Origin of the sequence: Rhizobium sp. RHZ02 (genome assembly GCF_014851575.1) — a bacterium.
Lineage (GTDB): Bacteria > Pseudomonadota > Alphaproteobacteria > Rhizobiales > Rhizobiaceae > Rhizobium > Rhizobium altiplani.
Genome location: NZ_JACUZX010000002.1, coordinates 343,244 through 399,273, shown reverse-complemented (window position 1 = coordinate 399,273; position 56,030 = coordinate 343,244). Strand labels below are relative to the sequence as shown.

General features: G+C 61.1%; 59 protein-coding genes and 2 pseudogenes (1 of these 61 cut by a window edge). 14 read left to right on the top strand and 47 right to left on the bottom strand.

Annotation, left to right across the window (positions count from 1 at the left end; translation table 11 throughout):
- The 15 genes from IB244_RS04780 to IB244_RS04710 form a co-directional block, all read right to left on the bottom strand.
- Positions 1–1,505, bottom strand: the 5' portion of a protein-coding gene (locus IB244_RS04780) for a formate dehydrogenase beta subunit (protein ID WP_192303256.1). Its footprint begins 52 nt before the window's first position; 1,505 of the gene's 1,557 nt are visible here — the first part of the coding sequence; the start codon lies at positions 1,503–1,505; its stop codon lies beyond the left edge, outside the window.
- Entirely contained in the window at positions 1,502–1,981 is a 480-nt protein-coding gene (locus tag IB244_RS04775; RefSeq protein WP_026371588.1) for a formate dehydrogenase subunit gamma, read from the bottom strand. Before IB244_RS04775 ends, IB244_RS04780 begins: the two co-directional genes overlap by 4 nt.
- Before the next feature lie 169 nt (positions 1,982–2,150).
- Positions 2,151–3,044 carry a LysR family transcriptional regulator gene (locus IB244_RS04770; RefSeq protein WP_018855726.1) on the bottom strand — a complete coding sequence of 298 codons (894 nt, stop codon included), beginning with the start codon at positions 3,042–3,044 and terminating at the stop codon, positions 2,151–2,153.
- A 170-nt stretch (positions 3,045–3,214) separates the two neighbouring features.
- The gene (locus IB244_RS04765) at positions 3,215–3,985 is read right to left on the bottom strand and encodes an SDR family NAD(P)-dependent oxidoreductase (RefSeq protein WP_018855728.1); all 771 of its coding nucleotides are present in this window, start codon (positions 3,983–3,985) and stop codon (positions 3,215–3,217) included.
- Between the two features lie 71 nt (positions 3,986–4,056).
- Positions 4,057–4,521 (bottom strand): redox-sensitive transcriptional activator SoxR, encoded by a 465-nt coding sequence (soxR, locus tag IB244_RS04760; RefSeq protein ID WP_018855729.1) that lies wholly within the window; start codon positions 4,519–4,521, stop codon positions 4,057–4,059.
- Positions 4,522–4,658: 137 nt separating this feature from the next.
- The gene (locus IB244_RS04755) at positions 4,659–5,066 is read right to left on the bottom strand and encodes a F0F1 ATP synthase subunit epsilon (RefSeq protein ID WP_018855730.1); all 408 of its coding nucleotides are present in this window, start codon (positions 5,064–5,066) and stop codon (positions 4,659–4,661) included.
- Complete coding sequence (locus IB244_RS04750) at positions 5,066–5,302, bottom strand: hypothetical protein (protein ID WP_018855731.1); 237 nt, start codon at positions 5,300–5,302, stop codon at positions 5,066–5,068. The genes IB244_RS04755 and IB244_RS04750 overlap by 1 nt, the downstream gene beginning before the upstream one ends.
- Positions 5,302–6,747 carry a F0F1 ATP synthase subunit beta gene (gene atpD / locus IB244_RS04745; RefSeq protein WP_018855732.1) on the bottom strand — a complete coding sequence of 482 codons (1,446 nt, stop codon included), beginning with the start codon at positions 6,745–6,747 and terminating at the stop codon, positions 5,302–5,304. The genes IB244_RS04750 and atpD overlap by 1 nt, the downstream gene beginning before the upstream one ends.
- Positions 6,748–6,771: 24 nt before the next feature.
- Entirely contained in the window at positions 6,772–7,656 is an 885-nt protein-coding gene (locus tag IB244_RS04740; RefSeq protein ID WP_018855733.1) for a F0F1 ATP synthase subunit gamma, read from the bottom strand.
- 24 nt (positions 7,657–7,680) lie between these two features.
- Entirely contained in the window at positions 7,681–9,210 is a 1,530-nt protein-coding gene (gene atpA, locus IB244_RS04735) for a F0F1 ATP synthase subunit alpha (RefSeq protein ID WP_007796947.1), read from the bottom strand.
- The gene (locus tag IB244_RS04730) at positions 9,210–9,770 is read right to left on the bottom strand and encodes a F0F1 ATP synthase subunit delta (RefSeq protein ID WP_018855734.1); all 561 of its coding nucleotides are present in this window, start codon (positions 9,768–9,770) and stop codon (positions 9,210–9,212) included. Before IB244_RS04730 ends, atpA begins: the two co-directional genes overlap by 1 nt.
- A 258-nt stretch (positions 9,771–10,028) precedes the next feature.
- Positions 10,029–10,418 carry a hypothetical protein gene (locus IB244_RS04725; protein ID WP_025658205.1) on the bottom strand — a complete coding sequence of 130 codons (390 nt, stop codon included), beginning with the start codon at positions 10,416–10,418 and terminating at the stop codon, positions 10,029–10,031.
- A 77-nt stretch (positions 10,419–10,495) separates the two neighbouring features.
- Positions 10,496–12,712: a primosomal protein N' gene (locus tag IB244_RS04720; RefSeq protein WP_113471981.1), complete on the bottom strand. Its 2,217-nt coding sequence runs from the start codon at positions 12,710–12,712 to the stop codon at positions 10,496–10,498.
- 60 nt (positions 12,713–12,772) lie between these two features.
- The gene (locus IB244_RS04715) at positions 12,773–13,909 is read right to left on the bottom strand and encodes an AAA family ATPase (RefSeq protein WP_018855737.1); all 1,137 of its coding nucleotides are present in this window, start codon (positions 13,907–13,909) and stop codon (positions 12,773–12,775) included.
- A gap of 21 nt (positions 13,910–13,930) precedes the next feature.
- Positions 13,931–14,878, bottom strand: a complete 948-nt coding sequence (locus tag IB244_RS04710; protein ID WP_018855738.1) for a GNAT family N-acetyltransferase — start codon at positions 14,876–14,878, stop codon at positions 13,931–13,933.
- 141 nt (positions 14,879–15,019) lie between these two features.
- Between IB244_RS04710 and IB244_RS04705 the strand changes: the two genes are divergently transcribed.
- Together IB244_RS04705 and IB244_RS04700 are read left to right on the top strand one after the other, a co-directional pair.
- Positions 15,020–15,955 (top strand): tyrosine recombinase XerC, encoded by a 936-nt coding sequence (locus tag IB244_RS04705; RefSeq protein ID WP_018855739.1) that lies wholly within the window; start codon positions 15,020–15,022, stop codon positions 15,953–15,955.
- An 80-nt stretch (positions 15,956–16,035) separates the two neighbouring features.
- Positions 16,036–17,115: a TraB/GumN family protein gene (locus tag IB244_RS04700; RefSeq protein WP_192303254.1), complete on the top strand. Its 1,080-nt coding sequence runs from the start codon at positions 16,036–16,038 to the stop codon at positions 17,113–17,115.
- Here IB244_RS04700 and IB244_RS04695 read toward each other — a convergent pair.
- The 17 genes from IB244_RS04695 to sdhC form a co-directional block, all read right to left on the bottom strand.
- Positions 17,112–17,615, bottom strand: a complete 504-nt coding sequence (locus IB244_RS04695) for a cytochrome b (RefSeq protein ID WP_025658200.1) — start codon at positions 17,613–17,615, stop codon at positions 17,112–17,114. The two genes, IB244_RS04700 and IB244_RS04695, sit on opposite strands and share 4 nt — an antisense overlap.
- A gap of 96 nt (positions 17,616–17,711) precedes the next feature.
- Entirely contained in the window at positions 17,712–19,118 is a 1,407-nt protein-coding gene (lpdA, locus tag IB244_RS04690; protein ID WP_192303252.1) for a dihydrolipoyl dehydrogenase, read from the bottom strand.
- Positions 19,119–19,144: 26 nt separating this feature from the next.
- Positions 19,145–19,783 carry a LysE family translocator gene (locus tag IB244_RS04685; RefSeq protein ID WP_192303250.1) on the bottom strand — a complete coding sequence of 213 codons (639 nt, stop codon included), beginning with the start codon at positions 19,781–19,783 and terminating at the stop codon, positions 19,145–19,147.
- 20 nt (positions 19,784–19,803) lie between these two features.
- Positions 19,804–20,556, bottom strand: a complete 753-nt coding sequence (locus IB244_RS04680; protein WP_018855744.1) for an SDR family oxidoreductase — start codon at positions 20,554–20,556, stop codon at positions 19,804–19,806.
- Complete coding sequence (locus IB244_RS04675) at positions 20,553–21,104, bottom strand: hypothetical protein (protein ID WP_026371590.1); 552 nt, start codon at positions 21,102–21,104, stop codon at positions 20,553–20,555. The genes IB244_RS04680 and IB244_RS04675 overlap by 4 nt, the downstream gene beginning before the upstream one ends.
- Before the next feature lie 51 nt (positions 21,105–21,155).
- The gene (gene odhB / locus IB244_RS04670) at positions 21,156–22,400 is read right to left on the bottom strand and encodes a 2-oxoglutarate dehydrogenase complex dihydrolipoyllysine-residue succinyltransferase (RefSeq protein ID WP_192303248.1); all 1,245 of its coding nucleotides are present in this window, start codon (positions 22,398–22,400) and stop codon (positions 21,156–21,158) included.
- A gap of 29 nt (positions 22,401–22,429) precedes the next feature.
- The gene (locus IB244_RS04665) at positions 22,430–22,747 is read right to left on the bottom strand and encodes a YciI family protein (protein ID WP_026371591.1); all 318 of its coding nucleotides are present in this window, start codon (positions 22,745–22,747) and stop codon (positions 22,430–22,432) included.
- Positions 22,748–22,759: 12 nt separating this feature from the next.
- Entirely contained in the window at positions 22,760–25,744 is a 2,985-nt protein-coding gene (locus IB244_RS04660) for a 2-oxoglutarate dehydrogenase E1 component (RefSeq protein ID WP_018855748.1), read from the bottom strand.
- 161 nt (positions 25,745–25,905) lie between these two features.
- On the bottom strand, positions 25,906–26,811 hold the full coding sequence (sucD, locus tag IB244_RS04655) for a succinate--CoA ligase subunit alpha (protein WP_112655586.1): 906 nt from the start codon (positions 26,809–26,811) through the stop codon (positions 25,906–25,908).
- An 18-nt stretch (positions 26,812–26,829) separates the two neighbouring features.
- Entirely contained in the window at positions 26,830–28,023 is a 1,194-nt protein-coding gene (gene sucC, locus IB244_RS04650; protein WP_018855750.1) for an ADP-forming succinate--CoA ligase subunit beta, read from the bottom strand.
- Between the two features lie 40 nt (positions 28,024–28,063).
- Entirely contained in the window at positions 28,064–29,026 is a 963-nt protein-coding gene (gene mdh / locus IB244_RS04645) for a malate dehydrogenase (protein WP_112655582.1), read from the bottom strand.
- Between the two features lie 180 nt (positions 29,027–29,206).
- The gene (gene zapE, locus IB244_RS04640) at positions 29,207–30,370 is read right to left on the bottom strand and encodes a cell division protein ZapE (protein WP_113471984.1); all 1,164 of its coding nucleotides are present in this window, start codon (positions 30,368–30,370) and stop codon (positions 29,207–29,209) included.
- 48 nt (positions 30,371–30,418) lie between these two features.
- Positions 30,419–30,928, bottom strand: coding sequence for a protease inhibitor Inh/omp19 family protein (locus IB244_RS04635; RefSeq protein WP_026371592.1), 510 nt, complete (start codon positions 30,926–30,928; stop codon positions 30,419–30,421).
- Positions 30,929–31,151: 223 nt separating this feature from the next.
- Complete coding sequence (locus tag IB244_RS04630) at positions 31,152–31,931, bottom strand: succinate dehydrogenase iron-sulfur subunit (protein ID WP_018855754.1); 780 nt, start codon at positions 31,929–31,931, stop codon at positions 31,152–31,154.
- Positions 31,932–31,943: 12 nt separating this feature from the next.
- Positions 31,944–33,785, bottom strand: a complete 1,842-nt coding sequence (sdhA, locus tag IB244_RS04625) for a succinate dehydrogenase flavoprotein subunit (RefSeq protein ID WP_192303246.1) — start codon at positions 33,783–33,785, stop codon at positions 31,944–31,946.
- A 7-nt stretch (positions 33,786–33,792) separates the two neighbouring features.
- The gene (sdhD, locus tag IB244_RS04620; RefSeq protein ID WP_018855756.1) at positions 33,793–34,173 is read right to left on the bottom strand and encodes a succinate dehydrogenase, hydrophobic membrane anchor protein; all 381 of its coding nucleotides are present in this window, start codon (positions 34,171–34,173) and stop codon (positions 33,793–33,795) included.
- Between the two features lie 11 nt (positions 34,174–34,184).
- Entirely contained in the window at positions 34,185–34,580 is a 396-nt protein-coding gene (gene sdhC / locus IB244_RS04615; RefSeq protein ID WP_025658184.1) for a succinate dehydrogenase, cytochrome b556 subunit, read from the bottom strand.
- Between the two features lie 312 nt (positions 34,581–34,892).
- Between sdhC and IB244_RS04610 the strand changes: the two genes are divergently transcribed.
- Entirely contained in the window at positions 34,893–35,417 is a 525-nt protein-coding gene (locus IB244_RS04610) for a hypothetical protein (RefSeq protein WP_018855758.1), read from the top strand.
- On the opposite strand, the gene IB244_RS04605 is transcribed toward IB244_RS04610, so the two are convergent.
- Genes IB244_RS04605 through tsaD form a run of 5 tightly spaced genes read right to left on the bottom strand, consistent with a single transcriptional unit; the run spans position 35,407 to position 38,877 of the window.
- On the bottom strand, positions 35,407–36,054 hold the full coding sequence (locus IB244_RS04605) for a class I SAM-dependent methyltransferase (protein ID WP_113471993.1): 648 nt from the start codon (positions 36,052–36,054) through the stop codon (positions 35,407–35,409). The two genes, IB244_RS04610 and IB244_RS04605, sit on opposite strands and share 11 nt — an antisense overlap.
- Positions 36,055–36,061: 7 nt before the next feature.
- Positions 36,062–36,493 carry an EVE domain-containing protein gene (locus IB244_RS04600; RefSeq protein ID WP_025658181.1) on the bottom strand — a complete coding sequence of 144 codons (432 nt, stop codon included), beginning with the start codon at positions 36,491–36,493 and terminating at the stop codon, positions 36,062–36,064.
- A gap of 2 nt (positions 36,494–36,495) precedes the next feature.
- Positions 36,496–36,789 (bottom strand): YciI-like protein, encoded by a 294-nt coding sequence (locus tag IB244_RS04595; RefSeq protein ID WP_018855761.1) that lies wholly within the window; start codon positions 36,787–36,789, stop codon positions 36,496–36,498.
- A gap of 10 nt (positions 36,790–36,799) precedes the next feature.
- Complete coding sequence (locus IB244_RS04590; protein WP_113471985.1) at positions 36,800–37,783, bottom strand: NAD(P)H-dependent glycerol-3-phosphate dehydrogenase; 984 nt, start codon at positions 37,781–37,783, stop codon at positions 36,800–36,802.
- Positions 37,780–38,877 (bottom strand): tRNA (adenosine(37)-N6)-threonylcarbamoyltransferase complex transferase subunit TsaD, encoded by a 1,098-nt coding sequence (gene tsaD, locus IB244_RS04585; protein ID WP_018855763.1) that lies wholly within the window; start codon positions 38,875–38,877, stop codon positions 37,780–37,782. Before tsaD ends, IB244_RS04590 begins: the two co-directional genes overlap by 4 nt.
- Positions 38,878–38,950: 73 nt before the next feature.
- Here tsaD and hemC point away from each other — a divergent pair, with 73 nt between their 5' ends.
- The 7 genes from hemC to IB244_RS04550 all read left to right on the top strand — a co-directional run bounded on the left by hemC (position 38,951) and on the right by IB244_RS04550 (position 45,392).
- A complete protein-coding gene (gene hemC / locus IB244_RS04580; protein WP_018855764.1) occupies positions 38,951–39,880 on the top strand; it encodes a hydroxymethylbilane synthase in 930 nt (309 codons plus the stop codon).
- Between the two features lie 7 nt (positions 39,881–39,887).
- Positions 39,888–40,592: a uroporphyrinogen-III synthase gene (locus IB244_RS04575; protein WP_113471987.1), complete on the top strand. Its 705-nt coding sequence runs from the start codon at positions 39,888–39,890 to the stop codon at positions 40,590–40,592.
- An 89-nt stretch (positions 40,593–40,681) separates the two neighbouring features.
- Positions 40,682–41,908, top strand: coding sequence for a COG4223 family protein (locus IB244_RS04570; protein ID WP_169681398.1), 1,227 nt, complete (start codon positions 40,682–40,684; stop codon positions 41,906–41,908).
- A gap of 3 nt (positions 41,909–41,911) precedes the next feature.
- Positions 41,912–43,504 carry a heme biosynthesis protein HemY gene (locus IB244_RS04565; RefSeq protein ID WP_169681400.1) on the top strand — a complete coding sequence of 531 codons (1,593 nt, stop codon included), beginning with the start codon at positions 41,912–41,914 and terminating at the stop codon, positions 43,502–43,504.
- A gap of 15 nt (positions 43,505–43,519) precedes the next feature.
- Positions 43,520–44,005 (top strand): TerB family tellurite resistance protein, encoded by a 486-nt coding sequence (locus IB244_RS04560; RefSeq protein WP_018855768.1) that lies wholly within the window; start codon positions 43,520–43,522, stop codon positions 44,003–44,005.
- Positions 43,995–44,756 carry a glutamine amidotransferase gene (locus IB244_RS04555; RefSeq protein ID WP_018855769.1) on the top strand — a complete coding sequence of 254 codons (762 nt, stop codon included), beginning with the start codon at positions 43,995–43,997 and terminating at the stop codon, positions 44,754–44,756. Before IB244_RS04560 ends, IB244_RS04555 begins: the two co-directional genes overlap by 11 nt.
- A 150-nt stretch (positions 44,757–44,906) precedes the next feature.
- Positions 44,907–45,392, top strand: a complete 486-nt coding sequence (locus IB244_RS04550; protein WP_018855770.1) for a RidA family protein — start codon at positions 44,907–44,909, stop codon at positions 45,390–45,392.
- 6 nt (positions 45,393–45,398) lie between these two features.
- On the opposite strand, the gene IB244_RS04545 is transcribed toward IB244_RS04550, so the two are convergent.
- Positions 45,399–46,646, bottom strand: coding sequence for an MFS transporter (locus IB244_RS04545; protein WP_192303244.1), 1,248 nt, complete (start codon positions 46,644–46,646; stop codon positions 45,399–45,401).
- Between the two features lie 138 nt (positions 46,647–46,784).
- On the opposite strand from IB244_RS04545, the gene IB244_RS04540 reads away from it, so the two are divergent.
- Both IB244_RS04540 and IB244_RS04535 read left to right on the top strand, forming a co-directional pair.
- Positions 46,785–47,075 carry a YggT family protein gene (locus IB244_RS04540; protein WP_016556606.1) on the top strand — a complete coding sequence of 97 codons (291 nt, stop codon included), beginning with the start codon at positions 46,785–46,787 and terminating at the stop codon, positions 47,073–47,075.
- On the top strand, positions 47,072–47,386 hold the full coding sequence (locus IB244_RS04535; RefSeq protein ID WP_018855773.1) for a DUF167 domain-containing protein: 315 nt from the start codon (positions 47,072–47,074) through the stop codon (positions 47,384–47,386). Before IB244_RS04540 ends, IB244_RS04535 begins: the two co-directional genes overlap by 4 nt.
- Here the strand turns inward: IB244_RS04535 and ppa are convergent, their stop codons facing one another.
- From ppa to IB244_RS32730, 4 genes are all read right to left on the bottom strand, one after another.
- Positions 47,387–47,923: an inorganic diphosphatase gene (ppa, locus tag IB244_RS04530; RefSeq protein WP_018855774.1), complete on the bottom strand. Its 537-nt coding sequence runs from the start codon at positions 47,921–47,923 to the stop codon at positions 47,387–47,389.
- Between the two features lie 191 nt (positions 47,924–48,114).
- The gene (locus IB244_RS32005; RefSeq protein WP_246734324.1) at positions 48,115–49,239 is read right to left on the bottom strand and encodes a hypothetical protein; all 1,125 of its coding nucleotides are present in this window, start codon (positions 49,237–49,239) and stop codon (positions 48,115–48,117) included.
- A complete protein-coding gene (locus IB244_RS32735; RefSeq protein ID WP_281419568.1) occupies positions 49,236–49,793 on the bottom strand; it encodes an AMP-binding protein in 558 nt (185 codons plus the stop codon). The genes IB244_RS32005 and IB244_RS32735 overlap by 4 nt, the downstream gene beginning before the upstream one ends.
- Entirely contained in the window at positions 49,771–50,256 is a 486-nt protein-coding gene (locus IB244_RS32730) for an AMP-binding protein (RefSeq protein ID WP_281419567.1), read from the bottom strand. The genes IB244_RS32735 and IB244_RS32730 overlap by 23 nt, the downstream gene beginning before the upstream one ends.
- A 117-nt stretch (positions 50,257–50,373) precedes the next feature.
- On the opposite strand from IB244_RS32730, the pseudogene IB244_RS04520 reads away from it, so the two are divergent.
- Positions 50,374–51,212, top strand: a pseudogene (locus tag IB244_RS04520) (LysR family transcriptional regulator).
- A gap of 132 nt (positions 51,213–51,344) precedes the next feature.
- Here the strand turns inward: IB244_RS04520 and IB244_RS04515 are convergent.
- Positions 51,345–51,554 (bottom strand): helix-turn-helix domain-containing protein, encoded by a 210-nt coding sequence (locus tag IB244_RS04515; protein ID WP_018855775.1) that lies wholly within the window; start codon positions 51,552–51,554, stop codon positions 51,345–51,347.
- 94 nt (positions 51,555–51,648) lie between these two features.
- On the opposite strand from IB244_RS04515, the gene IB244_RS04510 reads away from it, so the two are divergent.
- Entirely contained in the window at positions 51,649–52,536 is an 888-nt protein-coding gene (locus tag IB244_RS04510; RefSeq protein WP_018855776.1) for a LysR family transcriptional regulator, read from the top strand.
- A gap of 331 nt (positions 52,537–52,867) precedes the next feature.
- Here IB244_RS04510 and IB244_RS32875 read toward each other — a convergent pair.
- From IB244_RS32875 to typA, 4 genes and pseudogenes are all read right to left on the bottom strand, one after another.
- Positions 52,868–53,283, bottom strand: a pseudogene (locus IB244_RS32875) (hypothetical protein).
- Positions 53,280–53,423, bottom strand: coding sequence for a hypothetical protein (locus IB244_RS04500; protein ID WP_192303240.1), 144 nt, complete (start codon positions 53,421–53,423; stop codon positions 53,280–53,282). The pseudogene IB244_RS32875 and the gene IB244_RS04500 overlap by 4 nt, the downstream one beginning before the upstream one ends.
- Before the next feature lie 69 nt (positions 53,424–53,492).
- Positions 53,493–53,999 (bottom strand): GNAT family N-acetyltransferase, encoded by a 507-nt coding sequence (locus IB244_RS04495; RefSeq protein ID WP_018855780.1) that lies wholly within the window; start codon positions 53,997–53,999, stop codon positions 53,493–53,495.
- Positions 54,000–54,200: 201 nt separating this feature from the next.
- Positions 54,201–56,018: a translational GTPase TypA gene (typA, locus tag IB244_RS04490; RefSeq protein ID WP_018855781.1), complete on the bottom strand. Its 1,818-nt coding sequence runs from the start codon at positions 56,016–56,018 to the stop codon at positions 54,201–54,203.
- Between the last annotated feature and the right edge of the window lie 12 nt (positions 56,019–56,030).

Below are 56,030 nucleotides of genomic sequence, written 5' to 3'. Positions count from 1 at the left end.
GTCATGGCGCTCATGACCGGATAGGGCGTGAAGCCCCCGAGCGCGCAGAGCGACCCGAATTTCATGGTGTTGCAGAGATCGGCAAGCAGCTCGCGGTTCTTCTCCGGCTCGATGCCGCGGGCGATCTTGTCCGCCGTTTCGACGCCGCGCGTCGAGCCGATGCGGCAGGGCGTGCACTTGCCGCAGCTTTCGACGGCGCAGAATTCCATTGCGAACCGGGCCTGCTTCAGCATGTCAGCACTCTCGTCGAAGACGACGATACCGGCATGGCCGATCAGTCCGTCCTTGGCAGCGAAAGCCTCGTAGTCGAATGGCGTGTCGAACAGGGAGCGCGGGAAATAGGCGCCGAGGGGACCGCCGACCTGAACCGCCTTCACCGGCCGCCCGGATGCCGTTCCGCCGGCAATGTCATCGACCAGGTCGCCAAGCGAAATGCCGAAAGCCGTCTCGAACAGACCGCCATGCTTCACATTGCCGGCGATCTGGATCGGAATGGTTCCGCGCGACCGGCCGAGGCCGAAGTCGCGGTAATAGGCCGCCCCCTTGTCCATGATCACGGGCACGGAAGCGAGCGAAATGACATTGTTGATGACGGTCGGACAGTCGAAGAGGCCCTTGTGGGCCGGCAGAGGTGGCTTGGCACGGACGATACCACGCTTGCCTTCGAGGCTGTTGAGAAGCGCCGTCTCCTCGCCGCAGACATACGCGCCCGCGCCGGTGCGGACTTCCATGTCGAAAGCCTTGCCAGAGCCCAGAACCGACGTGCCGAGAATGCCGGCGCTGCGGGCAATATCGATCGCCCGGCTCATCGCCGCGATCGCATGCGGATATTCCGAGCGGGTATAGATGAAGCCCTTCTTCGCGCCCGTTGCAAGGCCCGCGATCGCCATGCCTTCTATCAGCACGAAGGGATCGCCTTCCATGATCATTCGGTCGGCAAAGGTGCCGCTGTCGCCCTCATCGGCATTGCAGACGATGTATTTGCGATCACCGGGAGCGTCGAGCACCGTCTTCCACTTGATGCCCGTCGGGAAACCTGCGCCACCGCGGCCACGCAGGCCGGAATCGGTGACTTCCTTGACGACATCGGCGGGCGACATCGAAACCGCGCGACGCAAGCCGGCGAGGCCGCCGTGAGCCTCATAGTCATCAAGGGAAAGCGGATCGGCGATGCCGCAGCGGGCGAAGGTCAGGCGCGTCTGACGCTTGAGGAACGGAAGTTCCTCGACCTCGCCAAGACAGAGGGGATGATCGGCGCCGGTAATCAATCCGGCATCAAACAGCGAAACGACGTCCTTTGCCTTCACAGGCCCATAGCCGATGCGCTTGCCCGAGACCTCAACCTCGACCAGCGGCTCCAGCCAATGCATGCCGCGCGAGCCATTGCGCACGATCTTGGCGTCGAGGCCGCGCGCCACAATCTGCTCGGAGATCGCCTTGGCCACATGCTCGGCGCCCAATGCCATGGCCGCGGCGTCGCAGGGAACATAGATCCGGACGGTCATCGGCGTGCCTCCGAAATCAGCGCCTCGAGATCGGCGGCATCCACCCGGCCATGAACCTCGCCATCCATCATCGCGGACGGGGAGCAGGAACAGAGCCCCAGACAGAAGACGGGCTCGAGGGTAATCGCTCCATCCGGCGTCGTACCGTGCCAGTCGATGCCCAGCAGCGCCTTGACGCGTTCGGCAAGCGCATCGCCTCCCATCGATTGGCAGGCCTCGGCACGACAGAGCCTCAGCACATGCCGGCCAGCGGGATGGTCGCGATAATCGTGGTAAAAGGTAACAACGCCGTGCACCTCTGCACGCGAGAGATTGAGCTCCTTCGCGATGACGGGCAGCGCTTCTTGCGGCACATGGCCGAACTCATCCTGGATCTCGTGCAGGATCGGCAGAAGCGGACCTTCGAGATGCTTGAGTTGATCGATGATCGCGATGGTGCGCGTTGCGATATCGCCTTTGGCGACATGGATATTCATCAGCAGCCCTCCCACGGCCTGCACATTGCGCGTCGCGGGCCTGGGCAGGCGGGCTTTCCTCAGAACCCTATGGCCGACAGAACCGCTCGCGTCCGTTCATTATAGAACTTTCTCAGGGATGGACGAAGCGATCAATAATGCTGTTCCGTCAATCGATAGAAGATTCCTATCAAGAATCGGGGTCTTCAGCGAGAATCCGAGCCTCATGCAGCAAGGCGGAAACCAATGGCGTGAACGGTTCACGATGCGTCGCAACCAGACCAACAAGATGATGTGCCCGCGGCTCGGTGATCGGGATCATCCGTATTTCGGCCGGAAAGCCGAAGGATTTCGCGACATTGCGGGGCATGATGCTGGCCCATCGCCCGGTTCGGACGTGCGAGAAGAGCACGATCATCGAATTCGATTCGAGCGTCGGATGCGCCGTGACGCCCACTTCGGCCAGATGCTGGTTGATGATACGGCGGTTTTGCATGTCCGCAGTCAATAGACAAAGCCGAAGATCGCCCACTTCCTTCCAGGTGACGCTGTCGCGCTCCGAAAGAGGGCTGCCGGCGGCGGTAATGAGATTGTAGTGCTCGGCATAGAGCGGCACGCTGGTTACCCGCCCGAGCGGCTCGTTTTCCAGATAGGTGATGCCGGCATCGATCTCGAGATTCTCCAGCATGCTCAGCACTTGCAGCGAATTGCGCGACACAATCGAGAAGGTCACATCCGGATGGCGCTCCTGAAACGGCGTCGTAATGCGCGGCAGCATGGCCAACGCCGTCGGGATTGCCGCAATCTTTATATGTCCCGAAAGGCCCGTACGCGCCGCCCGCATCTCCTGGCGCATCGTGCGGGCATCGCCGACGATGCGCCGCGCCCATTCGAGCACCCGCTGTCCCTCGGGCGTTAACCCCTGGAAACGCGAGCCGCGCTGCACCAGCATGACGCCAAGCTGATCCTCGAGCTGACGAATGGCGGCAGATAACGTCGGCTGCGAAATGCCGCACTCTTCCGCGGCCCGGCCGAAGTGCTTCTCGTTGGCGAGCGCGATAAAGAATTCCAACTTGTCGATCATCCGGCCTCCGCACCGAATTGCAGCACAGCGTCATTTTCACGCTCGGGAAAGCGCTCCGCAAGGTCGGTTAACTGCCTTACGTTCTCGAAACCGTCGCGAACGAAAAATGCAGCAGCAAGGTCGTGTCCGAATGAGCGACGCCGGGAGAACACCTCCAGAAGGGCCCCTCGTCAGCAGATGAGCTGGCCACCATTGATCTCCAGCACCTGCCCGGTGATGTAGCCGGATAGAGAAGGCGCCGAAAGGAAGAGATAGGCGGGGGCGCAATCTTCCGAGGTCCCCAATCGCTGCAAGGGAATGGTCTTGCGAGCCTGTTCCAGCTTTTCCGGCGACGAGTACCGTTGGTGAAAGTCGGTCTCGATCGTTCCCGGCGACACGCAGTTGACGCGAATGTTGTCGGGTGCGAGTTCCCTTGCAAGCGCCTTCGAATAGGTCGCGACGAAGGCTTTCGACGCCGAATAGATCGCCGAACCGGGACTTCCGCCCGTCAGCGCGGAAATCGAGACCGTGTTGACGATCGACGCTTCCTGCGATGCGCGGAGCGCCGGCAGGAGCCCACGCGTCACTTCCACAACCGACGTCTGGTTCAGCCGTACGATCACTTCGTATTGTTCGTCGGTCAGCGCACCGGCCGGAAAGCGACCGACCATGGTGCCGGCGTTGTTGACCAGCACGTGGATCCGGTCGAACGTTGCGAGGGCTTTTTCGGCAAACGCGCTGGTGCCGCCCTGTGTCGAAAAATCGGCGGTAACGAGAAAAGCTCGCCGGTCTTCCTCCGCCGTCAGCAGGAAATCCGGCAAATCGCGCGCGGCGCTGCGCCCGAGGTGCACCAATACCCTCGCTCCGCAGTTGAGAAACTGCCGCGCCACCTCCAGGCCGATGCCGCGACCGCCACCGGTGACAACCACGTTGCGGTTTTCGAACAGCTTGGGGTGAAACATCCAGTCCTCCACAGCGTGAGCGAGCTGTTTGCAGCTCTTGCATTGTTCTGATGCCGCGCGGGGAGCGCTGCCTAGTCGTCGGTTTCCAGCAGGCGCGGACCCGGCCCATCTCTGGCTAGCCGATCATAGGGATTGCGCAGCGGGCAGCTTTCAACCGAGAGGCAACCACAGCCAATGCAATCCGTCAACCTGTCGCGCAAAGCAACGAGGCGATGGATGCGGGCATCGAGATCGTCCTTCCAGAGGGCCGACAGGCGCTGCCAATCCGTAGCAGTCGGCGTGCGGCCCTGCGGCAGCGTATCGAAAGCGGCCTGGATCTCCGCCAACGGAATGCCCACGCGCTGCGCCACCTTGATGATGCCGAGACGGCGGAGCACGTCGCGACCGAACCGGCGTTGATTGCCACGAGAGCGGATACTCGAGATGAGGCCCTTTGCTTCGTAGAAGTGTAGTGCAGAGACGGCAAGGCCGCTGCGCTCGGCAACTTCGCCGATGGACAGCAGCTTCCTGAATGGATTGCTGGAGCCTTCTTCCACAGTCTCAGCCTCAAGTTAACTTGAGGTACTATAGCCGAGTGCTTCGCGATCGGAAGCCTACATCGTGGCGAGGACAGACGGCAGAAAAGAAAAATGCGGCCCGAAGGCCGCTTCAAAACGCCGGACGTTGGCGTAGATCAATCCTGGTCGATCACACCCTGCAGGTGCGTCAGTTCCATGATGTAGTGTTCCAGGCGCGACTTGTGCTCATGATGCACGGCGTCTTCGATCTCGCGCTTCGCCGCTTCGATGCGAAGCGTCAGCTCGTCCTTGGAGAGATCCTGAACGATGACCGCGGATTCAGCCAGCAGCGTGCAGCCGGTCGGCAGAATATCGGCGAAACCGCCGAAAACCACGTAGTCCTGCTTCGAGCCATTGGCGAAACGAACGCTGACGATGCCGGGCTTGATGGTCGTCATCGTCGGGGCGTGGTTCGCCATAACCGTCATCTCGCCGTCGGTTGCCGGAATGACAACTTCGGTCACCATCTCCGAAAGGAGCAGGCGCTCGGGAGACACGAGTTCAAAATTGAAATTGTCAGCCATCAGTGACTTACCTTCTCGGCGGCTTCTGTATCTTGCAAGTTCGTCCCGCAGAACGGGCAATGTGCTATCGCCTGATCGAGATATCCAAGACCTTCCTCGGTCTGGATCAGTCCTACCACCATCATCATCTTGCCGTCGTTCGATCTGTAGATCGTCGGTGCGGCCGGGGCAGGAAGCTCTGCTGCGACTTCCCGAAGGGCGTCGCAGCAGAAGATCTCGTTAAGAGCGTCGCTCATCAGGCCGCTGCGGACAGCTTCTTGGCCTTCTCGATGGCTTCGTCGATCGAGCCAACCATGTAGAAGGCAGCTTCCGGCAGGTGGTCGTATTCGCCGTTGACGAGGCCCTTGAAGCCCTTGATCGTGTCTTCGAGGGCGACCAGCTTGCCCGGCGAACCGGTGAAGACTTCGGCAACGAAGAACGGCTGCGACAGGAAGCGCTCGATCTTACGGGCGCGGGCAACGGCCAGCTTGTCCTCTTCGGACAGTTCGTCCATGCCCAGGATGGCGATGATGTCCTGCAGGGCCTTGTAGCGCTGTAGCGTCGACTGAACCTTACGAGCCACTTCGTAGTGCTCTTCGCCGACAACGATCGGGTCGAGCATGCGCGACGTGGAGTCGAGCGGGTCGACCGCCGGGTAGATACCCTTTTCAGCGATCGAGCGCGACAGAACGGTCGTTGCGTCCAGGTGGGCGAACGAGGTTGCCGGAGCCGGGTCGGTCAAGTCGTCGGCCGGAACGTAAATGGCCTGAACCGAGGTGATCGAGCCGGTCGTCGTGGTCGTGATGCGCTCCTGCATCTGGCCCATGTCCGTTGCGAGCGTCGGCTGGTAGCCAACGGCCGAAGGAATGCGGCCGAGCAGAGCCGACACTTCGGAACCTGCCTGCGTGAAGCGGAAGATGTTGTCGACGAAGAACAGAACGTCCTGGCCCTGGTCGCGGAAGTTTTCAGCAACCGTCAGACCGGTGAGAGCGACGCGAGCGCGGGCGCCCGGCGGTTCGTTCATCTGGCCGTAAACGAGAGCGGCCTTGGAGCCTTCGCCGCCGCCGTGCTTGTTAACGCCGGATTCGATCATCTCGTGGTAGAGGTCGTTACCTTCGCGGGTACGCTCACCCACGCCGGCGAATACCGAGTAACCACCGTGCGCCTTGGCGACGTTGTTGATCAGTTCCATGATGAGAACGGTCTTGCCGACGCCTGCGCCGCCGAAGAGGCCGATCTTGCCGCCCTTTGCGTAAGGAGCGAGAAGGTCGACGACCTTGATGCCGGTGACGAGGATCTGTGCTTCCGTCGACTGATCGACGTAAGCCGGAGCGTCCTGGTGGATAGCGCGCTTGGAAGCGGTGACCAACGGACCTGCTTCGTCGACCGGCTCGCCGATGACGTTCATGATACGGCCGAGCGTTTCCGGACCAACCGGAACGGCAATCGGAGCACCGGTGTCAGAAACCGCCTGACCGCGAACCAGACCTTCGGTCGAGTCCATGGCGATCGTGCGAACTTCGTTCTCGCCGAGGTGCTGCGCTACTTCGAGAACCAGGCGGTTGCCGCCGTTGCTCGTTTCAAGCGCGTTCAAAATCGCCGGCAGTTCGCCTTCGAAAGCAACGTCCACGACGGCGCCGATAACCTGCGTGACCTTGCCGGCAGAGCCTGCCGCAGTCTTGGGGGTAGCTGCCTTAGCCATCTTCTTACCCTCTTTTCCCTAACCTCAGAGCGCTTCCGCGCCCGAAATGATTTCAATGAGTTCCTTGGTGATCTGAGCCTGACGCTGACGGTTGTAGTTGAGCGTCAGCTTGTTGATCATTTCACCAGCGTTGCGCGTTGCATTGTCCATCGCGCTCATCTTGGCGCCCATTTCACCGGCGACGTTCTCAAGGAGCGCGCGGAAGATCTGGACGGAAATATTGCGCGGGATCAGATCCTCGAGGATCGATGCCGGATCCGGCTCATACTCGTAGACTGCGCCGGCGTGCTCCGCATCCTCTGCAACAGCCGTGGGGGCCGATGCGGGGATGAGCTGCTGTGCCGTCGGAACCTGCGAGATGACCGACTTGAATTCGGAGTAGAACAACGTGCAGACGTCGAACTCATCGGCTTCGAACATGTCGATGATGCGCTTGCCGATCTGGTCGGCATTCTCGAAACCGACCTTCTTCACATCACGCAATTCCTTGCGCTCGACGATGAGCGAAGCGAATTCGCGGCGCAGAACGTCGTAGCCCTTCTTGCCGACGGTAAAGATCTTGACGGTCTTGCCTTCAGCGAGAAGCCTGCGAGCGTGATCGCGCGCAAAACGCGAGATCTGCGAGTTGAAGCCGCCGCACAAGCCGCGTTCGGCGGTGCAGACGACCAGCAAGTGAACCTGGTCCTTGCCGTTGCCGGTCATCAGCGCCGGCGCACCGTCGGCCTCCGTCATCGCACCGGCGATGTTTGCCAGAACGGCACCCATGCGCTGCGAGTACGGACGGGCGGCCTCGGCCGCCTCCTGGGCACGCCGAAGCTTCGCCGCGGCGACCATTTTCATCGCCTTGGTGATCTTCTGCGTCGCCTTGACGGAGGCGATCCGGTTTTTCAGATCCTTAAGTGAAGGCATCCGTTATCCGTCCTTTGGGTCCGATTAGGCGAAGGACTTCGCGAAGCTATCGATGGCAGCCGTGAGCTTGCCCTTCGTATCGTCGCTGATTGCCTTGTCCGTACGGATCGTGTCGAGGATAGCCGAGCCTTCCGAGCGAAGGTACGACAGCAGGCCCTGTTCGAACTTGCCGACCTGTGCGACCGGGATCTTGTCGAGATAGCCGTTGACGCCAGCGAAGATCACCGCGACCTGCTCTTCCGTCTTCAGCGGCGAGAACTGCGGCTGCTTCAGGAGTTCGGTCAGGCGCGCACCGCGGTTCAGCAGGCGCTGCGTCGAGGCGTCGAGGTCGGAGCCGAACTGAGCGAAGGCGGCCATTTCGCGATACTGGGCGAGTTCGCCCTTGATCGAGCCGGCAACCTGCTTCATCGCCTTGACCTGCGCGGCGGAGCCGACGCGCGAAACCGACAAACCGACGTTAACGGCCGGACGGATACCCTGATAGAACAGGTCGGTTTCGAGGAAGATCTGGCCGTCGGTGATCGAGATCACGTTGGTCGGAATGAACGCCGAAACGTCGTTGCCCTGGGTTTCGATGACAGGCAGAGCCGTCAGAGAGCCAGCGCCCTTTTCGTCGGAGAGCTTTGCAGCGCGCTCGAGGAGACGCGAATGCAGATAGAAAACGTCGCCCGGGTAAGCTTCGCGGCCCGGCGGGCGGCGCAGCAGCAGCGACATCTGGCGGTAAGCAACAGCCTGCTTGGACAGGTCGTCGTAACCGATCAGCGCGTGCTGACCGTTGTCACGGAAGTATTCGCCCATCGTGCAACCAGCGAACGGCGCCAGGTACTGCATCGGAGCCGGATCGGAAGCGGTCGCGGCAACGACGATCGAGTACTTCATTGCGCCGCGTTCTTCGAGAACCTTGACGAACTGGGCAACGGTCGAACGCTTCTGGCCGATAGCGACGTAGACGCAGAACAGCTTCTCGCTGTCCGGGCCGTTGTCGTGGATGGCCTTCTGGTTCAGGATCGTGTCGAGAATGATCGCGGTCTTGCCGGTCTGGCGGTCGCCGATGACGAGCTCGCGCTGGCCACGACCGACCGGGATGAGCGCGTCGATGGCCTTGAGGCCGGTCGACATCGGCTCATGAACCGACTTGCGTGGAATGATGCCCGGAGCCTTGACGTCGACGCGCGCGCGGCGGGTCGAATTGATCGGGCCCTTGCCGTCGATCGGGTTGCCGAGAGCGTCGACAACGCGGCCGAGCAGTTCCGGACCAACCGGAACGTCAACGATGGCGCCGGTCCGCTTGACGGTGTCGCCTTCCTTGATGTCGCGGTCCGAACCGAAAATAACAACACCGACGTTGTCCGATTCCAGGTTCAGCGCCATGCCACGGATGCCGCCGGGGAACTCGACCATTTCGCCTGCCTGAACATTGTCCAGACCGTAAACGCGAGCGATACCGTCACCGACGGAGAGAACCTGACCGACTTCCGAGACTTCTGCCTCTTTGCCGAAGTTTTTGATCTGGTCTTTGAGAATTGCGGAAATTTCCGCCGCGCGGATATCCATCAGCCGACCTCTTTCAATGCAAGCTTAAGGGTAGAGAGTTTCGTACGAAGAGACGTATCAATCTGACGGGACCCGACCTTCACGATCAGACCACCAAGAATTGACGGATCGATCGTGACAGCAATCGCCACGTCTTTGCCGGTGACGCCCTTGAGCGCCGCCTTCAATTCAGTTTCCTGCGCCGCAGTCAGCGCATGGGCCGAGGTAACCTCGGCAGTAATTTCGCCGCGATGGTTTGCAGCGATGATGCGGAAGGCCCTGATCATGCCCGGGAGAGCAAAGAGGCGGCGGTTACGCGCCACGACCTTCAGAAAGTTCGCGAAGAAGCCGCTGATACCAGCCTTCTCGCTGATGGCGACAATCGCCTTGAGCTGATCGTCGGCCGAAAAAACAGGGCTCGAAACAAAACGCTTCAGGTCGCCGCTCTCGTCGAGCATCGCCTGGAACCGGTCGAGGTCCTTGGTGACGCTTTCGACTGCGCCCTGCTCAAGCGCCAACTCGAACAGCGACGAGGCATAGCGCTCTGCAACACCAGAAGTAAGCTGGGATGTGTCTGCCACTGGCCCAAATTTCCCTGATTTCAACTCAAAATCCGGTCCCCGGCGGGCGCCTGACCTAGGATCTTGAATTCGTTATGATTTCCCCCAGAAATCGCAAGAGAGCCTCTTGCTTCTTCCGAAATTCGGGGTCCGTCTAACATAGGATGTTCGGACTCGCAACACGCGTAACGCCCGAATACGGCTTTCCCATCGATTTCTAACGCAAAAATGCTCAAAGCCCGGCAGCGAAGTGCTCAGCGCGAGAAATATCAGCTCAACTCAAGCGGAAAAGAAACCAAATACATAGGCGAGCGGAAGCGCAGCCAGAACGATTTGCACAACCAGAAGTAAATAGTTGAGAATCGTGCTCCCCTTATCTGAAAGGAGCGAAATGATGCGCGCAAATGCGGCCATGGCGAAGGAGGCGCCAAGCGCCATGTAGATCCAGTTCTGCGCCAACATGATGGCCGAGAGACCGAAGCCGAGATAGAAACCGCCGACCGATCGTTGCTCGGCGTAGCCGTCACGGCGGCCCTCGCGCGGCATGAGGCCGAACAACCGCATCGCATAACCTGGCGCGAACATGATGACAAAGCCCGCCAGCGCCGCGAACGCGGCGGCTGCGAAAGCGAGCTGTTCCCCAAGCTCCGTTGGAAAGTAAAAATCCATCATCGACCCCGAATCCCTTGTTTCGGCTTCCTTATGCCATGATTGGCTTGCCCGGCAAAAGCCCGTTCGGGAGCGATCTACAGGAAGCTTTGGGGATCCACGTCGAGCTGTACATGCACCGATCCGCGCTCCTTCGGCGCCTGCGCAAGCATGGCCCTGAGAAATGCCTGCATGTCCGAGTTCCTCCGTCCATGCACGAGAAGCCGGAAGCGGTAGCGGCCGCGCACCAGCGCAAGCGGCGCTTCCGCAGGCCCGAGCACCGAGATGCCGGAGACATGAGGCGCGGCGTTTCGGATGCCGCGGGCATGGTTTTCCGCATCATGGCGCGTTTCCGCCGAAACGATGATCGACGCCAGCCGTCCGAACGGCGGCAGGATGGCGCGCTCCCGCTCGGCGATCTCGCGTTCGTAGAAGGCGCTTGCATCGCCCGACACGATCGCCTGCATGACGGGATGCTGAGGCTGGTAGGTCTGCAACAGGCCGTGGCTTTTCAGGCCGGTGCGGCCGGCGCGGCCCGTCACCTGCGACAGCAGCTGAAAGGTACGCTCGGCGGCACGCGGGTCGCCATTGGCGAGGCCGAGATCGGCATCGACGATGCCGACCAGCGTCATCAGCGGGAAATTGTGACCCTTGGCGACAAGCTGCGTGCCGATGACGATATCGGCCTCGCCCTTGGCAATGGCCTCGAGCTCAAGGCGCAACCGTTTGACGCCGCCCATCATGTCGGACGAGAGGACGATGGTTCGCGCCTCGGGGAAATGGCGTTCCACCTCCTCGGCAATGCGTTCGACGCCCGGTCCGCAGGCAACGAGGTGATCAAGCGTTCCGCATTCGGGGCAGGCTTCCGGGGTGTGCTCGGCATGGCCGCACTGATGGCATTGCAGCTGCCTCTTGAACCGGTGTTCGACGAGCCAGCTGGAGCACTGCGGGCACTGGAAGCGATGTCCACAGACGCGGCAGAGCGTCAGCGGCGCATAGCCCCGCCGGTTCAGGAAGAGGAGCGCCTGCTGCTGCTTTTCGACCGTCTTGCCGATCGCGCGGATCAGGACCGGCGACAGGAAGCCGCCGCGCTCGGGGGCATGGCGGCGCATGTCGATCAAGTGCAGATCCGGCAACGCCGCATCGCCGAATCGGGTCGGCATGTGAATGGTGCTGTAACGCCCGCTCTGCCCATTGACCTGGCTTTCGACCGAGGGGGTGGCGGAGACGAGAACCACCGGGAAATCGCCGATGCGCGCACGCACGACCGCCATGTCGCGCGCATTGTAATAGACACGGTCCTCCTGCTTGTAGGCCGGATCATGCTCTTCATCGACGATGATAAGACCTAGATCCTCGAACGGCAGGAACAGAGCCGAACGCGCGCCGGCAACGACGCGGACCTCGCCGGTGACCGCCTGACGCCAGACCTTCTCGCGGGTGCGCGGGGCCAGATCGGAATGCCATTCGGCGGGCTTGGCACCGAAACGATATTGGAAGCGCTCGAGAAAGCTTGCCGTCAGCGCGATCTCCGGCAGCAGAATCAGAACCTGCTTGCCGCGTCTCAGCGTTTCCGCGATCGCCTCGAAATAGACTTCCGTCTTTCCCGAACCGGTGACGCCGTCGATCAGCGAGACGGCGAACTCACCCTTTCGAACTTCGGCGAGAATCTCGTCGGCCGCCTCCCTTTGCGGGCCTTCCAGCCGCGCGCCCACGAATTCGGGATCGGGTTTGGCGACCACCGGCGGTGGCGGCAGGAAGACGGTTTCGAAAATGCCCTGGCTTACCAGACCGTCGACGACGCTCGTCGAGACGCCCGCGGCATGGGCAAGCCCGCTTCGCGTCCAGGACAGGCCGTCGCCCGCAATGTCGAGCACCCGGGCGCGCGCTGGCGTCATCCGCTCCGGCTCGCCGCCAACGAAGCGCAGGCCCTCCACCATCGGTTCCGGTTCAAAGGCATTCGGCGCACGCAGCGCCATGCGCGCCACCAGTCCCGGCGGGGACAGCGTGTAGCTCGCGACCCAATCGATGAAGTCGCGCATCTCCTTGCTCAGCGGCGGGCAATCGAAGACATGGCTGATCGGCCTCAGCTTCTTCGGATCGACATTGTCTTCGCCGCCGTCCCAGACGACGCCGATCACCTGCCTCGGACCGAGTGGCACCTGGACGACCGAGCCGGGTTCCACCGCCATCCCTTCCGGGACGGCATATGAATATGGCTTCGGCGCGGGCATGGGAACGAGCACCGGAACCGTACGGTTTGCCGGCGGCGTCTCAAACAACGCTCCAAAGAGATCGGACGAATCTGTGCTCATCGGGCGAGACCATGCCCGGATCGGCGCGAAAAGAAAACCTGCAAGACGTCCGTCACCAGCCTACTCGTCCTCGTCGACTACGCCGGTGAGCCGCATGCCCTCGATCCACGTGGCGCCGTCCCGCCGCACGACATGGCGGGCACAGGCGCCGCATTTCTCGCGCACGGCGGCCGCCAGCGCTTCCGAATGCGTAACGATCCAGATCTGGCTGCTGCGGGCCGCCTCCGCGATCATGTCCGCCAGAGGCAACAACATATCGGGGTGCAGGCTTGCTTCCGGTTCGTTGAGCGCAATCAGTGGCGGCAGCCGATAGGACATCAGCGCCGCGGCCAGGCCGAGGAACCGTATCTGCCCGTCCGACAGTTCGCGCGGCTGGAACACGCGGTTCGGAAATTCGGGAAAGGAAAGGCCGAACGACGCCGTCTCCTCGGGCAGCGGCACCGCGAGTCGCGCACCGCCGAGGGCAGCGGCGACGGCACGATCGAGATCGACCGTATCCTCCCGCGTATGCACCAGCGTTGCGAAGACCGCTGCAATGTTGCTGCCGTCCTCATCGAGCAGTGGCGCCGTGACCGCAAGGCAGGGTGCGCGCAGCGGTGAGAAACGATCCGTCCGGAAGCCGTGGAAGAAGCGCCAGCCGTCGATCGCACGGCGGAATGTCCCAATCTCGGGATAGTGCCCAGCGTCGCCAAGCAGTGCGATCGCGGTTTCCGAGGTCAGCGCCTGCTCGGGATAATCCTGCATCCGCCCATTCGGCCCGCGAACGGAAATCGCCGGGCCGGCACGCTTCATCATCGTGACAGGTCGGGTTCCGGTCTCGATCGAAAGCTCTTCGGTCTTGATTTGCGGTTCAAAGGGAAATCCCGCCGCAGCCGCCGGCGGTCGTAGACCGGCCTCGACCCTATACCGGAACGTGATCGCCCTTTCCTCGTCCAGAAGCTCCGCCTCGAGGCGAATCCGGAACGGCCCGTCGACATCCCGGCGCGGGCCGGACCACAACGCCGAGAACATCCCGCCCTCGGCGGCGATCTCATGCGCCAGACGTCCGCGCGTTGCCGCCTGGATGAGCTGGAGAGCCCGGTAGAGATTGGATTTTCCGACCCCGTTTTCGCCGATGAAAAGGTTGATCCCCGAAAGATCCATGCGGATCGATCGCAGGGACCGGTAGTTCTGGGCGAACATCGAGCGGAGCAGCATGCCTCGCTTTAGCCTATCCGATTAGGGAATTGAATGGGCACCGACCAGTTCCGGTTCCGCAGGCGGAACCAACGGCAGGAATTGCGTGTCACCATCCGCGGCGAGCGCATGGACAGTGTGGTCTTCCAATGCCTTGGTGACTTCGTTGATGTCGCCGTCGAGATGCTCCACCGGGATCAGATTGCCGACCACGAAGTCGAATCGGTCGCCGCGCTTGTTCAGAAGCTCGTGAAAGACCGTCATGTCCCTGAGCTCGGTCGACCATTTCGCGAACCAGTAGAATAGGCCCGAGTTCCGCGCCGTCATGTGTACCGGCAGGATCGGCAGATTGTATTTCCGCGCAAGGCCGACGGCGGAGGTTTTCCAGGGACGTTCGTTCAGCCGGCCGTTCGCCCAATAAGCGATGCGCCCAGACGGAAAAAGAACCGTCGCCTTGCCTTCTTTGACGGCACGGTTGGTGATCTGCAATGTCTCACGGGTCTTCAGCTTGCTCTTGTATTCCTCGCGCCATTCCACCGGAATGATGACCTCGGCAAAACGTGGATTGACGCGTATGGCATCGCGGTTGGCAAACACCATGATGTCCGGCCGCTTGGTTTTCAGGAGGTCGAACACGGCAACGCCATCGGCGATCCCGGTCGGATGGTTGCTGACGAGCATGAAGCCGCCGCTATCCGGAATGCGTTCGCCGTGCCGAATATTGATCTCGAGCTTCAGCAGGTTGCTCATGTACTCGAAGCACTGGAGCCCCGGCATTTTCGCAACGTCATTGGCGAAGCTGATCGCCCTGTTGTAGCGCAGCAGTGTGTGGAGGAACGGCCGCATGACGGGCCAGAGCGGATGCTTCACGATCTTCTGCCCACGCTCGGCGATCAAGGTATCGACGATGTGGCCCGGCTTGCCATGGGAGACGAGCGCGATCGTCTCCGCGAACTGTCCAATTGCGGTCGTTGGATGGCGCCGTGACATTCAAGATCCTGCGTCGTTGGGAAACCGGTCACGTGGAATGATATGATAGAAGCATGACAAGCACTTGGCCGGCATTAGGAATTCCATAACTATCGCTCCTTCAGAATTGGCGGCAGGATTGGCAAATTCAAGGCCGGATACGTGAACGAACTCCTGATCATCGCCGACCCCGGCCTGATGGCCGAGCGCTCGGCATGGCTCGATAGCCTGGCTCGCGAGCGACGTCTGTCGGAGCACACGCTCGATGCTTACGAGCGTGATACGCGTCAGTTCCTGACGTTTCTGACCGGTCACCTCGGCGGCCCCGCAACGCTGAAAGATATCCAGGCGTTAAGGCCCGCGGACTTCCGTGCTTTTCTGGCGGCGCGACGCAAAGAGGGCTCCGGCGCTCGTTCGCTCGGTCGCAGTCTCGCCGGGCTGCGTTCCCTCCTGCGTTACCTCGAAAAGAAGGGACTGGTGAATGCCGCTGGCGTCAGCGCCGTCCGCTCGCCGAAGCAGCCGAAATCACTACCGAAACCCTTATCCGACCGGCAGGCCATCACTGTCGTCAGCGACGAGGCTCAGTTGCACGAAGAGCCTTGGATTGCCGCACGCGATGCCGCCGTTTTCACACTGCTCTACGGCTGCGGTCTGCGCATCTCCGAAGCGCTCGATCTGACGCCTGGCAACTTCAACCGCGGCGCGGCCACGCTGCGCATAACCGGCAAGGGCAACAAGACCCGCCTTGTGCCGATGCTCACCGTCGTCTTCGACGCCGTCGAGAAATACCGGTCTTTGTGCCCCTATCATCTCGAAGGCGAAGAACCCCTCTTTCGCGGCGCGCGCGGCGGCAAACTGCAAGCTGCGATCATTCAGCGCACCATGCAAAAGATGCGCAGCGCCTTCGGCCTTCCGGAAACAGCGACACCGCATGCGCTGCGCCATTCGTTTGCCACCCACCTGTTGGCAGGTGGCGGCGATTTGAGAACCATCCAGGAATTGCTCGGCCACGCCAGCCTTTCCACCACCCAGGTCTATACAGGTGTGGATTCCTCACGATTGCTTGAAGTTTACGACCGTGCCCATCCCCGGGCGTAATCTTTTGTTAACGGCTTCTCTTAAGGGAATATCCGCACGCTGGGCGTAGGCTTAGCGATCATAGTGACCGGAACACCATCATGACGATCTCCATCGGCCACCGCAGCCTGCACATCGCATCGCCGAGCAATCTCCTGCTCTGGCTGATTGCCGCCTTTCACATGCTGCTTGCGGCAACCCTGATCGCTGCGCTGTTCTCGGTGTCCCCCGCCGCAGCGGCCGACGAGGATGCCTGTACCGGCCACAATATCCTGACCGATCTCAAGCAGAGCGATGCCGCCCGCTACGCCGAAGTGGTGAGGGAGGCCGATGCCGTGCCGAACGGCAAGGGCATTTTCTGGAAGATCGAGAAGGCGGGGATAGCCCCGTCCTGGCTGCTCGGCAGCATGCATGTGACCGATCCGCGCGTGCTGACACTCCCACCACGCACGCAGGCAGCCCATGACGCTGCCGACACGATCGTCATTGAATCCGACGAGATCCTCGACGAGAAGAAGGCTTCCGCCGCTCTGCTGATGAAGCCTGAACTGATGATGTTCACGGACGGGACGACGATTGAACAGCTTCTGTCTCACGACGACTACGTTCGTCTGGAGGAAGGCCTGAAGCAGCGCGGCATCCCACTTGCCGCGGTCTCGCGCATGCGCCCCTGGATGATATCAAGCGTTGTTGCCCTGCCCGGCTGCGAAATGGCCCGCAAGGCGAAGGGCGTACAGTTCCTCGATCAGAAGATTGCCGCAGATGCCGTTGCTGGGGGCAAGCAGGTCAAGGGCCTGGAAACGCTTGCCGAGCAGCTGCAGGCAATGGCCGAGCTGCCGACCGAATTCCACATGAAGTCGCTGATCGAGACGCTGGCCTTGGGTTCCAAGATGAACGACGTGGTGGAAACCATGACCGATCTCTACCTCTCCGGCGATATCGGCATGACCATTCCGATGCTGAAGACAGTCTCGCCCGACGGCGAGGATGAGGACGGCGACTATGCCGCCTTCGAACAGCGCATCATTCTCGACCGCAACAAGGTGATGGCCGAGCGAGCAGCCCCGATCCTTGCCAATGGCAACGTCTTCATGGCCGTCGGCGCGCTCCATCTTCCCGGCGAAGGCGGCGTCATCGAACTGCTGCGCAAGCAGGGCTTCACGGTGACGGCCGTCAACTAGCTCCCGACGGTCATGCGCCTGAGAACATTGGTCTTCCAGTAGAACTGGTGGGCCAGCGCGCCGGCAACATGCGCCGCGATCAAAGCCCAGAGGATTGCCTTGAGGATACCGCCATGAAGCTCGCCGGAAAAATCGATCCCTAGATAGTAAGCCATCATGCCGGTCAGCGGCAGGAGGAAGATGAGCAGATACAGCGCTGCATGCGCGACCTTGGCGCCAATCCGGAATATCTTCGGCTCCGCCGCCGGTTCAGCGGGCGCGCCCTGAATAAGGCGCAGGCAAACGCGAAGGATTGCCAGAACGAGAATGCCGATGCCGACATAGGCATGCACATTGGCAGACGCGATCTGATCTGCCGAGGGGATGCCACCATGACGAACCGTCCGGTTCCAAGCGTTCATACCATCCGGAAAGAGCAGGTTGAAAAAGATCATGAGCGCCATGACCCAATGCAGCAATCGCTGTGGGAGGCTATATGCATCACGAGAATCAGTAGGCATGTATCTATCCTCAAAACGGCAATTAGAACCGTTCTAAGGTAAATGGGCCGCCTGCTGTGAAGCAAGCGGCCCATCCCATATTGCGAAAATTTAATATTACATATGGATCGGCTTGAAGAAGGCGGCGAGAGCCGCTTCCTTGACTGCTTCCGACATGGTCGGGTGCGCGTGGCAGGTGCGGCCGAGATCTTCCGCGGAACCACCAAACTCCATCAGAACGGCGATCTCGTGGATCATCTCGCCGGCGCCGAAGCCGACGATATGGCCGCCGAGGACGCGGTCCGTTTCCTTGTCGGAGAGGATCTTCACGAAACCGTCGGTCGCCAGCATCGCGCGGGCTCGGCCGTTCGCGGTGAAGGGGAACTTGCCGACCTTGTAGGCGATGCCTGCCGCCTTCAGCTCTTCCTCGGTCTTGCCAACGGAGGCGACTTCCGGCTGCGTGTAGACGACGCTCGGGATGACGTCATAATTCACATGGCCATGTTGACCGACGAGGATTTCGGCGAGCGCCACGCCTTCGTCTTCAGCCTTGTGAGCCAGCATCGGACCCTTCACCACGTCGCCGATCGCGTAGATACCAGGCACGTTGGTACGGAAGTGTCCGTCGATCTCGACGCGGCCACGATTGTCGAGCTTAACGCCTGCTTCTTCCAGACCGAGGCCGGCTATGTATGGCGTGCGGCCAGTCGCGATCAGAACGACTTCGGCGTCGAGCGTCTGTGCATCGCCACCCTTGACCGGCTCGAAGGTAACCTTGGCACCCTTGCCGCCCTTCTCAACGCCCGTCACCTTGGAGCTAAGGTTGATGGTGACACCCTGCTTGGCGAGCATGCGCTGGAACTGTTTGGAGACTTCGCCATCCATGCCGCCGAGAATCGTGTCGAGATATTCGACGACGGTGACCTTGGCGCCGAGGCGCGACCAGACGGAACCGAGCTCGAGACCGATGACGCCACCACCGACGACGATCATCGTTTCCGGCACCTTCTCAAGCTCGATCGCGCCCGTTGAGGAAATGATCACCTTCTCGTCGAGATCGACCTTCACGCCCGGAATGCCTGCCACGTCGGAGCCGGTCGCGATGACAATGTTCTTGCCTTCTATTTCCTGGACCTTGCCGTCTTCGGCAGTCACGGAAACCTTGCCAGCCGATACGATCTTGCCGGTCCCCTGGAATGCATCGATCTTGTTCTTCTTGAAGAGGAAGGCAACGCCGTCGACGTTGGCCTTTACCGTCGCATCCTTGTGCGCCAGCATCTTTCCGAGGTTCAGCTTCGGAGCAGCGACCTCGATGCCGAGCGCGTCCATGCCGTGGCCAGCCTGATGGAACATTTCGGAGGCATGCAGCAGCGCCTTGGACGGGATGCAGCCGACGTTCAGGCACGTGCCGCCGAACGTTGCGCGCTTTTCAACGACAGCGACCTTGAGGCCGAGCTGCGCTGCCTTGATGGCAGCGACGTAGCCGCCAGGGCCGGTTCCGATAACGATCACATCGTAGGACATTGTTTCTTTTCCTTTTCGTTATTTGCTTAGTCAGCCGCGCGGGCGAGCGCGAGGCGGAAACCGAAGCCGACCAGTGCGGCGCCGGTGATACGGTTGAACCATCTGCCGCTTGCGATGAAGCGGTCGCGAATGGGCTCTACGGTGAAGAAAGTGGAGACGCCGGCGAACCAGGCGACGAGTGCGGCGGCCATTCCGATGCCGTAGCTGAACTGGATCAACGCCGGGGTATCGTGATGCACCAGCGTCGAGAAGAGGGACAGGAAGAACAGGACCGGCTTCGGATTGAGCGCGTTGGTGATGAAGCCCATGCCGAGGCATTTCAGCGCCGAGATCGGCGCGCGGTCTTCGTCCGTCACCTCGATCTCATTCACGTTGAAGCCCGGCTCGCGGAAGGACTTGATGCCGAGGTAGACGAGATAGGCGACGCCGGCCCATTTGATCATGGCAAACAGCATCAGCGATTTGGAGACGATCAGGCCAAGGCCGAGGATCGTGTAGCTGATGTGAAAGAGCAGCGAGAAGCCCATGCCGAGGCCGGTCATCATGGCGGCACGGCGCCCGTGCACGATGCTCTGGCGCAGGATGACCGCAAAGTCGGCGCCCGGTACGACGATGAAGATCGAAAAGACGGCCATGAGGCCGAGAAATTCGAAGAAGTATTGCATGGCGATATGGTCTCCGTGCCCTAACGGCCGCCGCTGACGTTGAGTATGGCGCCCGTTATATAGGAAGCCGTCGGCGAGAGAAGGTAGAGGACCGCATCGGCTATCTCCTCTGCCGTGCCGGGCCGCTGCATCGGAATGCTCGGTGCGAGGTCGCGTGCGCGGTTCGGCAGGCCGCCGGATGCATGAATGTCGGTATCAATGACGCCGGGACGGATAGCGTTCACACGCACGCCCTCATTCGCCACCTCGCGGGACAGGCCCACGGTGAACGTATCGATCGCGGCCTTCGAGGCAGCGTAGTCGACATACTGCGAGGCCGAGCCCAGCACCGCTGCCATTGACGAAATGTTGACGATCGCCCCGCCCTTGCCGCCGTGGTTCGACGACATGCGGCGAACGGCCTCGGCCGCGCAGAGGATCGAACCGGTCACGTTGACACGCATCATCCGTTCAAGCCGCTCGACGCTCATCTCGTCGACGCGCTGCTTGGCATCGACGATGCCGGCATTGTTGACCAGCCCGTCCAGCCGTCCGAAATGCCTGTCGACGGCCTGAAACATCGAAACGATATCCTGCGCGCTGCCGACATCGCCCTTGATGGCGATGGCGTCGCCACCCTCTGCCTTGACCTCGGAGACGATAGCATCGGCAGCGGCGCGGTTCGCGGCGTAGTTCACGGCGACGTCCCAGCCCTGGCGGGCAGCGAGACGGCAGACCGCCGCACCGATGCCTCGGCTCCCGCCGGTAACGAGAAGGACGGGTCGTTGTGTCATTTCGCGCACTCCTCGAATGCCAGGACATCCCACGGCGCAACCGTCGCCTTGTCGTTGCCCCATATCTGCGATTGGCGGATCGCCGGGCCGAGACCCGGCAGAAAGATATTCTCGGTGGCTGCCGCGGCTTCGGACTGCAGATTGTCGATTTCGCCCTTGGCGTTTACGCTATAGACCGTGCCCCGCCAGATCGTGCAGGCATCCAGATCGGCGCCCGTCACGTCGCCGCCAGGGCAGTTGAACATCAGGATACCGACGGCGCGTTCCGGATCGTCGGACGGCATCACATAGCCGTCCAGCTCGATCGAAGTTTTGAGAACCTTTAGCGTGAACCGGTTTCTGGCAGCGGCTGCTTCCGAATTGATCGGCGTAAAGCGAAGCTCGTAGGCGCCGTCGCGGTCGGCATAGACGGCACTTGCCTGCGTGCAATCGGGAGCACCAAAAGCAGTCGCAGGCAGCGCCAGCAAAAACGCGAGCGACGCCCAGACCCTACCCTTGGCAAAGGGAGGCATCCCGGTCATACGCCCTGTGGAGATTGCCAGCGACATTACGCGCCCCGCTGAGGTGGAAAGGGCCGCTCACGCGGCCCAGTCGAATGCTTAGAGATCGAGAACCAGGCGCTCCGGATCTTCCAGGCTTTCCTTGACGCGGACGAGGAAGGTCACGGCTTCCTTGCCGTCGACGATACGGTGGTCGTAGGAGAGCGCGAGATACATCATCGGACGGATGACGATCTGGCCGCCAACGACGACCGGACGGTCCTGGATCTTATGCATGCCGAGGATGCCGGACTGCGGCGCGTTCAGGATCGGCGAGGACATCAGCGAGCCGTAAACGCCGCCATTGGTGATCGTGAAGGTGCCGCCCTGCATGTCGGCCATCGAGAGCGAGCCATCGCGCGCAGCCTTTGCGAGACGCGCCAGTTCCTTTTCGACTTCAGCGATCGACATCTGGTCCGCGTCGCGGATGACAGGGACGACGAGGCCCTTGTCCGTGCCGACGGCCATGCCGATGTGGCAGAAGTTCTTGTAGATGATGTCGGTGCCGTCGATCTCGGCGTTAACAGCCGGAAGTTCCTTCAGCGCGTGGGTGATAGCCTTGGTGAAGAAGCCCATGAAGCCGAGCTTCACGCCATGCTTCTTTTCGAAGACGTCCTTGTACTTGGCGCGCAGGTCCATGACAGCCTTCATGTCCACCTCGTTGTAGGTGGTCAGCATGGCAGCCGTGTTCTGTGCGTCCTTCAGGCGCTTGGCGATCGTCTGGCGCAGGCGCGTCATCTTCACGCGCTCTTCGCGAGCCGCATCCTCGACAGTCGACGGGCCGCGGGCGGCAGCCGGAACGGCAGGAGCGGCAGCGGCAGCCGGGGCGGAGATGCCCTTGGCAACAGCAGCGATCACGTCGCCCTTCAGAACCTGGCCACGCTTGCCGCTGCCGTCGATCTGATCGGCCGACAGGTTGTTTTCGGCGAGCATCTTGGCGGCAGCCGGTGCCGGCGGCATCGGTGAAGCAGCAGCTGCCGGAGCAGCGGCGGCAGCGACAGCCGGTTCGGCTACCTTTGCCGGGGCGGCGGCGGGAGCAGCAGCAGCCGGGGCGGCGGCGGCACCAGCGCCTGCGGCGATCTGGCCGAGCAGCGCGCCGAGACCGACGGTTTCGCCAGCCTGGGCGACAATCTCGGACAGCGTACCGGAAGCCGGTGCGGGCACTTCGATGGTCACCTTGTCGGTTTCAAGCTCGAGAATCGGTTCGTCGGCCTTGACGGCATCGCCGACCTTCTTGAACCAGGTACCGACGGTTGCCTCGCTGACGGATTCACCGAGAGTTGGAACGCGGATTTCTGTGGCCATTGTTCAAATCCTGATTTGCTTGTGTTCGTTTATTCGTTTCCGGCTCCTGACGGCCGGAGAATGATCGAGGGCATTGGCAATATGTCGAAGCGAAAACCGTAACCGGACTGGATGATCGGATCGGCATCGGCAAGCGCTTGCGCTGCCTGCTGATCCTCCACCGAGACGACTGCCATGCCCCAGCCTCCTTCACCTTCGAAGACGGGACCGACGGCGATCGCCGATCCCTGTTCCGCGTTCTGGTGCCAGTAGGCGGCATGGCGCTTCATCGCGGCCATTTCCTCCCCGGTCGCGTCGTAGGGGAAACGGGGGCGAGGCGGCACAAGTCTGAAGAAGAAATATGCCATCGCCCCGATCCCTTAACCGCCCAGCGCATCCTCGAGGAATGCGGCGAGCTGCGACAGATGCTTGGACATCAGACCCGTTGCCGGCGAAGCGGCAGCCGGACGGCCGGTGTAGCGGACGCGCTGGTACTTCGCATCGATGTGGGCGAGCACCCACTCCAGATACGGGTCGATGAACGACCATGCGCCCATGTTCTTCGGCTCTTCCTGGCACCAGACCATCTCCGCGTTCCGGAAGCGGGAAAGCTCATTGATGAGCGCCTTGGCCGGGAACGGATAGAGCTGTTCGACGCGCAGCAGGTAGATGTCGTCGATGCCGCGCTTTTCGCGCTCTTCCAGAAGGTCGTAGTAGACCTTGCCGGTGCACATGACGACGCGGCGGATCTTCGCATCCTTCTGCAGCTTGATCGGGCCGTCCTTGATGACCTCCGCATCGTCCCAGAGGAGGCGATGGAAGGAAGACTCGCCAGCGAGTTCGGCAAGGCTGGAAACAGCCCGCTTGTGACGCAGCAGGGACTTCGGCGTCATCAGCACGAGCGGCTTGCGGAAGTCGCGCTTCAGCTGACGGCGCAGGATGTGGAAGTAGTTCGCCGGCGTCGTGACGTTGGCAACCTGCATGTTGTCCTCGGCGCAAAGCTGCAGGAAGCGCTCGAGGCGGGCCGAGGAGTGCTCCGGACCCTGGCCTTCGTAGCCATGCGGCAGCAGGCAGACGAGACCCGACATGCGCAGCCACTTGCGTTCGCCCGAGGAGACGAACTGGTCGAAGACGACCTGCGCACCGTTGGCGAAGTCACCGAACTGGGCTTCCCAAAGGGTCAGCGCATTCGGGCGAGCCAGCGAATAGCCGTATTCGAAGCCGAGCACCGCTTCTTCCGAAAGCATCGAGTTGATGACTTCGTAGCGAGCCTGATTGGACGACAGGTTCGCCAGCGGGATGTAGCGCTCTTCCGTCTCCTGATCGTAGAGAACCGAATGACGCTGCGAGAAGGTACCGCGCTCGCAATCCTGACCGGAAAGGCGGATCTTGTGGCCTTCGACAACAAGCGAACCGAAGGCAAGCGCCTCGGCCATCGCCCAGTCGAGATTCTCGCCCGTCTGGATCATGTTGGCGCGGTTTTCCATGAAGCGCTGGATCGTGCGGTGTGCATGGAAGCCTTGCGGAATTTCCGAGAGCTTGCGGCCGATATCCTTGAGCGTCTTCATCGGAACGGCGGTCTTGCCGCGGCGCTGTTCGTCGGCGTTGTCAGCCGTGCGCAGGCCCGACCACTCGCCATCCAGCCAATCGGCCTTGTTCGGCTTGTAGCTCTGCCCGGCGTCGAACTCCTGCTCGAGATGCGCGCGCCAGTCAGCCTTCATCTTCTCGACGTCGCCATCGGTCAGCAGGCCTTCGGCAACGAGGCGATCCGCATAGATCTGCAGCACCGTCTTGTGGGCGCGGATGACCTTGTACATCTTCGGCTGAGTGAAGGACGGCTCATCGCCTTCATTGTGGCCGTAGCGACGATAGCAGAACATGTCGACCACAACGGGCTTGTGGAACTTCATGCGGAATTCCATGGCGATCTTGGCAGCATAGACAACTGCTTCCGGATCGTCGCCGTTGACGTGGAAGATCGGCGCTTCGATCATCTTGGCGACGTCGGACGGATAGGGCGACGAACGCGAGAAGGCCGGGTTGGTGGTGAAGCCGATCTGGTTGTTGATGATGACGTGCATCGTGCCGGCAACGCGGTGACCGCGCAGCCCCGACAGGCCGAGGATTTCGGCAATCACGCCCTGGCCGGCAAACGCCGCGTCGCCGTGGATCAGCAGCGGCAGAACCTTGGCGCGCTCCGACAGCGGAATGGTATCGCCGTCCCAGACGGTGGCGCCCATGTCCTGCTTGGCGCGAGCCTTGCCCATGACGACGGGGTCAACGATTTCAAGGTGCGACGGATTGGCCGTCAGCGAGACGTGGACCTTGTTGCCGTCGAACTCGCGGTCGGAGGAGGCGCCGAGGTGGTACTTGACGTCGCCGGAACCTTCGACTTCGTCAGGCGCGTAGGAACCGCCCTTGAATTCGTGGAAAATCGCGCGATGCGGCTTGCCCATGACTTGCGAAAGCACATTCAGACGACCGCGATGGGCCATACCGAACACGGCTTCACGAAGGCCGAGGTGGCCGCCGCGCTTCAGGATCTGCTCCAGCGCCGGGATGAGCGATTCGCCACCATCGAGACCAAAGCGCTTGGTGCCCTTGAACTTCACGTCGAGGAACTGCTCGTAGCCTTCGGCCTCGACCAGCTTGGCAAGGATCGCCTTCTTGCCTTCCGGGGTGAAGGCAACGCCCTTGTCCGGACCTTCGATGCGCTCCTGGATCCAGGCTTTTTCTTCCGGATTGGAAATATGCATGAATTCGACGCCGAGGGTCGAGCAGTAGGTGCGCTCGAGGATCTCGATCATCTCGGGAAGGGTGGCGTATTCGAGGCCGAGAACGTTGTCGATGAAGATCTTGCGGGAATAGTCGGCCTGCGTGAAACCGTAAGCTTCGGGCGACAGTTCCTTGTAGTCTTCGACGGGTGCTGCGATCCCGAGCGGATCGAGCTTGGCATGCAGGTGGCCGCGCATGCGATAGGCGCGGATCATCATGATGGCGCGGACGGAGTCGCGGGTCGCCTGCAGGATGTCGGCACCTTCGGTCGGCTTGCCTGATGCTTCCGCCTTGCCCTTGACCTTGGTCTCGATGATCTTTTCAACAGTGCCCCAATCGCCGTCGAGCGCCGAAACGAGATCGCTCTTCGGCTGCAGGGGCCAGTTCGTCTTGCGCCAGGATGCACCCTTGGCCGCCTTTTTCACATCTTCCGGATTGTCTTCCAGAGCCTTGAAGAAGGACCGCCATTCCTCGTTGACCGAGCTCGGGTCTTCTTCATAGCGCGCATAGAGCTGCTCGATATAGGCAGCATTGGCGCCATCCAGGAACGAGGTAATCTGAAACTGCTCGTTGGCTTCTTGCCGTGCCATGGTTGCACGCGGACGCTTTCGTCCGCCTCCTGACTTGTGATTCCGCCGGATACTCGACCGGCTTGCCGCATCTGTCGATAGCCGCCTGTCCGCGGCTCATTTCATTTCAAAGTCGAGACCCGGGCAAGCGGCGAAAACCGTTGCCCGGGTTATAGATTGGATTAGCCCTTGAGGACTTCAACCAGCGTCTTGCCGAGGCGCGCCGGCGAAGGCGAAACCTTGATGCCAGCCGATTCCATGGCCGCGATCTTCGATTCCGCGTCGCCCTTGCCGCCGGAAACGACAGCACCGGCATGACCCATGGTGCGGCCCTTCGGAGCCGTACGGCCCGCGATGAATCCGGCCATCGGCTTCTTGCGGCCCTTCTTGGCTTCGTCGATCAGGAACTGGGCCGCGTCTTCTTCAGCCGAGCCGCCGATTTCGCCGATCATGATGATCGAGGTCGTGGCTTCATCGGCCAGGAACATTTCCAGCACGTCGATGAACTCGGTGCCCTTGACCGGGTCGCCGCCGATACCGACAGCCGTCGTCTGGCCGAGGCCTTCGTTGGATGTCTGGAACACCGCTTCGTAGGTCAGCGTGCCTGAACGGGAAACGATGCCGACCGAACCCTTGCGGAAGATCGAGCCCGGCATGATGCCGATCTTGCACTCTTCCGGCGTCAGGATGCCCGGGCAGTTCGGTCCGAGCAGGCGTGACTTCGACTTGTCGAGCTTGGCCTTGACGCGCACCATATCCATGACCGGGATGCCCTCGGTGATGCAGGTGATGAACGGGATTTCGGCCTCGATCGCCTCGATGATCGCATCAGCAGCACCGGCCGGCGGGACGTAGATCACGGTCGCATCGGCGCCGGTCCGTTCCTTGGCTTCGGCAACGCTTGCGAAGATCGGCAGCGAGGTACCGTCGACGCCCGACGACCAGGTTTCGCCACCCTTCTTCGGGTGAATACCGCCGACCATCTTGGTACCGTAATAAGCAAGCGCCTGTTCGGTGTGGAAGGTACCGGTCTTGCCGGTCAGGCCCTGAACGAGAACCTTGGTGTCTTTGTTGACGAGAATAGACATTCTTTCGGTCCTTCCGGATTAGGCCTTGATCGCCGCGACGATCTTCTTCGCCGCGTCGTCGAGATCGTCGGCAGCCGTAATCGCCAGACCCGACTCGTTGAGGATTTTCTTGCCGAGTTCGACGTTGGTGCCTTCGAGGCGAACGACGAGCGGAACCTTCAGACCGACTTCCTGCACAGCTGCGACAACGCCTTCGGCGATGACGTCGCAACGCATGATGCCGCCGAAGATGTTGACGAGGATGCCCTCGACCTTCGGGTCAGCCGTAATGATCTTGAAGGCTGCAGCGACCTTCTCCTTGCCGGCGCCACCGCCGACGTCGCAGAAGTTTGCCGGCTCCTTGCCGTAGAGCTTGATGATGTCCATCGTCGCCATGGCGAGACCGGCGCCGTTGACCATGCAGCCAATGTTGCCGTCGAGGGCTACGTAGGCGAGATCCCACTTCGAGGCCTCGATTTCCTTGGCGTCTTCCTCGGTCTCGTCGCGCAGCGCCTTGACGTCGTCGTGGCGGAACAGCGCATTGCCGTCGAATGACATCTTGGCGTCGAGAACGCGCAGGTGGCCATCCTTCATGACGATCAGCGGGTTGACCTCGAGGAGAGCCATGTCCTTCTCGCCGAATGCCTTGTAGAGCGCCGGAAACAGCGACTTGGCGTCTTCGGCGGCGGCGCCGGTCAGTTCGAGAGCCTTGGAGATCGCAGCAACGTCAGCCGCGGTGACGCCGGCTTCCGGATCGATAGCGATCGTGTGGATCTTCTCGGGCGTATCGTGAGCGACAGCCTCGATGTCCATGCCGCCTTCGGTCGATACGACGAAGGCAACGCGGCCAACCGAGCGGTCGACCAGCAGCGAGCAATAGAGTTCGCGGGCAATATCGGCGCCGTCTTCGATGTAGAGGCGGTTGACCTGCTTGCCAGCTTCGCCCGTCTGCGCCGTTACCAGCGTGTTGCCGAGCATTTCCTTGGCGTGAGCAACGACTTCGTCGATCGACTTGGCGAGACGAACACCGCCCTTGGCGTCGGCGCCGAGTTCCTTGAACTTGCCCTTGCCGCGGCCGCCGGCATGGATCTGGCTCTTGACCACATAAAGCGGGCCCGGAAGCGACTTGGCGGCAGCTTCGGCTTCCTCGACCTTGAGGATCGCCACACCTTTTGCGACCGGCGCGCCATAGCCCTTCAGCAGAGCCTTGGCCTGATATTCATGAATATTCATGGATCTATTCCTGTTTGGATTGCGTCAGCGCGCGGTCTGATTACTTCAGCGCAGGCGCAATGTTGATGCAGGCTTCGCAAAGACCGGCGACAGCAGCGACCGACTTGTCGAAGGCTTCCTTTTCGGCCTTGTTGAGGTCGATCTCGATGACGCGCTCGACGCCGCCGGCACCGATAACAGTGGGAACGCCGACATACATGTCCTTGACGCCGTACTGGCCAGTCAGCTGTGCTGCGCAAGGCAGGACGCGCTTCTTGTCCTTGAGGTAGGACTCGGCCATTTCGATCGCGGAAGCAGCCGGCGCATAGTAGGCCGAGCCGGTCTTCAGCAGGCCGACGATTTCGGCACCCCCGTCACGGGTACGCTGGATGATTTCTTCGAGGCGTTCCTTGGTGACCCAACCCATCGTGACGAGATCCGTCAGCGGAATACCGCCAACCGTCGAATAGCGGGCGAGCGGCACCATCGTGTCGCCATGGCCGCCGAGAACGAATGCCGTGACGTCCTGTACGGAAACGTTGAATTCCTGGGACAGGAACAGGCGGAAGCGCGACGAGTCGAGAACGCCGGCCATACCGACGACCTTGTTGGCCGGAAGGCCGGAGAACTTCTGCAGCGCCCAGACCATCGCGTCGAGCGGATTGGTGATGCAGATGACGAAAGCGTTCGGGGCATACTTCTTGATGCCGGCGCCGACCTGTTCCATGACCTTGAGGTTGATGCCGAGAAGGTCGTCGCGGCTCATGCCCGGCTTGCGCGGCACACCGGCGGTGACGATGCAGACATCAGCACCCTCGATCGCCGAATAGTCGCTGGCGCCCGTCAGGTTGGCGTCGAAGCCCTCGACCGGAGAGGACTGAGCGATGTCGAGGCCCTTACCCTGAGGAATGCCGTCGGCGATATCGAAGAGAACGATGTCACCCAGTTCCTTCAGGCCGGCGAGATGCGCCAGCGTGCCACCAATCATGCCAGAACCAATGAGTGCGATCTTGTTACGCGCCATTTCGCTGTTTCCTTTGCGATCAAAATTCGTCAGGCGACGCGCGGAGGGGGCATCGCCCAATGCCGCAATCGCATAGCTCCAAAGCCAAAAAATGGCAAATGATTATTTTTGAGCAAGGAATTTCAATCGTTTAGATCATAAAATTCTTACGTAAACGTTAGATTATTTGTCGCCAGAACGTTACTCCGCGGCCCGCCGCTCGTGATGCAATGCAAGATATTCCAAACTGCGCATTTCGAAAAGTCGCGAGACAGTACGATCGAATTCGAAGCCTTCGGTACCACGCGCCTGTGTCAGCAAGTTTTCAGGCATCGCCGCAGCGGAGACATAGAGTCGTACCGCATGATCGTAAAGTGTATCGATCAGGATGATGAAGCGCTTGATCTGGTTTCGCTTGTCTGGCCCCAGCAGCGGCACGTGATCGATGAAGATGGCGTCGAAACGTTCGGCAATGGCCAGAAAGTCCGCGGCACCCAACGGCTTTTCACAGAGATCAGCGAACGAAAACCGCGCGAGCCGATCAACTGCCAGCGGCACGTGGATCGACCGCCCCTTCATCGGAATCTCCAGCGGCTGCGCCTTTCGGCCGTGAAGCGCCTGCATCCAGGATGCATCCATGGCCATGTCGGTCCGGTTATCGATCGGCGTCAGATAGACCGGCTGGCTGTCGAGCTTCTCCATCCGGTAGTCAGTCGGCGAGTCCAGTGTCACGATCTCGACGTTCTGCTTCAGGAGATCGACGAAGGGCAGGAACAAGCTCCGATTGAGGCCGTCCTTGTAGAGGTTGTTGGGCTCGACATTGGAGGTCGCGACCAGCAGGCACCCGCGCCGGAAAAGTTCGGAAAACAGCCGCGACAGGATCATCGCGTCGGCGATGTCAGTCACGGTAAACTCATCGAAGCACAGCAGTTCGGCTTCGTCATAGAGGGCAGCAGCAACGACCGGAATGGGATCGGCCTGCTTGGTCTCGCCCTGCTTGAGCTTCAGCCGGTGTGCCGCGATGCGGTTGTGCACGTCGGCCATGAATTCGTGGAAGTGCGCGCGCCGCTTCTTCGCGCAAGGCGCCATGCCGAAGAACATATCCATCAGCATCGTCTTGCCGCGGCCGACGCTGCCATGAATGTAGAGTCCCTTGACTGCTTCCGCCGGCTTCTTCTTGTTGGCGAACAACCAGCCGAGAGCGCTTGCCTTTGCCGCCGGCCGCCGCTGCTTCAACCCCGACAGTACCCGATCCAGGCATTTCGCCACGTGCATCTGGGCTGAATCGATTTGAAGCGCGCCCGAAGCCGTCAGCGACTTCAATTGTTCACTGACGCTCAGGGTGTAGTCTGGCATGGGTTGCATAAAGGAGGTCCGCCTATGCAGGATCGGCGGCCTTCGCCGCCGGATCTTTTAACGGCTGAGGCTGATCGGCTGACCGGTATTGGTCTGGCCGCTGAAAGCGTTGTCGGCGGTCTTGTAGACGCTGCCGATCTGGTTGCCGCTGCGGTCCTTCAGGATAACCTGCTTGCCTGAAACTTCCCAGGAGCCCATCGCCGTCAGTTCGCCGACGCAGCCGCGCGTACCGCCACGCGAGCCGCTGCCGAGATTGGTGAGCGTCAGGAACATGTCGCAGGAGCCGTTGACGCGCCAGCTGCCGACCATCGATTCCTTCGTGACATCCATCGCATTCGCAGCCATCGCGCCGGGCTGGCCGCCGGCGACTGGCGCCGTGGCCGTTGGAGCGGCCGGGAATTGGGAAGCACCGGAAGGCGGCGGAAGCTGTCCGCCCTGAACCGAAGGAACCGGCTGGGCCGTCAGCGGCGCCGGCTGGCTAAAGCTTGCATTGTCATAGGCGGTGCGCTGGCAGCCAGCTAACGACAGAATAACCACGAGACCTGTCGCCATATGTCTGAACTGCATCATCATACTCCTGATTTTTCCAGTATTGCCCTGAAGTTGCCGCGCAATCACGGCGGAATTATCTTGAAAGGCTGTACTGAATCAAGCCAGCGCGAGGAGAAATTGTGTCGATGTGGGAGCAACGCCGTAACGCCGAGACAAATTTGGCGCAATCCCGGACAGATTAAGGCTTCGCGAGCGGATAAAGAAAAGGGCCGCATCCGCGGCCCTTTTGCTGGATTGATCAAACACGACGCTCGACCATCATCTTCTTGATTTCGGCGATTGCCTTGGCGGGGTTCAGGCCCTTCGGGCAGGTCTGCGCGCAGTTCATGATCGTGTGGCAGCGATAGAGACGGAACGGATCCTCGAGATTGTCGAGACGCTCGCCGGTCGCTTCGTCGCGGCTGTCGATCAGCCAGCGGTAAGCCTGCAGGAGAACGGCCGGACCGAGGTAGCGGTCGCCGTTCCACCAGTAGCTCGGACAGGAAGTCGAGCAGCAAGCGCAGAGAATGCACTCGTAGAGGCCGTCGAGCTTCTGGCGGTCCTCATGGCTCTGCTTCCATTCCTTGGCCGGCGTCGGCGAAACCGTCTTCAGCCATGGCTCGATCGAGCGGTGCTGGGCATAGAAGTTGGTGAGATCCGGGACCAGGTCCTTGACGACAGGCAGATGCGGCAGCGGATAGATCTTCACCGCGCCCTTGATGTCGTCGAGACCCTTGGTGCAGGCGAGCGTATTCGTGCCGTCGATGTTCATCGCGCAGGAGCCGCAGATGCCCTCACGACAGGAACGGCGCAGCGTCAGCGTCGGGTCGATTTTGTTCTTGATGTAGAGCAGACCGTCGAGCACCATCGGACCGCAATCGTCGACATCGATATAGAAGGTGTCGATCGACGGGTTCTGTCCGTCATCCGGGCTCCAGCGGTAGACGCGGAATTCGCGAGTGTTCTTCGCGCCCGCTGGCTTCGGCCATACCTTGCCTTCGCGGATCTGGGAGTTCTTGGGAAGAGCGAGTTCAACCATGTCCGGTTCCTTTTAGTACACGCGAGCCTTGGGCGCGATCTTCTTGGGATCGATGCCTTCTGCGATGAGCTCGGTGTGAACCGGGCGGTAGTCGAGCTTGACGTCGCCTGACTCGTTGACCCAGGCAAGTGTGTGCTTGCGCCAGTTGACGTCGTCACGGCCGGCAAAAGCGCCTTCCGTGTAGTCTTCGCGTGCGTGCGAACCACGGCTCTCCTTGCGAGCCTCGGCGCCGTAGATCGTCGTGATGGCGTTGGCCATCAGGTTCTGCAGCTCGAGGGTTTCCACGAGGTCGGAGTTCCAGATCATCGAACGGTCGGTGACCTTGATGTCGCGCATTTCCTGCCAGATGGCCGAGATGCGCTTGCGGCCCGACTCCAGCGATTCCTGCGTACGGAACACGGCGGCGTCTTCCTGCATGGCGCGCTGCATCTTCTCGCGCAGCACCGCCGTCGGCGTGCCGCCGCTGGCATTGCGCAGGCTGTCGAAGCGATCCATGATCTTGTCGCAGGCGGCGACGTTGAGATGCGGGATCGGCGCGCTGCGGTCGATGACCTCGCCGGCGCGGATCGCAGCGGCGCGGCCGAAGACCACGAGGTCGATCAGCGAGTTGGAGCCGAGACGATTGGCGCCGTGCACCGAGGCGCAACCGGCTTCGCCCACGGCCATCAGGCCGGGGATGATGCGCTCCGGATTGGAGCTGTCGGCATTCAGCACTTCGCCCCAGTAGTTCGTCGGAATACCGCCCATGTTGTAGTGGACAGTCGGCAGGACCGGGATCGGCTCGCGCGTCACGTCGACGCCGGCGAAGATCTTGGCGCTCTCGGAAATGCCCGGCAGGCGCTCGTGCAGAACGGCCGGATCGAGATGGTCGAGATGCAGGAAGATGTGGTCCTTGTTCTTGCCGACGCCGCGACCTTCGCGGATCTCAAGCGTCATGCAGCGCGAAACGACGTCGCGCGAGGCAAGGTCCTTCGCCGAAGGGGCATAGCGTTCCATAAAGCGCTCGCCCTCGGAGTTGACGAGGTAGCCGCCTTCGCCGCGCGCGCCCTCGGTGATGAGACAGCCCGAACCGTAAATGCCGGTCGGGTGGAACTGTACGAATTCCATGTCCTGCAGCGGCAGACCGGCGCGGGCCACCATACCGCCGCCGTCGCCGGTGCAGGTATGGGCAGAGGTTGCCGAGAAGTAGGCGCGGCCATAACCGCCGGTCGCCAGCACCACCATCTTGGCGGCGAAGCGATGAATGGTGCCGTCATCGAGGCACCAGGCGACGACGCCGGTGCAGCGGCTGCCGTCATCCGACATGATCAGGTCGAGCGCGAAATACTCGATGAAGAACTCGGCGTTGTTGCGCAGCGACTGACCATAGAGCGTGTGCAGGATCGCGTGGCCGGTACGGTCGGCAACGGCGCAGGTGCGCTGCACCGGCGGGCCTTCGCCGAAGTTCTGCATGTGGCCGCCGAACGGCCGCTGGTAGATCTTGCCTTCCTCGTTGCGTGAGAAGGGAACGCCGTAATGCTCAAGCTCATAGACCGCCTTCGGCGCTTCCATGGTGAGATACTGCATGGCGTCGACATCGCCGAGCCAGTCGGAGCCCTTGACGGTGTCGTAGAGGTGCCACTGCCAGCTGTCGGGCGTCATATTCTGCAGCGAGGCGGCGATGCCGCCCTGGGCAGCGACCGTGTGCGAGCGGGTCGGGAATACCTTGGTGATGCAGGCGGTGCGGAAACCCTGTTCGGCCATGCCAAGCGTGGCGCGAAGACCGGCGCCGCCGGCGCCGACGACGATCACATCGTATGAGTGATCGACGTATTTGTAGGCCTTCCCATTCTGAGCGGGTGAAGTCGGTGCCATGATACGGTTATCCTACGAATGCAATTTTCAGAATGGCGAAGAGACAGAGCCCCGCCATCAGGATCGAAAAGAACGTGTTCAGCATCAGCAGGGCGATCTTGGCGAATTCGCCATGAACGTAGTCCTCGATGATGACCTGCATGCCGAGCCGCATATGAATGACGCCGGAAACGACCATCAGACCCATTACGACCGCAACAAGCGGGTTGGACAGGGCGTGAACCACATCGGCATAAGGCTCGCCGGCGTGAATGATCATGAAGATGATGAAGAAGAGAAAAAGCGGCACGTTGGCAACCGCCGTGACGCGCTGGCGCCAGAAATGATCAGTTCCTTCCTTGGCCGAGCCAAGGCCGCGAACCTTACCCAGGGGGGTGCGCATATCCATGAGAACAACCTTCAGAAGCGAATAAGGAAGCCGATCACCCAGACCAGCACGGTCAGACAGAGCGATATGACGATCGAAGCTTGAGCCATCTTGGTCGAGACTTCCTTGTCGAAGCCGTAACCGAGATCCCAGACGAAGTGACGGAAACCGCCAACCATGTGGTGCAGAAGCGCCCAGGTGTAGCCAAGCAGCACGAGCTTGCCGACGACGCTTCCGAGGATCCAGTTGACCCAGTCATAGTAGGCTTGGCCAGTCGCGGCGGCGATCAGCCACCAGGCGACCAGCAGCGTACCGACGTAAAGCGCGCCACCGGTAATACGGTGAACGATCGACATGACCATGGTGGGGATTGGTTTGTAAATTTGCAAATGCGGCGACAGGGGCCGGTTATTTGTCACATTCGCCATCAGAACCTCGCGGCGTCTTCTCTGCGCTCCTCCATCAGGGAGCATTCAAGGCGATCACACGAATGACAAATTTCTTTGTGTGCGTCGCATCAATGGCGACGTTTAATCACGTAAGCCCCTAACGACAAGTATAATTGCACCCCCAATTTAATTTAATCGATTTGCGTCTCTGGGTGGCGCGAACTGCGCTTGACGGCCTGGCCCGCGCTTGGCGCGAACGGCATGGCCAGACGTCTTCTGGACAATCGGCGGCTTTTGGCGCATTTTGCAGTTAACGCTTTGTTAAGCATTTCATTTTCGGAGATCCGCGCGATGCTGAAGTCTATGTCCGCGCTCGTTTCACTTGTCGCCGCTGTTTTGATCGCACTGCCGATGTCGGCGGACGATTTTGGGAGGGGTTCATTCTCTCGCCACGGTGGTAAGGGATTCTTCAGGCATCACGCACCCACGATCGTCGGTCGGCCTTTTTTTGGATGGAACGACGGACGCATCCGATTCTCGGATGGTTCCAAACGGTTCGGCCATCGCTTCGGTCGGACGCCCCTAATCAAGCCTGCGTCATTCCCGTATCGCGGCAATAGTGGTTATCGCGGTTATGGCGGACGCAACGTCATCGTCCTCGTTCAGTCGCCGACAGGCACAGGCGTAAGCGGCACCTATTCGGGATCGTCCTACGTGTATGACGCCGACGGCGGGACTTACGTCACAGCGAGCGGCTATAGCGTCGGTGCCCAGCAAAGAACCATTACCCTTGCGCCAATGGCCAAGGTGATCAACGTGACCACAAAGAGCAGCAGCTGCTCCTACGAGGCCGGCGTCTGCGTTATCAGGCCGTGAAGCGCCAAACGGTCGTTTTCTTCACCTCGCTGTCTTCAAGCGCCCGGGTAACCGGAACCTCGTAGACTGCGCAGAATTCCAGGTTCTCCTTGGGAAGATAGCTGCGTCCCGGATCCCCGACGAAGATGGCGATGCCTTGGCGACTGAGCATATTGAACCATGGAACGATCGCGGCCGCAAAGCCGGCGTCGTAGAAGACGTCGCCGGCGAGCAGAATGTCAGCCTCGACGTTGCGGCCGATCAGATCGGCACCGATAAAATCGATATCCGCCTTGTTCAGTTCGGCGTTCAGCCACACAGCGGTTTCGGTCCAGGGGTCGATGTCGGCGGCAACGACCTTCGCCGCTCCCGCGAGCTTTGCCGCAATCGCAACAAGGCCGGAACCCGTGGCAAAGTCGAGGACGCATTTGCCGGCAACGATATCAGGATGATCGAGTACGTAGCGTGCCAGCCCTTGGCCGCCCGCCCAGGCGAATGCCCAGAAAGGCGGCGGCAGGCCGATTTCCGCAAGCTCCTCTTCCGTCTTAAGCCATAGCTCGTGGGCTTCGTCCGCCAGATGCAGCCGAATTTCGGGCACATGCGGCGGCGCCATTGGACTGGTATTCGCGCGGATGAAGACCTCGGGTTCGGTTTTCAACGGCGGCTCACCGCGGCGGATTGTCGAGGCCACCCAGCCGGCAAATCTCGAGATACTCTTCGTCTGTTACCGGCTGGACCGAAAGCCGCATGGAAGTGACGAGCGACATCTTGGCAAACTTCTCGTTGGCCTTGATGTCCTTCAGCGAAACCGGCTTGGGGATATCGCAGACGGCGCGAATGTCGACGCAGTCCCAGCGGTCATCGCCGGCTGCTGTCGAGTCCGGGTGAGACAGAGCGCAGACCTCGACGATACCGACGATCTCGAGACCTTCGTTGGAGTGGTAGAAGAACCCCTTATCGCCAAGCTGCATCGCCCGCATGTTGTTGCGGGCGAGATAGTTGCGGACACCGGTCCATTCGGTGCCCTTCTCGCCGGCCGCCTTCTGCTGCTCCCACGACCAGGAAGCGGGTTCTGATTTGTAGAGCCAATGCGCCACGCTCAAGCCTCCGGATTGTTGAAGACCCAATTGAAGGGCTTGATGTCGACGCTCTCAAAAAGGCCGGCCTTGGCGTAGGGGTCGCTGTCCGACAGCGCCTTCGCCGCTTCGATCGTATCGGCATGAATGATGACCAGGCTGCCGCAGGGCTTGCCATCAGCGTCGAGAAACGGGCCAGCCATCTTCAACACGCCCTCGGCATTGAGCTTGTTGAGATGTTCCACATGGGCGGGCCGCGCCTCCATGCGGACGTTGAGGTGATCGGGCTTATCCTTGCAGAGGAGGGCAAAAAGCATATCGGAACTCCTATTCAGTCGTAATCGGACGCGTCATGAGCTGATCGATGGCCTCGGCAATTCCGAGCTTGCCTTCGATGATAGCGGATACGGCATCGGTAATCGGCATGCTGACATTGAGCGACTGCGCAAGGCGCGACGCAACAGCCGCCGCAAAGGCGCCCTCTACGAGTTCGCCATGAGTGGGATCGACGGTCTCGCCGCGACCAAGGGCAATGCCGAAGCGCAGGTTACGAGATTGATGGCTGGTTGCCGTCAGCACCAGGTCGCCAAGGCCGGACAACCCGCGCACCGTGTCCGCCTGCCCGCCTTTGGCGACGACAAAACGCGACATCTCGGCAAGCCCGCGCGCAATCAGCGCCGCCCGCGCAGAGTCTCCGATACCGGCGCCTTCGACAATGCCGCAGGCGATCGCCAGAACGTTCTTCAGCGCTCCGCCGAGCTGGACGCCGATCCGGTCTGACGAGGCATAAAGCCGGAATGTTCGGCCAGAGATCGCATGCGCCAGCCTTTCGGCAACATCGATATCCGCAGCGGCGATCGCCATGGCAGTCGGCAAGCCCTTGGCGATATCGGCGGCAAATCCCGGCCCCGATAGCACGGCGATAGGGTGGCCCGGTATTTCGCGCTCCAGCATGTCGGTCAGCAGATTGCCGGTTGTCCGCTCAATGCCCTTTGCACAGGTCACGACGATCGCATTGTTCTGGAGATAGGGGCGGTATTGTCTTGCCGCATCCGCCTGCGCCTGTGAGGGCATCGCGAAGAGGACGATGTCGGCGTCGCTGATCGCGGCCGGCTCGGCAGAGAAGGCGAGCGACTCCGGCAAGGCGATGCCTGGCAAGACAGCGTCATGCAAATGCTCAGCCTGCAAGCCCGCGATCAGCTCAGGATCTCGGCCGACGAGCGTCACCGCATTGCGCTCGGTCAGCGCGATCACCGCGGCAAGCGCGGTTCCAAAAGCACCAGCTCCGATAACGGCGATCTTCTCGCTCATGCTTTCGCTCCCCGTTTGCCAAAGCCAAGCAGCGTTTCGGCGTTGGAATCCAGCGGCCAGCGCGAACGCGGCTGCACGTCGAGATCATCCGGCTCGACGCCTGTCGCCATGCGCTCCAGACCCGCCCAGGCGATCATCACGGCGTTATCGGTGCACAATCTCAGCGGCGGCGCGACAAAGCGAAAGCCATGCTTGTCGCAAAGCGACTGCAGGGTGCTGCGAACCTCCAGATTGGCAGCGACCCCGCCAGCAACCACAAGGGCCGGTCCGCCGTCGACCTGCGGAAACTCGGCCTTGAAGCGCTCCAGACCCCGGCCAATACGATCCTTCAGCGTTCGCGAGATCGCCTTCTGGAATGAGGCACAGATGTCCGCGACATCCTGCTCCGTCAATGGCGCGATTTCGGTTGCGGCCTGGCGTACGGCCGTCTTCAGGCCGGAAAACGAGAAATTCAGTTTCGCCTCGCCAACCAGAGGGCGCGGAAAGTTGAAGCGGTCCGGGTCACCGCTCTTGGCCGCGCGCTCGACCGCCGGTCCGCCTGGATACGGCAGGCTCAGCAACTTCGCCGTCTTGTCGAAAGCTTCGCCGAGGGCGTCGTCGATCGTCGTGCCCCAGCGCTCGTATTGCCCGACACCCCGGACAAGAATAAGCTGCGTATGGCCGCCGGAAACGAGCAGCATCAGATAGGGAAATGCGAGCCCATCCGTCAGCCGCGCCGTCAATGCGTGCCCTTCGAGATGGTTGACGGCATAGAGCGGTTTTCCGGACGCCTTGGCGATTGCCTTTCCGGTCATGAGGCCGACAAGCAGACCGCCGATCAGGCCAGGCCCCGAGGTTGCCGCGATGGCATCGATATCGGAGAGCGACACATTGGCGCGTTTCAAGGCTTCGTCGATCAGCGTATCGAGTGCCTCGACATGGGCGCGGGCCGCAATCTCCGGCACAACGCCGCCATAGGCGCTGTGCTCCTCGAGCTGGCTCAAGACGACGTCCGAACGCACCGTCGGCTGCCCGTCGACGGCTCGCTCGACCACAGCCGCGGCGGTTTCGTCGCAGCTTGTTTCGATGCCGAGAATACGCAGAAAGGGCGCCATGAAACCTGATCGTTGATTGCGATGGATCTTAAACCTGTTTACGAGGAACTCCGGTAACAACGGATCAATGCGGATGCAAACAAAACCTTTCCGGATCGGTACTCGAGGCAGCCCGCTGGCGCTTGCCCAGGCTCACGAGGCACGTGACAGGCTGATGGCGGCGCATGGACTGCCCGAAGCAATGTTCGAAATCGTCGTACTGAGCACCAAGGGCGATCGCATCACCGACCGTTCGCTGGCCCAGATCGGCGGCAAGGGACTTTTCACCGAAGAGCTGGAGCAGCAACTTGCGAGCGGCGACCTCGACATTGCCGTGCATTCCGCCAAGGACATGCCGACACAGCTTCCGGAGGGGCTCTGTCTTTCGGCCTTTCTGCCGCGCGAGGATGTCCGGGACGCGGTGATCGGACGCACTGCGCCAAAACTGATGGACCTGCCCCACGGCGCGACGGTCGGCTCCTCTTCGCTTCGCCGTCAGGCGCTTATCCGCCGCATGCGTCCAGACATCAACGTCATCACCTTTCGTGGCCTCGTCGATACGCGGCTTAGAAAGCTGCAAGAAGGCCAGGTCGACGCCACGCTGCTTGCGCTTGCCGGCTTGAAGCGGCTCGGCAAGGTCGAGGTGATAACCGATATCCTCCCTGCTGAAACCTTTCCGCCTGCACCGGCACAGGGCGCCATCTGCATTGAAAGCCGCATCGGCGACACCCGCATCGATAGCCTGCTTGCGCCCATCAACGATGCCGCGACCTTCGACGCGGTTTCCTGTGAAAGGGCCTTCCTTGCCGCCTTGGACGGCTCCTGCCGCACGCCGATCGGCGGTTACGCCGTCTGCGAAGGCGACCAGGTCCGCTTCTCCGGCTTGATCATCACACCTGATGGCCGCAACCAGCATGCCATCAGCGTCGATGGCCACAGGCGCGATGCGGCCGCTTTGGGCACCCGCGCAGGGCAGGAGATCCGCGCCCGCGCCGGCAGCAGTTTCTTCGACGACTGGAGCTGATGTCCTAATGCGCGTGCTCGTGACCCGTCCTCAGCATTCGGGCGAGCGCACCGCCAAGCGTCTTCGCGAGCTAGGACACGAACCGATACTGCTGCCCCTGTCGCATCCGGTTCACGACGCCAACGCGGCGTTGCGCGGCTTGAGCACGACCAAGGGCAGCATCGCGATCACCAGTGCCGAAACGATCCGGGCGCTCACAGCCCATGACGCCGAGCTGGCCGTTCACCTCGCTCGCCCCCTCTTTGCGGTCGGTGATGCGACGGCTGAGGAAGCGCGGGCGATCGGCTTTAGCTCCGTCACGGCATCGGGCGGCAGCGGCGCCGAGCTTGCTGAGACGATTGCGAAAAAAGCAGGGGGCTCCGTTCTCTATCTGGCGGGATCGCCGAGAGCGGAGACCTTCGAGAAGCGTGCAAGCGAAATCGGCCTGCGGATTACCGTCGCGGAGTGCTACCGGATGGAGCCGACACCGATCGCGCCGCAAGCGCTGGACACAATCTTTGAGCAGCGGCCGGATGCGATCCTGTTTTTCTCGCGCCAGACAGCAGAAGACTTCTTCCGTGTCGCTGAGCCGCAGATGCGACCCGATCGGGTAGACGGAATACGTCTTCTCTGCCTCAGCAAATCCGTTGCAGAGATGGTCCCCGCGTCGCTGCGGGGCGCTGTGAGCATCGCGGCGATGCCGGAGGAGCGCAGCCTTTTGTCGCTCCTTTGAACGCGCTGCGTGCCCAAATTTCGTCTAACCTCTTTCCTTGTCTGGCATCACTGACTAGTTTCGTTGCATTGCATAATTAAGAGGGTCTCATGGCACCAGGAAATCCGCCTCGCCACTCGAAGAGCACCGAGAAGCCGGTCACTATCGATCTGGATAAGCAGGAATTTGCTTCTGCCAAGGATGCCGAGACGAAAGCCGAGGAACCGGCCGATGTGCCGAAACCCGGTACCGTGGATGAGCCTCAAGCGCAGCCTGAATTGACCGACGAGCCATCGCCTGACGAAGCGCCAAAGGCTGCAGCCGAACCCGCACCCGAAACGAGCGAGCCGGCACCGCCAGCACCGCCCACCTTCCCGCGCAACAGCACATCGGGCCTGATCGCCGCCGGCATTGTCGGCGGCCTGATCGCACTTGTCGGCGCCGGAGCCATTCAATATGCCGGGTTTCTGCCCGGCTCGTCCGCGCCTGCTTCACCCCCTGCCGATGTCTCCAATCTCTCGGCTGAAATCGACGGGCTCAAGCAATCGGTCGCCAATCTCGCCGCTGCCCCCTCCACGCCAGATAACGGCGCGCTGGAACAGCGTATTGCTGCGCTGGAAGTGACGGCCAAGACCCTGCCGGCTGCTGCCGACACGGCTGCGGTCGATGCTTTCAATCAGAAGATCGCCGACCTGACCGGCCAGATCGACCAGCTACGGGCCGCGGTCTCCCAGACAACGGAACAAAAAGCCGCCGACGGCGCCGATATCACGCAACACCTGGCCGAAATCGAGAAGAAGCTGAACGAGCCGCGGCGCGACGTTGCCGTCGCCAAGGCCATCGCGGCCGCCGCTTTGAAGGCGGCGATCGATCGCGGCGGACCGTTCGTCGCCGAGCTCGACACCTTTGCCGGCGTCTCTCCTGACGATCCGGCCGTTGCAGATCTGCGCAACTTCGCCGAAACCGGCGTTCCCTCGCGCGCCGAACTGATCCGCCAGGTCCCGGATGTTGCAACCGCCATCGTCGGTTCCGTCAATCAGGCCGCTCCCGACCAGACTTGGTCCGACCGGTTGATGGCAAGCGCCAAGTCGCTGGTAACGATCCGCCCCGTCGGCAATATTGAGGGTGAGAGCGTCGAGGCAATTGCCGCGCGCATGGAAGACAAGGTGAAGAACGGCGACCTGCAGGGCGCCGCGTCCGAATGGGCCGATCTGCCTGCTCAGGCAAAACAGGCCTCCGCCGCTTTCAAGCAATCGCTGGAAGCCCGCATCCGCGTCGAGGATCTTGTGGGCAGCGCCCTGTCCAACGCGGTCTCCAGCGCCGGCAAGGAGGGCTGAGGCATGGTCAGGCTCGTCATATTTGCCCTCGTCGTCCTCGCACTAGGCTGCGGATTTTCCTGGCTGGCAGATCGCCCGGGCGATCTTTCGCTGGTCTGGGAAGGGCAGCTTTACCAGACCCGGCTGGTCGTGGCGGCAAGCGCCCTGATCGCGCTCATCGCGGCCGTGATGGCCGCGTGGTGGCTGCTGCGCACACTCTGGACGTCGCCCTACTCCGTCACTCGCTATTTCCGTGCCCGCAAGCGCGACCGCGGTTATCAGGCTCTGTCGACTGGCCTGATCGCGGCTGGTGCCGGCAATGCGCTGATGGCGCGCAAGATGGCCGCCCGTTCGCAAGGATTGCTCCGCGCCGATCAGGAGCCGCTGATCGCCCTCCTTGAGGCGCAGGCGGCGCTGATCGAAGGTCGCCACGACGAAGCGCGCGCCAAGTTCGAGGCGATGACCAATGATCCCGAGACCCGCGAGCTCGGGCTGCGCGGACTGTATCTGGAAGCCAAGCGGCTCGGCGCCAATGAGGCGGCGCGTCAATATGCGGAAAAGGCCGCGGACAACGCGCCCTATCTGCCTTGGGCAGCACAGGCAACGCTTGAGTATCGCAGCCAGGCGGGTCGCTGGGATGATGCGATGCGACTGCTGGAACAACAAAGGGCTGGCCGCGTCATCGAAAAGGCTGAGGCGGATCGGCTTCGCGCGGTTCTGCTTACCGCCCGCGCCACCGAGAAGCTCGAGAACGATCCGGCGGGAGCACGCGACGACGCCACGCATGCCCTGAAGCTCGCCGCCGACTTCGAGCCTGCCGCGATTGTCGCCGCGAAGGCGCTGTTCCGCGAAGACAAGCTGCGCAAGGCGGCATCCATCCTCGAACAGGCATGGAAATCGGCCCCGCACCCGGACATCGGTCGCACCTATGTTCGCGCCCGCAGCGGCGATTCTGCCGCTGATCGCCTGAAGCGCGCCGAGCGACTGGAGGGGATACGGCCGAACAACGTCGAATCCCTGCTTCTCGTGGCGCAGGCTGCCCTCGACACGCAGGATTTCGCCAAGGCCCGCACCAAGGCGGAGGCTGCCGCCCGGATTGAGCCGCGCGAAGCAACCTTCCTGCTGCTCGCGGACATCGAAGAAGCCGAAACGGGTGATCAGGGCCGCGTTCGCCACTGGCTTGCCCAAGCCCTCAAGGCGCCGCGCGACCCGGCATGGGTCGCCGATGGTTACGTTTCCGACAAATGGTTGCCGCTTTCGCCTATTACCGGTCGGCTGGATGCCTTCGTCTGGAAGGCACCGTTCGACCATGTGGATAATGTTGCCGATGAAAGCAAGACGATCTCCATAGACCGCGCCCTGAAAACGCTGCCGCCGGTGCGCGAAGCTCGCTCCGAAGGCCCGGCCAGCGATCACCGCATCATCGAACTCGAGCGGGCTGCCACGATAGCTGAGGCGGCGCGTCCATCGCCGAAACCGCCGGCATCAAGCAAGCAGGCGGCGGAAGCTGCAACTTCACCCGAACCGCGCCCCTTCTTTGGCGGCCTGCCGGACGATCCCGGCGTTCGCAATCCAGCGGCGGAGCCAGAACCCAAGACACGGCTTCGCCTTTTCTAGACAAACAGGATCTAAATGTTCGAACGCTTCCAGGAATTCTTTCAGAATCTGACTTCCGACAACACAAAGAAAGGCTTCGCGCCGGACGACCCGCGCATCGCGGTGGCCGCGCTCTGTATGCAGGTCATGGAGGCGGACGGGCAGGTCAAGGACAGTGAGACGAAGCGGCTTCGCAAGCTGTTGAAGGACCAGTACGGGCTTGACCGCAAGCAACTCGACGCGCTGATGGCCGCGGGCCGTGAGGCGGAAAGCGATGCCGTCGACTACTACCGCTTCACGTCGGATCTCAAGCGCCACCTCAACACGGAACAGCGGCTCGAGCTGATTGGGGTCCTCTGGGACATTGTCTATGCCGATGGCGAGCGCAGCGAAATGGAAGATGATGCAATCTGGCGCATTGCCGAACTCCTCGGTGTTTCCGCGCGCGAGCGGATCCAGAAGCGGCAGGAAGCAGCACGACGGGTCACGGATACCGAGGTAGTGGGGGACGATGCCGACTGACCGCTTACCGGAGCACGAGAAGCGCCCAGTCCTGATTGTTCTGCATCAGGAGCGCTCGAGCGCTGGCCGGGTCGGTCAGCTGCTGGCCGAGAAAGGGTATCGGCTCGATATCCGGCGCCCGGTTCTCGGCGACAAACTGCCCTCCACACTTGCAGAGCATGCGGGCGCCGTTGTCTTCGGCGGCCCGATGAGTGCCAACGATACCGAGGACTTCGTCAAGTCGGAGATCGACTGGCTGGACGTGCCGCTCAGGGAGAAGCGCCCGCTACTCGGGATCTGCCTCGGCGCACAGATGCTGGTGAGGCAGCTCGGCGGCAAGGTTCAGGCGAACGCCGATGGTTCCACGGAGATCGGTTGGTATCCGCTGCGCCCGACGGAGAAAGGCCGGCTGCTGATGCACTGGCCGAGGATGGTTTACCACTTTCATCGCGAAGGGTTTGACCTGCCGCATGGTGCCGAACTGCTGGCTGAGGGCGATACCTATCCCAATCAGGCGTTTCGCTACGGCGGCCATGCCTGGGGGCTGCAGTTCCATGCCGAGCTGACACGCGCGATGATGCACCGCTGGGTGGTTCACGGCGCCCACCGCTTCATTCTTCCCAATGCGCAGCAGGGTCGTGAGCATCTGGAAGGACGTATGCTCTTCGACGCGCCGCTGAAGGCATGGCTGAACGAGTTCCTCGACATCGTCTTCGAGGGCAAGACGTCCAAATCCGTCGCAGCAGCCAAGGCCGCCACACTTCCCGCCTAGACGGGTGCGCCAGGCACCGCGTCGTGCTAAGGTCGGCGCGTACCATCACTCTGGCTATATTCACCAGCAGGAATGCGTTCCGATCCACGACCCGGTCTTGGAATTGCCGCGCGCGCAATGACGGACCAAAGCTATGTCCGGAGGAATTCCATGGCCAACTATGAGCAGAGACTTGCCGCGATGGGATTGGTTCTACCGCAGCCCCTGAAACTGCCCTCCAACATGGTCCTTCCTTTTCCGTGGGTGAATGTGCGCGGCAATCGCGCATTCGTCTCAGGCCATGGCCCGCAGAATACCGATGGAACACCTGCCGGCCCGTTTGGAGCCGTCGGTGAAAACATCTCCATCGAGGAGGCCAAGGCATCTGCGCGGAAAGTCGCGCTTTCCATGTTGGGCAGCCTGAAGCGGGAGCTGGGTAGTCTCGATCGCATTACTGGCTGGTGTCGTGTGTTCGGCATGGTCAATTGCGCGCCCCGCTTTGCCAATCCGCCAGCCGTAATCAACGGCTTCACCGAGCTGATCATCGAGGTATTTGGACCTGAGGTGGGCAGTCACTCCCGATCCGCGATTGGCGTTGCCGGTCTGCCGCTGAACTTTCCGGTCGAAATCGAAGCGGAAGTCATCGTCTCGACCTGAAGGCCGTCACACCGGCTCCAGCCGCTCCGGCGCATCAAGCGTGTCGATCTTGCGCAGCTTCGGAAAGCTCGTGGACCAAATTGCCGCGACGGCAAGCGTTCCGATGCCGCCGATAATAACCGCAGGGACGGCGCCGAAAATGGAAGCCATCGTGCCCGCGCGGAATTCGCCGAGTTCGTTGGAGGCACCGACGAAGACCATGTTGACGGCATTGACACGGCCGCGCAGTTCGTCCGGCGTCCAGAGCGCGATCAGGCTCTCCCGCACATAGACGGAAATCATGTCGGCCGCACCCATGATGGCGAGCGCCGCGATCGACAGCTCCGTGCTGGTCGAAAATCCGAAAACGATCGTACCGATGCCGAACAGGGCAACGCCGATGAACATGGCAACGCCGGCACTGTGCTTGAGCGGATAGGCGGCGAGAAAAATCGCCATGGCGATCGCGCCGACCCCGGGTGCCGCGCGCAGGAGACCGAGCCCCCAGGGCCCGAGTGTCAGGATATCGCGCGCAAAGATCGGCATCAGCGCCGTCGCACCGCCGAGGAGCACCGCGAAGAGATCGAGCGATATGGCACCCAGCACGACTTTCTCGGCACGAATGTAGCGGAAGCCGCCGAGGATCATATCCCAGCTCTTGGCTTCACCCATCGTCTTCTGCGGCGGCTTGGGGATCATGTAGAGCAGCGCTGCGCCAAGAGCAGCGAAGATGACCGCGACCGTATAGGCTGTATGAGGGTTGATGCCATACAAAAGACCACCGAGAACGGGGCCCGTGATCGCCGCCAGCTGCCATGAAGACGAATTCCAGGCGATGGCGTTTGACAGATCCTCCGGCGGCACAAGGTTCGGCGCCAGCGATTGCACAGCCGGCGACATGAAGGCGCGCTCGATGCCGAAAACCAGCAGGACGGCAAATACCGGCAACGGCGAGAACGTCCCTGTGATCGTCATCAATAGCAGCGCCAGCGTGCACAAGGCGCTGATGAGCGAGCAGATGGCGGCGATCGCACGTCGATTGTGCCGGTCGGCTACGGATCCGGTGACAAGGATCAGGACCAGCGAAGGCAGAAATTGCACTAGGCCTATCAGTCCGAGATAGATGGCACTGCCGGTCTGGTCGTACATCTGCCAGCCGACGGCCACACTGACGATCTGCTGCGAAAAAGACAGCAGAAACCGCGCGAAAAAGAACCGGGTGTAAGACGGATACCGGAACGCGGCAAAACGATCTCCGGTTGGCGAAAAAGACATGGAGACTTTCCAGAAAACAGGCCAGACGCCAACGCACGACGCCGCTGTTAAACATGATTTACAATGCGTTTCGAGACAGCACTTGCCGGTTTAGTCGCCAATGTCTACATGTCTGTCAACAACGAACTGGAGATTGCAATGCTTGCGCTTTTTCAAACCATTGATTTGGCTTTGAATCTCTACACTTGGGTGCTGATCGCCAGCGCTATTTTTTCCTGGCTGTATGCGTTCAACGTAATCAACTCCAGCAATCAGTTCGTCAATTCGGTTGGCATGTTCCTCTACAATGTGACGGAACCGCTGCTGCGTCCGATCCGCCGCGTACTGCCAAATCTCGGCGGCATCGACATCTCACCGATCATTTTGCTGCTGATCATCTTCTTCGTGCGCTCTCTGATGTGGAATTCAATCTTCCCGCTGGTGGCATGAGCCAGCCCTGGGCGGCGTTCAACGACCACATTGCTCTGACCGTTCGTCTGACGCCGAGTGGCGGACGCGACGCAATCGACGGCGTGGAGACAGACGCCGAGGGCAAAGCCCATCTCAAAGCCAGAGTGACTGCCGTTCCCGAGAAGGGCAAGGCGAACAAGGCGTTGATCGAGTTCTTGGCGAAATCGCTTCGCATCGCAAAGTCATCGGTCAGCCTCGCCTCAGGCGAAATGTCGCGCAAAAAAATCCTCCGGATCGACGGCGACCCGGAGGATTTGATCAGGAAATTACAAACTCTTCTCGAAAGCTGATCAGGCCTTTGCCTTCTTGGCGCGTTCGATCGCCTCGAGGATCAGTGCGCCGGCTTCCTTGGAATCACCCCAACCGAAGATCTTCACCCACTTGCCGGGTTCGAGGTCCTTGTAGTGCTCGAAGAAGTGCTCGATCTGCTTCAGCGTGATCTCGGGAAGGTCGGTGTAGTCGTTCACCTTCTCGTAGCGCAGCGTCAGCTTCGGCGACGGCACGGCGATGATCTTCTCGTCCTTACCGGAATTGTCTTCCATCTTGAGAACGCCGATCGGGCGCACGTTGATGACGCAGCCCGGAACAAGCGGACGCGTGCTGGCGATGAGGACGTCGATCGGATCGCCGTCTTCCGAAAGCGTGTGCGGCACGAAGCCGTAGTTGCCCGGGTAGGTCATCGGCGTATAGAGGAAGCGATCAACAACCAGCGTACCAGCTTCCTTGTCCATCTCGTACTTGATCGGATGGCCGCCGACGGGCACCTCAACGATTACGTTGACATCTTCCGGCGGGTTCTTGCCGATGGAAATCGCGTCAATGCGCATAGAGCTTCCCTTTAACGGTTAAGTCGATGGTTGCCAGATACTGGGAATCATCCCGCAACGCAACACGCCAATGTGGATTGGCCCGTCTAAGAGGGCCGTCAAGGTGACACGCGATTTCTCTGCTGTTCGCTTGCAAGAGGCGGAGCGGATCCGAACGACACCCCCTGTCGGCCTGACGGTAGATGGCGCAGTTAATCACCGAGTCGGCTCAACCCTGCCCATAATCGTTGGCCAAGCATGATGCGACGCTGGAGCTGATAGGCAAGTATGCCGCTCAATAGACCGGACACGACCGATACTGCGACCGGTAGCGGCGCGGTAAAAGTCGCGGGATTGGCGCGATCAAACAGGGCCTCCGGCAGAATCCGGTGCAGCAGGTAAATGTGATAGCTCGCCGCAGCGATCGAGACCAGCGCGGCGGCAAGCGTTGCGGGCAGCTTGACCCGAGACACGTAAAGAAGGACGGCAAGTACCGGCAACTGCATACCATAGAGGACCCATGACCCTGCCCAGTTTCCGCCGGTATAGGCCATAAGCGGCATGACCGCGCATCCGGCGGCGATTACCGCAAGTCGTCGTCGTCTCGAATTTGCAAAGGCGGCGCACCATCGGAAAGCCGCAAGGTGCAACACCCAGGCAAGGGTGAATATTTGCCGCTGCCCAACTGGCGAGAGCGCCGGGACCGCGAAATGCGCGAGGACGGCAAACGCCAAAAACAGCATGCCGAAACGGAAAGGATCCCTTGCCGCGGAACGCCGAACGCTCGGCACAGCAAACAAGGCTCCCCAAAGCAGCAGAAGCTGCGCGAAAGCTTCCACGAACCAGTACAGATAAGGCAGCATTTCATGTCGATCAGGCTCAGCGAAGCCAAGGTTGCCGACTAGGAAGACCGAGGCCCACGGTATTGCGCCCCAGGCAACACTGAAACCCAGGACGACAAGGTAGTAGGGCCAGAGAACAAGGCCGAGCGGCTGCAGAAATCGCCTCAGGTCGCCGGCGAAAAGCGCGCTGGACTGGAAGCGCGCCAGCCCGTATCCGCACAGCACCAACATTGTGCCCGCACCGCCGGGAATGGGCCACGGCGTGGCGTGATGTAGCACGACCAGCAGGATTGCGATGGACTTCAGGAGAATGTCACTGGCGATCGTTCGTTGGGGGCTCGTCGAATGCGATAGACTCGCCAGAACACCGACACACATCTTTTCCCAACCGTCCGGCACCCTGCCAAACAGCCCCTCGAGACCAACCGTAAGCTCGAGGTAACGCAACGAATCCCCACCAAGCTCTGCAAAGCTGTCGTTGGGGAGATGCGTCACGGAAAAAACACTTCACGAAACAGGCTCAGGACCGTGGCTTGTTCGCACGCCGTCGGGGATTTCATGCGTAAGCGGAGATGTTCGTAGTCAATCTTACCGTTGGCGAGCCGCGGCAGCTTCTCAAAGCCAATCGCGCGCACCTGCGGCAAGCCGATGCCTTCAATCACCGCCAGCGACTCACGAACATCTTCCTCGCGTTGCGACCCTGCAAAGGCCGCAAGCAGCTGCTCGTCGCTGCCCACAACCGCGGCTGTGATGCCTTTCGCAGCGAGCGCTGCTTCGAGCGCATCGTGGCCGAGACGGACACCGCCGATCTTCGACATCCGCCGCAAACGGCCCGTGATCCGAAACAGGCCGTCCGCGTCGCGCGCGGCCAGATCACCGGTCCGAAGCTCCTCGATATCAGCACCGCGCGCCAGATCTTGACGAGTGTCGGCGTAGCCGAGCATGACGTTGGGCCTACAATAGACGAGTTCGCCGGCAATGTCGGTGTCCGTGATTATTGCATCCTTCCCGTCGACCAGCCACAGCTCACCGCCCGGCACCCGTCCCAATCCGATCGGCACTCCCGGGCCGATGCTCAGGAGGGACGTAAGCAATTCGTACGGTCGCTTCTGTCTGTCCATACATCACGTAGAAGCGCTGCCCTTCGTTCTGCAGCCAGACATGGTAGCGCCGGGTCGCCTCCGGCTCCATACGTCCTCCGGCAACCGTCATGAAGCGAAGATCGGGATAGTGCTGCTCGCGAAACCCGCGTTGCTCGAGGAGCTCGTAGGAATGCGGAACGCCTGCGAGGCTCGTGCATCGGGCCGCGCTGAAATCATCAAGGAATGCCGGTTCAAGGACAGATGTCCCGGGCATCCAGATCGCAGCACCGACGGCAAGGTGGGAATTGAGAACAGACAAACCGTATGAATAATGAAGCGGCAGGACCAACGCGCCGATATCGCCTGCCTGCAGGCTAAGATAGTCGGCGATCTGTTCAGCCTCTATCCAAAGTGGTTTCGTTGACACCATCTAGTTCACGCCTGGAAGATTGATAATGGCATCGACATTCGATTTACTAATGCCATGACGGAATAAATCGGAATTGAAAGGCTGGCAGGGTTGATCGCGTTTGCGCGCGCTGGCTCTATGGGTAGTTACACGGCCGCGGCTCGATCGCTGGGCATCTCACCCTCTACGGTCAGCAAAAGCATCCAGCGACTGGAGCGTCAGCTCGGCGTCTCCCTGTTTACCCGGACAACCCGGTCCCTGGCGCTTACGAACGAGGGCCGCGATCTACATGAGCGGACGCTCCGCCTGTTGCGCGACGCCGAAGAGGTCGAGCAGGCAGCCAAGGCCGCCCGTGCCGAACCGGCCGGCACGCTGCGGATTGCGGCATCGTTGCCTATTGGTCTGCATGTGATTGTGCCTGCGCTTCCAAGGTTTCGCACGCTCCATCCGAAGGTGTCGATCGACCTCAGGCTGAGCGATCAGAGGATCGACCTAACCGAGGAGGGCATAGACCTTGCCGTTCGGATCGGTGACCAACCCGATTCACGGCTTCTATCGCGGCGCCTCTCGCCGCATCGGCTTTGTTGCTATACCTCACCGGGTTATCTGGGCTTCAAGGGCACGCCGAAATATCCTGATGATCTGCCCGCGCACGATACTGTTAACCTGCGCTATCAGAGCACCGGCCTTATATTTCGCTGGCCATTCCAAATTGGCGAACGGGAGATAGAGATTGTACCGTGCTCTGCGATCGTCGTAGATGCGAGTGAGGCTGTCATTGGATCGATCGCTGCTCGTGCAGGGATTGGCATGGCCACAAGCTTTATGGTCGCCCCTTGGGTCATGCGAGGGATCTGGTCCCCGTTCTTTCCGACTTTGCCGTCGAGCGCCACAACATCGCGGCCGTCTGGCCGGAGAGCCGCCGGACCAACCCTGCCGTCCGCGCTTTCCTTGATGCGATGGTAGAGCTGCTCTGAGCGAGACGGGCCGCTTCAGTCCATGAAAGCCATTCTGGAGAAGTAGGCTATGTCGATTTACGTGGGCCCTTGTCGATGAGCAGCGCGCATTTGATGCGTCAGCGGTTCGAATACCTTCAAGAGCATCATTTTTTAAAACGGCTTAAGTAGCTCGGCCGCATCAGTCCCGAGCGCTTTGGCGAGCTTGTCGACGACTTCGATGGTAGGGCTGTAGACTGCTCTCTCCAGTGAGCTAACGTACGTTCGATCAATGTCGGCTTTGTAAGCGAGGTCCTCCTGCGACAGGCCCTTGGCCTGACGCATCCGCCTCAAGTTTCGCGCGAATGTCTCCCGAATTTCCATCTAAGCAGGAAAATTCTTGTGGAGTATTTCTCCACGGAGTATACTCTACAAAATCGCTGTCGATTGATTTTATTGGCCTGGAGGAGCACAACAAGTGGAACTGCGCCAACTCTCCTACTTCAAAGCAGTGGCCGAGGAACTGCACTTCGGCCGGGCGGCAGCCAGGATGCGCATTGCCCAGCCGGCACTCAGCAATCATGTGATGTCGCTGGAAAGGGAGCTTGGCTGCCCGCTGTTCATCCGCTCGACCAGAAGGGTGGAACTGACCAGGGCAGGGGAAACCTTTTACGATCGCTGTGTGCGGATCTTAAGCGACATCGACCTGACCACCGAACTGACGCGGGCAGCCGGCGGCAGTCGCATCCGCCAGATCAGGATCGGCAGCATCTATCCGGCCACCATGGGCATGCTGCCAACCTTCCTTGCCAAGATCGCCCGCAAGTTTCCCGATGTCCGCATCCACATCGCGTCGGGCAATACCGGCGAGATCATTCGCGGCCTGGAGACCGGCCAGCTCAATCTGGGCTTCATCCGCCCGGTGGAAAACATCGGCTCGTTGCGCTTCGTCTCGCTTGCGCATGAGCGCTACTATCTGGCGGTCGGCCATGCCAATCCACTGGCCGCCAGGGAGGAGATCACGATCGACGATCTGCGCACTCAGAAGATCATCGCCTTTAACCGGCAGAACCTGTCGTTCTCAGAACGCTACTTCAATGAGAAGTTCGCCGAATACGAGCTCACCGCCAACATCGCCTTCAGCTGCGATGACACCTATGCGCTGGTGTCGCTGGTCTCTGCCGGGCTTGGCATCGGCTTTGCCCCGGAATGGACGCTGGATCTTCCCAATCGCGGCTTCGAGCTGAAGAAGGTAAGCGGGATCGACTTTAGGATCGGGCTCGGCATTGCCTGGAGCAAGGAAGATCCAACCGCTGGCCGCGACGACATCGTCGACATCGCACGGTCGCTGGCCAGGCGCGGCTGACAGCATATCCTAGCCGGATGCCAGGGAGGGTCGGTGCAGGGCACACTGGGTTAGCGCTGGCAGAGCCGCTGCGGCTGGAGATCGACACAGGGATTCCTACTGGGCAGCGTCGTGGCCATAAACAACGAACGCAACGTCTTCGATTTTTGCTAAGTCAGATATTTTGGGGGTGCTCTGTCGAATTCGACGTTCGTCGTCCATATCGGTAACGAAGATTGGGCGCGTTTCCGCGTCCGCCAACTGTGCATGACCGCATCTGCCGCAATCAACACATTGCCTGTCACAGGAAGGATTGATGCCGTTTCAGGGGCTCAAATGGAGAATTGCCGTCTTAGCGATCGCGGCTGACTTCGGAGAGCGATTTACGGCGCGCGATGAATTCGCGCAGTATCGGCAGGAAGAAGGCCTTGCTGAACCGGCCAATTGGCGGCTCCGGTTCGAGATAGAACGAGTGACCGATGACGTCGCTGTTGAATTCGTCCATGATGATCCAGAGATGGCGATCTGCATCGAGGCCGGCGCGACGTTTTTCGATTGCCGGGATCTCGAAGGCGAACCGGTCCCGCTCGGGCTGTTTCGTGGTGATCGGGAAAAACAGCACCAGGTCACCATCGGCACGCGCTATCCGCACGCCGACCGCGACGGGGCGCTCCTTGCGTCCCTCCCTCTCGCCTTTTCCTGCTTCTCGATGCCAGAGATAAGGATAGCGAAGACGGCTGCGGTCTGGATGTCGTCGTAAACACTCATCGCCCGACCTCGTCGTCCTCAGCATATTGTTCGACCGCGCGCTCCATGTCGGCGAACAAGGCGTCGGACATGGTGTCGATCGACCCGATCGCTCGGGCATCGGCACCCTTCGTGAGCCGCTCGTAGTCGTTTATGTTCAAGATTTGCAAGTTTTCGTGACGACAGCAACTGTCAATTTCGCTGGAAAAAGCGATAGGCAAGGAAGAGCCTCAACCCCAAATGAAGCCAATTTTCTTTAGCCGCTTCTGGTCGAACGTTTCCATGCCCTCGCAATAGTCGACGCCGCCATGGCTGCGATAGAACTGCGCGCCGGTCTCATTCTCCTCGAGGCACCAGACGACCAATCCGTTGCAGCCAAGCGACTTCAGGAGCCGCCGTGCTTCGCCGAACAGCATGTGGCCAAGGCCAATGCCCTGGTACTCCGGCCGAAGATAGAGTTCGTAGATCTCGCCCTCTTGGGGCAGGGCGCGGGCGCGATTGAGGCCGAGCGTTGCGTAGCCTGCGACAGTGCCGGCCACGTCGAGAACGAGAAGCGTTGCCGGCCCGCGGGTGGCCTTGCGCCACCAGTTCTCGCCGCGACGCTCGATCATCTGCCGCAACGCACGATGCGGAATGATCCCCGCATAGGTGTGCTGCCACGCAAGCCGATGCACTTCCGATATGGCTCGGGAATCGTGCGGTTCGGCCCGCCGAACATCGATCGACAACGTCTTCATAACGCGTACTCTGGTCCCATTGTCGGCAATTAACCATATGCGCCCGGCGCATTCAGGTTGTTTGCCCACAGGCTAAACATGTGGACGACAGCTGAAATTTAACGCTTTTTTAACTATTGCGACAAGCGAGATTCGGCAGACTGCACAAATAAAAAACCCCGGCGCAATGGCCGGGGTTGAAGGCTGAAAGACTTCAGTCGCTTAGGCGGACTTCGCCTTGGCGAAGCGCTTGCGGTCGTTGGCGTCGAGATACATCTTGCGCAGGCGGATCGACTTCGGCGTCACTTCCATCAGCTCGTCGTCCTGGATCCAGGAGAGAGCGCGGTCGAGCGTCATGCGGATCGGCGGCGTCAGCTTGACGGCTTCATCCTTGCCGGCGGCGCGGATGTTGGTCAGCTGCTTGCCCTTGAGGACGTTGACCTCGAGGTCGTTGTCTCTGCTGTGGATGCCGATGATCATGCCCATGTAGACCTTTTCGCCGGGCTCGATCATCATCGGGCCGCGATCTTCCAGGTTGAACATGGCGTATGCAACGGCTTCGCCCGGAGCGTTGGCCAGGAGAACGCCGTTCGTGCGGCCGCCGATTTCACCCTTGTAAGGCTGGTAGTCCTTGAACAGGCGGTTCATCACGGCAGTGCCGCGCGTATCCGTCAGGAGTTCCGACTGGTAGCCGATCAGGCCGCGGGTCGGCGCGTTGAAGACCAGGCGAACGCGGTTGCCGCCCGAAGGACGCAGCTCGGTCATTTCAGCCTTGCGCTCGGACATCTTCTGCACGACGACGCCGGAATGCTCTTCATCGACGTCGATGACGACTTCCTCGATCGGCTCCATCAGCTGGTCGTTCTCGTCGCGGTGCATGACGACGCGCGGACGCGACACGGCGAGCTCGAAGCCTTCGCGGCGCATGGTTTCGATCAGAACGGCGAGCTGCAATTCGCCGCGGCCGGAGACGTAGAACGAATCCTTGCCTTCGGCTTCTTCGATCTTCAGCGCGACGTTGCCTTCTGCTTCCTTGAACAGGCGGTCGCGGATGACGCGCGAGGTGACCTTGTCACCTTCGGTGCCGGCGAGCGGGCTGTCGTTGACGATGAAGGACATGGTGACGGTCGGCGGATCGATCGGCTGCGCGGTCAGCGCCTCGGTGATCGCGGGATCACAGAAGGTGTCGGCAACCGTGCCCTTGGAGAGGCCGGCGATCGCGACGATGTCGCCTGCATGCGCTTCATCGATCGAGGTGCGCTCGATGCCGCGGAAGGCGAGGATCTTGGAGATACGACCGGATTCGATCAGCTTGCCATCCTGGCCGAGAACCTTGACAGCCTGGTTCGGCTTGATCGAGCCGGAATTGATGCGGCCGGTGATGATGCGGCCGAGGAAGGGGTTGGCTTCGAGGATCGTGCCGATCATCGTGAACGGGCCTTCGGCAACCGTCGGCTCCGGAACGTGGTTGAGCACGAGGTCGAGCAGCGGTGCCAGACCCTGGTCCTTCGGGCCTTCAGGATTGACGTTCATCCAGCCATCGCGACCCGAACCGTAGAGGATCGGGAAGTCGAGCTGTTCGTCGGTCGCGTCGAGGCTGGCGAAGAGGTCGAATACTTCGTTGATGACTTCTTCATGGCGGCCATCGGGACGGTCGATCTTGTTGATCGCAACGATCGGACGGAGGCCGACCTTCAGCGCCTTGGAGACGACGAACTTGGTCTGCGGCATCGGGCCTTCGGAGGAGTCGACCAGAACGATCGCGCCGTCCACCATCGAGAGAATACGCTCGACTTCACCACCAAAGTCGGCGTGGCCGGGGGTGTCGACGATGTTGATGCGAACGCCCTTCCACTCGACCGATGTCGCCTTGGCAAGGATCGTGATGCCGCGTTCCTTTTCCAGGTCGTTCGAGTCCATGACGCGTTCTGCAACGCGCTGGTTCTCGCGGAACGAGCCGGACTGTTTCAGGAGTTCGTCAACCAGTGTCGTCTTGCCATGGTCAACGTGCGCGATAATCGCGATGTTGCGAAGTGCCATATGTCTATATCT

Bases quoted from the DNA above. Each gene is read 5' to 3' on its own strand.
- IB244_RS04630 (WP_018855754.1), bottom strand. From the start codon at position 31,931: ATGGTTGAACTCGCTCTTCCCAAGAACTCCCAGATCCGCGAAGGCAAG.
- IB244_RS32730 (WP_281419567.1), bottom strand. From the start codon at position 50,256: ATGGTGTCAACGAAACCACTTTGGATAGAGGCTGAACAGATCGCCGAC.
- IB244_RS04565 (WP_169681400.1), top strand. From the start codon at position 41,912: ATGGTCAGGCTCGTCATATTTGCCCTCGTCGTCCTCGCACTAGGCTGC.
- IB244_RS04610 (WP_018855758.1), top strand. From the start codon at position 34,893: ATGCTGAAGTCTATGTCCGCGCTCGTTTCACTTGTCGCCGCTGTTTTG.
- mdh (WP_112655582.1), bottom strand. From the start codon at position 29,026: ATGGCGCGTAACAAGATCGCACTCATTGGTTCTGGCATGATTGGTGGC.
- IB244_RS04740 (WP_018855733.1), bottom strand. From the start codon at position 7,656: ATGCCTTCACTTAAGGATCTGAAAAACCGGATCGCCTCCGTCAAGGCG.
- IB244_RS04535 (WP_018855773.1), top strand. From the start codon at position 47,072: ATGAGCCAGCCCTGGGCGGCGTTCAACGACCACATTGCTCTGACCGTT.
- zapE (WP_113471984.1), bottom strand. From the start codon at position 30,370: ATGCAACCCATGCCAGACTACACCCTGAGCGTCAGTGAACAATTGAAG.
- sdhD (WP_018855756.1), bottom strand. From the start codon at position 34,173: ATGGATATGCGCACCCCCCTGGGTAAGGTTCGCGGCCTTGGCTCGGCC.
- IB244_RS04685 (WP_192303250.1), bottom strand. From the start codon at position 19,783: ATGCAATACTTCTTCGAATTTCTCGGCCTCATGGCCGTCTTTTCGATC.
- tsaD (WP_018855763.1), bottom strand. From the start codon at position 38,877: ATGGCGCCCTTTCTGCGTATTCTCGGCATCGAAACAAGCTGCGACGAA.
- IB244_RS04710 (WP_018855738.1), bottom strand. From the start codon at position 14,878: ATGTCACGGCGCCATCCAACGACCGCAATTGGACAGTTCGCGGAGACG.
- IB244_RS04545 (WP_192303244.1), bottom strand. From the start codon at position 46,646: ATGTCTTTTTCGCCAACCGGAGATCGTTTTGCCGCGTTCCGGTATCCG.
- sucC (WP_018855750.1), bottom strand. From the start codon at position 28,023: ATGAATATTCATGAATATCAGGCCAAGGCTCTGCTGAAGGGCTATGGC.
- IB244_RS04575 (WP_113471987.1), top strand. From the start codon at position 39,888: ATGCGCGTGCTCGTGACCCGTCCTCAGCATTCGGGCGAGCGCACCGCC.
- typA (WP_018855781.1), bottom strand. From the start codon at position 56,018: ATGGCACTTCGCAACATCGCGATTATCGCGCACGTTGACCATGGCAAG.
- IB244_RS04635 (WP_026371592.1), bottom strand. From the start codon at position 30,928: ATGCAGTTCAGACATATGGCGACAGGTCTCGTGGTTATTCTGTCGTTA.
- atpD (WP_018855732.1), bottom strand. From the start codon at position 6,747: ATGGCTAAGGCAGCTACCCCCAAGACTGCGGCAGGCTCTGCCGGCAAG.
- IB244_RS04715 (WP_018855737.1), bottom strand. From the start codon at position 13,909: ATGCTGCTCCGCTCGATGTTCGCCCAGAACTACCGGTCCCTGCGATCG.
- IB244_RS04775 (WP_026371588.1), bottom strand. From the start codon at position 1,981: ATGAATATCCATGTCGCCAAAGGCGATATCGCAACGCGCACCATCGCG.
- IB244_RS04750 (WP_018855731.1), bottom strand. From the start codon at position 5,302: ATGAGCGACGCTCTTAACGAGATCTTCTGCTGCGACGCCCTTCGGGAA.
- IB244_RS04550 (WP_018855770.1), top strand. From the start codon at position 44,907: ATGGCCAACTATGAGCAGAGACTTGCCGCGATGGGATTGGTTCTACCG.
- IB244_RS04515 (WP_018855775.1), bottom strand. From the start codon at position 51,554: ATGGAAATTCGGGAGACATTCGCGCGAAACTTGAGGCGGATGCGTCAG.
- sdhA (WP_192303246.1), bottom strand. From the start codon at position 33,785: ATGGCACCGACTTCACCCGCTCAGAATGGGAAGGCCTACAAATACGTC.
- hemC (WP_018855764.1), top strand. From the start codon at position 38,951: ATGCAAACAAAACCTTTCCGGATCGGTACTCGAGGCAGCCCGCTGGCG.
- IB244_RS04540 (WP_016556606.1), top strand. From the start codon at position 46,785: ATGCTTGCGCTTTTTCAAACCATTGATTTGGCTTTGAATCTCTACACT.
- IB244_RS04695 (WP_025658200.1), bottom strand. From the start codon at position 17,615: ATGCCTACTGATTCTCGTGATGCATATAGCCTCCCACAGCGATTGCTG.
- IB244_RS04680 (WP_018855744.1), bottom strand. From the start codon at position 20,556: ATGACACAACGACCCGTCCTTCTCGTTACCGGCGGGAGCCGAGGCATC.
- IB244_RS04700 (WP_192303254.1), top strand. From the start codon at position 16,036: ATGACGATCTCCATCGGCCACCGCAGCCTGCACATCGCATCGCCGAGC.
- IB244_RS04595 (WP_018855761.1), bottom strand. From the start codon at position 36,789: ATGCTTTTTGCCCTCCTCTGCAAGGATAAGCCCGATCACCTCAACGTC.
- IB244_RS04765 (WP_018855728.1), bottom strand. From the start codon at position 3,985: ATGTTTCACCCCAAGCTGTTCGAAAACCGCAACGTGGTTGTCACCGGT.
- IB244_RS04495 (WP_018855780.1), bottom strand. From the start codon at position 53,999: ATGAAGACGTTGTCGATCGATGTTCGGCGGGCCGAACCGCACGATTCC.
- IB244_RS04665 (WP_026371591.1), bottom strand. From the start codon at position 22,747: ATGGCATATTTCTTCTTCAGACTTGTGCCGCCTCGCCCCCGTTTCCCC.
- IB244_RS04555 (WP_018855769.1), top strand. From the start codon at position 43,995: ATGCCGACTGACCGCTTACCGGAGCACGAGAAGCGCCCAGTCCTGATT.
- IB244_RS04675 (WP_026371590.1), bottom strand. From the start codon at position 21,104: ATGTCGCTGGCAATCTCCACAGGGCGTATGACCGGGATGCCTCCCTTT.
- atpA (WP_007796947.1), bottom strand. From the start codon at position 9,210: ATGGATATCCGCGCGGCGGAAATTTCCGCAATTCTCAAAGACCAGATC.
- IB244_RS04590 (WP_113471985.1), bottom strand. From the start codon at position 37,783: ATGAGCGAGAAGATCGCCGTTATCGGAGCTGGTGCTTTTGGAACCGCG.
- IB244_RS04755 (WP_018855730.1), bottom strand. From the start codon at position 5,066: ATGGCTGACAATTTCAATTTTGAACTCGTGTCTCCCGAGCGCCTGCTC.
- lpdA (WP_192303252.1), bottom strand. From the start codon at position 19,118: ATGTCCTACGATGTGATCGTTATCGGAACCGGCCCTGGCGGCTACGTC.
- odhB (WP_192303248.1), bottom strand. From the start codon at position 22,400: ATGGCCACAGAAATCCGCGTTCCAACTCTCGGTGAATCCGTCAGCGAG.
- IB244_RS04570 (WP_169681398.1), top strand. From the start codon at position 40,682: ATGGCACCAGGAAATCCGCCTCGCCACTCGAAGAGCACCGAGAAGCCG.
- sucD (WP_112655586.1), bottom strand. From the start codon at position 26,811: ATGTCTATTCTCGTCAACAAAGACACCAAGGTTCTCGTTCAGGGCCTG.
- IB244_RS04660 (WP_018855748.1), bottom strand. From the start codon at position 25,744: ATGGCACGGCAAGAAGCCAACGAGCAGTTTCAGATTACCTCGTTCCTG.
- IB244_RS04725 (WP_025658205.1), bottom strand. From the start codon at position 10,418: ATGGATTTTTACTTTCCAACGGAGCTTGGGGAACAGCTCGCTTTCGCA.
- sdhC (WP_025658184.1), bottom strand. From the start codon at position 34,580: ATGGCGAATGTGACAAATAACCGGCCCCTGTCGCCGCATTTGCAAATT.
- IB244_RS04770 (WP_018855726.1), bottom strand. From the start codon at position 3,044: ATGATCGACAAGTTGGAATTCTTTATCGCGCTCGCCAACGAGAAGCAC.
- ppa (WP_018855774.1), bottom strand. From the start codon at position 47,923: ATGCGCATTGACGCGATTTCCATCGGCAAGAACCCGCCGGAAGATGTC.
- IB244_RS04720 (WP_113471981.1), bottom strand. From the start codon at position 12,712: ATGAGCACAGATTCGTCCGATCTCTTTGGAGCGTTGTTTGAGACGCCG.
- IB244_RS04560 (WP_018855768.1), top strand. From the start codon at position 43,520: ATGTTCGAACGCTTCCAGGAATTCTTTCAGAATCTGACTTCCGACAAC.